This window comes from Priestia sp. YIM B13491 (assembly GCF_042787605.1).
Lineage (GTDB): Bacteria > Bacillota > Bacilli > Bacillales > Bacillaceae_H > Priestia > Priestia megaterium_E.
In genome coordinates this window covers 57,672-115,342 of the sequence record NZ_JBHZOR010000007.1, presented here as the reverse complement: position 1 = coordinate 115,342, position 57,671 = coordinate 57,672, and the positions used below count along the sequence as shown (strand labels likewise).

Here is a 57,671-nt window from a genome sequence, read left to right as displayed (position 1 = left end):
TAGCTTCCAAATTGAAGTTTTCAAGCAGGACAGACCCTAATAAAGGTCCAATTGCAGCACCCAAACCCATCCCCATTCCAAATATACCTAGAACTTTAGGAAGCCGTTCTTTTGGCACCACATATCTAATGATTGCTATAGTGTTTGGAGTAAGTAAAGCTCCTCCTACTGCCTGCAGTGATCGAAAGGTAATAAGGGAAATGAGATTAGTTGAAAATATACAGCCTAAAGATGCTATCAGAAAGAACACCACGCCCCATAAATAGATATTTCTGTTTCCATATAGATCTCCTAGCTTTCCAGCGATAGGCTGAGTGACAGCCATTACAATTAAATAAATAGTTACTACCCAAGAAATACTTGCAAGTGGTTCATTAAAATGAGCCGATATGGTTGATAGAGCAACGGCAATCATTGTCGAATTTATTGGTACAAGAAATGTCCCAATTAGTAATGAAATAATCAAGATAAGCTCTTTATGTTTACCCAAACATTATTGCCTCCTTTTAGTGGAGAGAAATTCCTTTTATAAACGTGTTTATGCTGTTTTTTATCATATCTTGATAATCTGCATGTAAGGCTTTGTCTCCAAAATTTAGTTTATACATAAAATATCCCCAATACGTACTTAGGAAAATCTCCGCTTGTGTACAGCAATCTAATTCTTTGATATATCCTTTCCTTTGCATTTCTTCAAAGTATTCTTTTAGTATTTCTTTCGTATCATTAATTTTTTTCAAAATTTCTTCGTGCGCTTGTGAGAAAATTAAAGGATCTTTTAAAGCAATTGAAATCATGTCTCGGTTATTATCAAAGTCTTTTAGTAACAGGTAACCGAAATTCGTCAAATCTTTTTCAAGCTCCCATTCAATTGATTTATCAAAAATTTCAAGCGAAAAGCTTGTTGTTTTGACAATAGCTTGAATAATGCCTTCTTTATTGCCAAAGTGGCGAAAAACAGTTAATTCATTAACGCCAGCTTGTTCTGCAATTTCTCTAGTGGTAGTACCTTTGTAGCCTTTTTCTTTAAGCAGTTCTATTGTAGCTTTTGTTATCTTCTTTTTTGTTTCATCTTTTTTCATGTTAATCATCCTTTATGCTTCCTGAATGTAAGTATTTACTTTCCATTAGGCAGTATATAAAGGAAAAAGTGCTGTTGTCAAATGGAAGCGAAGAGAACTATTTATTCATTTAAAAGCGTGACAATTCCATTCGTACCATCCACCATAACTATATCGCCATCTTTTAGCTTATTTGTACTTATTTTCGTACCAACCACTGCAGGAATTTCATATTCACGTGCAATTATTGCCGAATGAGAAAGAATGCCTCCAGCGTCAGTAATAACAGCCCCCGCAGTCTGAAATAAAGTAGTCCAAAGTGGAGTAGTGGTTTTACATACTAAAACATCACCTTTTTCCAGCTTATAAAATTCCTTCGTATTTGAAATGACTTTTACTTTTCCGGTATAGGTTCCTGAAGAAGAGGCTAATCCTTTAATAGAATGTTCGCTGTTATCGTCATTTTCTTCAATAGCTCCCATATATTTCTCAGCTTCTTTTAGGTGAGCTGGCTCAGGGACGCCGAAGTATTTAGGCAAATTAGGCATTTGTTCATGTTCTGCGTGTTCTTTTTTACGTTTCTCAACTAATTCTGTCACGTCTACCGGATTTTCTAAAAGAGACTTTACTTCATCAAGATATAAGAAGAAAATATCTTCTTTCATTAGAAAAACATGATGATGTACTAATAAATCACCTAGCTTGATTAGGAATAAACGAGCTTTTGCATCCAACATTGCATCGATATAAAAATGGTGGTCATCTCTTATAACAGATGCATCTAATGCCCACTGATAATATTTTTTAAACTCTTCTTTGTTTGTGCTATCCGCTATCTGTTCCAGAAATTCATTATAGTTCTGTTCACGTTTTTTGACCGTCTGTTTGAAATTCTCATCAAAGTTGTAACCGTCATTAACATACCCTTGAATAATCAATAACGCGTGAAGAGGATTCTCTAGCCAAGTTTCCCCTACAAAATCGTGACTTACGACGCTTCGATATCCATACTGTTTTAGAAAAGTATCTACTTCAGCCATAAAGCTTTTTGCTGCTTTATTTTCCTCTAATTTCTTTAATAAAGTTTCTGTACATTCTTCTTCAAAGATCTTAGTAAGCTCCGCATCGCCTTTAACTGTTAAAGCAAGTCTAGAAAGCTGCTGATCCGTTTCCAACGATTTATTCATTTCCCCGGTCAATAGCTCATAAACATCATGTCCGGATTTTTTATTTGTAAGGTTTTTATAGTATTCTTCAACCTTAGTATTTAAAGACATTTGAGGCATAACAATGTCAAAATGCAAGTCATATGCCGTTTTATAAAAATCAGTCAAACTTTGAAGAATCTCTTTTCCTCTCTGAAGATTGAGATTTCCCTCAGTAAAGCTATCTAACTTGTTATAGTAAGGCAGGAATTGTTCTTTAATCATTTGATTCATTCGTTTTGTTAGGATTGGATAAATACTTTCCATCAATTCTTTATTTGCTTGGAATCTTTTATTAGAATCTCCTTTATAAGGCTCCGTTTTTGTATAGATATGACCTTTATAAAGTTTTAAATGAAGTCTATCAAACATAAACTGTAACTTTTTAAAACTAGCAGCTGTTCCTTCCGAAAATGCCGGAATAATAAATGAAGCGTACAAAGGACTAACAGCATGAGAAAAACTTGTGTCATTTAAAATCCAAAACTCTTCCATATTCTCGAAACTTAAAGATATATCTTTTTGGAAAGGAGTTAATTCTTTTGATTCTGTTAATGTGGTAATCGCTCTTGCCTGTAATAGATATACTTGATTGTCTTGAATACCAAACTCTATGTCTACGGGATGTTGGTAAAGAGCTTCTACTTCTTTTGTTATTTCGCCCAATTCAATGATTTTCTCGTCTGTTAAACAAAACCTTTGCTGTTCATCTTCCGTTGTTTCGATTTCTTCAACGCCTTCAGCAAGTGGAATTATTTTCACTTCCTTTAGCCCTTTCTCTTTCTCTATCTCAAAGGTTTGTTTATTAACCAGGTAAACATCAGGTGTTACTATGCCCGATACGATTGCTTCTCCTAGTCCATAGCTGGCATTAATCATCATTTCTTTTGTATTATGAGTAACAGGATTTTGGCTGAATATGACTCCCGATACTTCGGACTCAATTAATCCTTGAACAACAACTGCCATTGAAATTTCATCAAAATCAGCATACATATTTTGAGTATATTGTTCGACTCTTTCAGTAAAAAATGAGGCCCAGCACGCTTTTACTTTACTTAAAAAATCCTCAGGGCTTTTCACATTAAGATAGGTTTCATACTGGCCAGCAAACGATGCACCTTCTAAATCTTCAGCACTGGATGATGATCGAACAGCTACTGATGTATAAGAGCTTTTTAGATTTCTAAATGCCTCTATGAGATCCGATTCAATTTCAATAGGAATTTCCCCTTGCAAAATTCTCTCGTGGATATTATCCGTTTGACGATTAATCCCATTCCATTCGATATATCGCTTTAAAGCTTCTGTTTGAATAACAAACCCATCTGGAATCGGTAAATTTTCTTTTTTCATTTTTATAAGGTTTAAAGCTTTTGCTCCAACTTTTTCGTTCGCCTCATCCACCTTTTGAAAACTTAAACTATACATTAAAAATATTCATCCTCCTACAAACTAGTTTTAAAATGTAAGTAACTACTTACTTTATATTTATTTTAATTCTTTTAAATTTTTATGGTCAATAAAAAGTGGTAAAACATTTAAAAAATGCATATTTAGTTGTGCTTTATTTTAATTTCACTTAAATAATATTCCTCTTTTTTATTACATTTTTTAACTTTTATTAGTCTTTTTTATTATAAAGTCTAAATAGTTAACCAATTAAACGGTTAATAAAAGAAATGCAAAAAACCCCACCTAAATTAAGGTGGAGGTTTCCTTTTTTATAGTTGGGTTAACCATTATCTTTGAGTGCTTACAAGCTTCCACTGGCTGAGTGTCAATTTTATCTTATATCCTCTAATATATAACTGAGCGCTATCAGATTTACGAATCATATGCGAAGTCATAATCAAAAATCTCCTTTCTCATAGAATTATTTTTAATATAAAACTATTTTGGAAATCTTAACCTAAGCATAGCTCAGGATTGTAAACCATTTATTAATGACAAGAAAAGATTATGTAAACATTTTAAATTGCAGAGGAACCGCTCATTGTTTATGTTTCAACTTCAGTAGATGGAGGTCTATATATGTGTGAGTTCATTGACGGAGCAGAAACTGCAGTGAAGATTCAAAATCAAGTGGCTTCCAATACTGTAAGGTAAATTAAACGGATAGGCCTTTAAAGGCCTATCCGTTTACATAGCATATAAAAAATTTATTTTCTTAATAGAATTGAGACATTAACCATCTATAATGGTTATGTACGAAGATCCGTCTATTAGATTGACAAGCTACTATTTATGTTAGATACAATGCTTTTTAACTCCTTCAAATCATCTATTACCACATCAGCCTGCGCAAGCTCAGCTTCTTGAGCAAAATCAAAATTACACCCCACTGCCATTAAACCATTATCCTTTGCAGCATTGATATCAGATAGGCGGTCTCCTACTACTGCAGCATGTTTGATATCATATTTCTTTATAATTGTTTTGACTAGCTCTCCTTTATCGAGGGTTTGGATTTGTTGAATACTAAATGTCTCTGTCACCCAATTATTCAAATCGTAATGGTCTACAATTGCTTCTAAATATTCTTTTAAACCGTTACTTGCTATGTAAATGAAACAGTTATTTTCTTTTAAATAGCTAAAGACCTCTCTTACATTGGGGTATAAAGCACCTTTCCCTTTTCTTATATTCTCCAATAAGCTTTTTAAAAAATAGTCATCCGTATACTTTCTTATTTCATCTGATTGATTAGGTAATAAAGCTTCCCATACTTTTGGTAAAGGTACACCCATAATCTCACGATACTTATCAATAGGAGTGCCAGTATCCCATTGATTGAGTGCACGTAAATGGTTAAAGGTATCGTCAAGCGATAATTCTAAAATTTTATCTGTTTGAAACAGCGTTCCATCCATATCAAAAATCAGTGATTGCAACATTAAGTATCTCCCTCTTTCAACAGTACTGAATACGTATCTATATATAATACCATAAAAAGGAAAAATAGCAGTTATTAAAAATCATAATGAATATTTTCAGCACAAAAAAGCACCTAATCATTTATAGGTGCTCTTTTTAACTTTACATCCTTTTTTTGAAATAATAAATGCAACGGTCGCTGCTATAGTAGCACTTAAAAATGGGTAACTAAAAGAAAAAATACTGACCGTTGAGCTACTCAAATGCCGTGAAGTCTCAGGTACATATGTAAGTGTAAGAAATAGCCCAGAAACAATTTGAAAAGCAAACAGTAACACTATAAAACTACCAATAAAGACTGCATAATTTTTCAAAATGACTCCTCCAGTACTCTTAATTTATAAACCTCATATTATTTTAAAAATAGGGACACAGCGATAAAGCCTATAATCAGTACAGTAATAAGTATACCTAGCCCCTTCCATCCTAAGCTGCCTGCTAAACCAGATAGGTTTCCAGCTTCATTTCTGTTAAATGCATCGTTCATATTCCCTGTGGGGTTTATCTTGACCTCTTCGTGTTTTAATCTCTCTCTTCTTCTTTCAGGTGTTTCTTTATCTTCGCTCATCGTCACACCACCATTTTTGAAATATTATAACATATTATGGTTAAAATATAAATTAATGGGTTTTTGTCAGATCCCTTTTCTTACACTAACTGTACACATTTCTTTTTTTAATAAGTATGAAACACCGCTTTGTAATGAAGAAGTATACAACGCTAGTTAATATAATCACTATTACAAACACCTGCATCAAAGAGATCCTCTTTATGTAAGGGGATCTCTTTAATAACCTTATACTAGATACACATTCTTCAAGTTTTTTTTGTACGCTTATTTATGTAAAACACCTTCTTTTGTGATTACTTTTTCATAAATTAGTGGTTTAGTTCCTGCTTCTGGCAAAAGATAAATAAAGACAGTAAACATAAGTTGAAAGATTGAAACTACAGCCAAAAATAGAAAAAGACGTTCCCTGTCCTTAAACCATATTACTAAACATAAAACTAGAGATATTAATGACAAAAATAAAAAAAGAAAAAAGCTATATGAATAAGAAACACCATAATGATAAGAAATATCTAAAAAGAAAAATACTATATAGAGAAGTATAAAAGCTGACGGTACTACTTTAGTAAACGTACTCAATAGGAAAAAACCCTTTCTGTTTATTTGTTTTAGATTTATAGCTCAAACATACTCAATTTACATAAATGAGTACATATTAAAAGCTGCAGCAAAAATGAGTATTACTCATCTTAATTATTTATTTTTTGAACCAAAATGCCTCCAACTTTGTCCTTGTCATCTAAAGAAAACTCAATATTGAGTTTATGATTTTTATCAAAATACCCTATTATTGTTGCTCCGGTATCTTCTCTTTCGTAATAATTTTCTCCATACGCCCTAATAACATCTTTTTTGCTGTCACCAGTATGTATTCCCTTTTCGCTACCATACTTGCTGCTAATCAAGTCATACCTGCTGACTTTATTATCTACTATTTTAAATTCAACATCATACTTTTCTGTACTTTTTCCGTAAACGTAGGTAGTGTACGGAGGCTGCTCAGTAACCTCTATAAATTTTGGTTTCTTCCTCAAATAACTTGCTACGTCATATTTAGAACTTCCTACTGATACTGACTTAACGTTTTCTAATTCAAGATTGGTGGTTTTGGTACTTGAATAGTATTTTTCCTTAGGTGTAGAAGATGGATCGCAGCTTGCTAATAATAATAAAATGAGTGGAAAAACAAACAAAAAATAGCTCTTAATGCGCACTGTTAGACTCCTTTATATAATTTGTGTTTACTCTGACTCTCAGAATTTTCTAATCTATTAACTATTTTTCTTTTGCATATACAAGTCGATCGAATAGAAAACACTAGCTGCAAAGTAATACATGGCGAGTATAGCTAACGTCTCATAGACAGATTCCGCAGCGCTATTTTTCACAAAAGAAAAAACAGTACGCACTACAAAGAAAACGATAGGATAGACTATAAATAAAGAATTAAATTTACGATTCATAACAACATAATGTTCCTTTATTTGGATATTTATGATTATTATAACATATAATTTTCTTTCTTATTTCTTTACTACATATTCTTTAGGTTTTTCATTTACATAATTATTAAAGGTACAACATCAAAAGAAATTCTTATTAGTAGGTCTTCTTTTGATTATCCGTTGTTTTCGATTTCTTATCTAAGATGAATTTTAAATGGCTACTAAAGATGAATAAACCGCAGATGACCATCAACCAGCGCGTAACCCCTTGATGTATAGGACCAAAAAGGTTTAATAAAACGATTCCTAATCCTGATAACATAGCTAGATAACGAAAAATCAAGCCCCTTCCCCCATTCCAGAAATGAAGAGGATCTCCTCCCCTTCATACTTAATTCATAGCTTGGCACCACACCATGGGCAAAATGAAATTCCAATGATGGATGAACCACCATCATGGATAATTAAACCGTATTCCTTATTGGTTTTATCAAATAAGATAAGATTATCTGGACAATCAAACGGATCACTGTGAATATCACACGTAAAGTTCGCATGATAATTCATATAATCGCAGCAATGCTTTTTCATTCGTTTTCTCCTTACTGTATCGTCATTATTACTTTTCTCGGTAAGCTGAGCAGTGGTCATTTGAAATACGATAATTTTCCTTACCGGTCGGGGCTGCTACCTCAACTAATTTATGTCCTAGCCGGTCCCATACTGCTACTGTATGCAAAGATACCCATTTCAGATCTCCTCTAGCAAGACGAAAAGAATCATACCAGTTTTCAGTCGTTACTAATAGATTTCTATAAGTAAGTTCCTTTTTCCTTAAGTGTTTAATTTCCAGCACAAAATCTAACATATTTTCTTCCTTAGGTACTTGAATAATTCGCGCTATAAATGTTCTGTTAGGATTTTTTTTCGTTTTATAAACTTTTTCCCTTTCTATTTCTAGCTCTGGCCTTCCCCTCATATTCCTTCTCCCTGTGTATTAACAAATAATCTCAGTGCTAAGTAGAAATCTATAATTGGTTCAGTAATTCTTCTAACTTTTCTTCAATATCAGCCTCTAAATGATTTTTTGACAAATCATACAAAGTGCCTGTCCCTTTAAAATACCCACTAAAGTAATACCATAATTGGATGTAATGAACGTATGCATCTTCTTCATCTGTAAACCCATCAAAGTTTATTGCCACTTGGGAACGATATTCTTTTTCTAAACACTGCTCCGAACTTAGATTTGGTAGTTGGTCGCCATCAATATCCCGGCACACCCATATTTTTAAGTTCTGCTTATCCTCACGTGCAAATTTATTTCTATATTTGTGCTGAAGACTTTTGCAGTATGCCTCTCCTACTTCTTCCAACCTCACAATATCTCTTTTTAAAGTCTCACTTATTTCATTCTCAGGTACTAAAATGTATTTGTCATTTGTTTCCTGATCCTGTTTATCCATAAATAGCTTTTTCAATTTATCAAACAAGCTTTTCCCACCTATCTAAAAAAATCATATAAGCATGTTAAATTCGACTAAAGAAATCTTATTTCCTTCTCTGAGCTCTAGTCGTCATAACTAATATGATATCAGCTACTTCCTTACAAGTAGATTCTTTTACTGGAGTGCTGATTTTCTGACATACTTGTAATTCAATATTTTTTACAGCGAACACATGTGTTAAAGTGTAAAGTAGTGAAGCGAAAGGAGTAAAAACAACATGGCTCAACGAATCGTCAATATGTTTTTATCTGTCTTAGCTGCTTATGGAACGTTAATTTTAACCAAAAACATGAGCATTGCAGATAATATCTTTGTGACACAGATTGTTCGTCTGATCATTTGTGTTGTAGCTGTTATCATTGTGACAGGAATTACTACATACATTTTCAGAAATAAACCTTCTAATAAATAAAAGGGCTGCTATTTAGATAGCTGCCCTTTTTATTTTCCTTAATTCCTATTTTATTTCACCCTATTAAGGTCATACATACTTTTACGCGTTTAAAGCACGCACAAATTCTTTTGCGAGGCTGATAGTAGACTGTGGATTTTGTCCTGTTAAAAGCTTTCCGTCTACTTCAATATGATCGCTCCAATTATCTTTTGCAATAAACTCAGCGCCTAGCTCACGAAGCTTTGTTTCAAGAAGAAACGGCATGTATTTATCTAAGGTTGTATCTTTCTCTTCTGAATCAGTAAACGCTGTAATACGTTTACCCTTTACAATCGGCTCACCGTTTTTAAGCTTTCCGCCTGCAAGAGCTGCCGGTCCATGGCATACTGCTGCAATCAGCTTGTCGTCTTCAGCAAATTCTGTTAACAAACGGTGTAAGTGCGTATCGTCTGGAAAGTCAAACATTGTTCCGTGCCCTCCAGGTACAAACATGCCTGCAAAGTCTTGTGAACTTACTTCAGCTAATGATTTTGTATTCTCTAAAAGTTTTCCTGCTTCTTTGTCTTCGTCCGTCACATCATCTGTTAAGCTGTTAGGATCCACAGGTGATTTACCACCTTTTGGACTTGCTACAACTACTTCGTATCCTTCTTTCTTAAATTCTAAATATGCTTCAGAGAATTCTGTAAGCCAAATGCCAGCAAGCTCTCCGTTTTCCATTGTATGTCCATTTGTAACAACCATTAAAATTTTTGAATTTCCTGTCATGATTTACTCATTCCTTTTTCATTTATTATTTATAATTTACATACATGTACCTTTAATAATTCATTTATATCTTTGAATATGTTCCCCGGTATTATTTGATGAAAACATGGTAACTTTTTCTTAATAATAAAAAGAGCAGGTAAAAACAATGGTTAAATTATACGAAAAAATAGACGCTTTTTTTATAGTTTGAAGACTATACAGAGCAGATTTTTTATATGCAGTGTGAAAAGTGATCACTTTAAATATTTTCACTTTTTTGACATATACATCTAATTCGATTATTATCTAATTAGATGTATATCGAATTAGAGAAAGAAGGTAGTAAGCTATGCAATTAGATAAGTTGGTGAATTATCATAAAGCCGTTGGTGATCCTACCAGGATTAGAATTATTTCACTATTAAAAAAAGGACCTCTTCACGGGCAAGCCATTGCTTATAAGCTGGGGTTACAGCCTTCAACTATTACTCATCACATTTCAAAGCTAAGAGATGTAGGAATTATTTATCAAAGAAGACAAGGGAACATTATTTATTTTTATCTAGACCTTGAAAGACTCGAATATAACTCGAAGGCTATTTTGAGTATTGGAGAGGATTCGATGGAAAATCAAGAAAACCATTTACAGGATAAAGACAAATTATCGATTGTTAAAAACTTTATAAACAGTGATGGAACTTTAAAGATCATTCCAAGTCAAAGAAAGAAAAAGAACGTGATATTAGCTTATTTAATACGTGATTTACAGCATGGAAAAACGTATCAAGAAAAAGAACTGAATGAACATATAAAAAAATATCATGAAGATTATGCAACGATTCGCAGAGAGTTAATTATGCAGCATTTTATGTATAGGCAAAATGGAGAATACGAGTTAAATCCGAAAGAGATGTGGCCCATTATCTTTTAAAATGGACGTAAAAACGTTCATTTTTTAAGTTTTCTAATTCGATATATATCTAATTAGTCTATGTTATTTCAAATAGAATTAAAGTAAATTGGTAAGCATGTGATATTAATTTCATTCTCCTATGTGCTGGCACAGCAGCCATATTAGTTTGCTTACTGCTTACTCTAAAAGCATCTGCTTTGAAAAAAATCATAAAACCTCTGTATGCAATAAGGATTATCCTCTACCAGTTAAATTAGTCAATAATCCTTATCGTACTTTATTTATCTTTTAAAAAACTATAAAAGTGTTTTCACCATAATAAAGTCTATTTGTTCTTCGTCTCCCATGTAAAACGAGTGAGATCCGGTTTGAACAAATCCCTGTTTCTTATAAAAAGCAATCGCATTTTTATTTTTTTCCCATACGCCTAACCAAATTTTCTTTTTATTAAGTGTCGTTGCTATCTCTGCTGCTTTATTAAATAAATGTTTACCAAGCCCTTGTTTTTGAAAGCTGTTACCTATATAAATTCTTTCAATTTCAAGCGCTTCTTCCCCCATCTCTTCAGATTGAGCATCACCCGTATTAACCTTTAAATAACCTGCAATTTCATGATTAACATACATAAAAAAGAATTGCGAGGACGTATTTGATAGTTCTTTTTCTAGCTGTTCCACTGTAAATGCTTTTTCTAAATAAGCTTTCATGTTTTCAGGTGAATTTTGATCTTTAAATGTTTCATTAAATGTTTTGTAGCTAATATCTTGAAGGTGATTTACATCTTCAAGAGTACACTTTTTTATATCCATCATCACTGACATACGCCTCTCCTTTATATCCTCAATAATTTCTCTTGTTTCCTTTTTTGACAAACTCCCAGTCTGCTTCTATATTTTTCCTTACTCTTTGAACCAGCTTAAGAATGGTATCTGTTTCTTCCTGGGTAAAACCTTCTAATGCCACTTTATCCGAATAATCATTTTCTCTTTTTATAAACGGATATACGTTCTTCCCTTTTTCAGTTGGAAAAAGATTTTTATTTTTTTTATTGCGGGGATCGTCTTTCTTCTCAATAAAACCATTTATTTCAAGCTTTTTTATAGCCCGAGCCGCTGTTGTTCGATCTACTTTTATCATCTCAGCTAACTTTTCTTGAATGATTCCCGGATTTTCACATATTCGCACTAAATACAAATACTGCCCCTTAGTCAGGTCATACTCTTTAAATTCTATATTACTAATCGAATCCAATGCTCTTGCTATCATTCCAATTTCACGCAGAATTTCACTCATAAATGTCTCCTTTGCACATATTTTTGTTGCAAATACAATAAAAGTAATATAAGTTTAATGTACCTTAAAATAGTTGCATTTGCAACAAAAAATAGTGAATAAAGGAGCTGATTACAGTGAAATATGTTGTTTATGTAGGAGGAATTTTACTATTAACTCTGGGAATTTCTTTAACGATCCAATCCAGCCTAGGAGCTTCACCTTTTGATGCACTTTTAGTTGGACTATCCCTAAACGTAGGCCTTAGCGTTGGAAGCTGGGAAATTATACTTGCATGTGTATTAATTTGTGGTAATGCCCTTTTAAGCAAACAAAAGCCGGAAGTACTGGGACTGTTAACAGCATTCATAACGGGTCTTGGTATTGATGTATGGCTTTTTTTATTACAGAATTGGGCTCCCTTTGAAATGTGGTACAGCAAATTATGTTGTTTTGGAATTGGTTTAATCATTATAGGTGTAGGAACCTCAGCCTATTTACATACAAATTTTGCACCCATTCCAATTGACCGCTTAACATTAATCATACAGAAACTAGCTAAAACAAACTTATTACTTTCAAGAACATTGATTTACCTCACATTTTTACTAGCTGCGATGCTTTTAAACGGACCCATTGGTGTTGGGACGCTATTAACCGTGTTTTTAGGCGGCGTGCTGCTTAATTTTTTTATGCCTATTACAAAAAAAGCAGTAGACTGTATATTACCAAAATCTCATACCTCACAAAATCATATTCAAGACAACAAGCGTTCCATATAGCTACATTTTTATTACTCAACTATCATAATAGATTTGCACCATAGTACTAGATATAATAAGAGCAATGAGGAGGAAACATTTAATGAAGGAAAGGAGTTATTATTAATCAATGATTGTATTGTATGAAGATAAGTATAAAGAAGCAGTTATTCAACTAATATTGCATGTACAAAATGTAGAAGCTGGTGTAGGTATTAGTGTTGAAGAACAGCCGGATATTTTAGACATTAAGTCAAACTATCTCCATACCGGCGGTAACTTTTGGGTAGCTTTGAATGATAAGCAAGAAGTAATAGGATGTATTGGGTTGCAAAAGAAAACCAATGAAATAGGCATATTAAAGAAATTTTTTGTCTACAAGCACTATAGAGGAAAAGAGTTTGGAATAGGAAAAAATCTTTATGCTTCTTTACTTTTCTTTGTGCAGAAGCACGGGCTTTCTAAAATTATTTTAGATACTCCATCTCAAGCTACTCGATCACATAATTTCTATAAAAAAGCTGGGTTTAAACAAGTGACCAAAAAGGATCTGACAGTTCAATATGATTATCCAGATCGAAATTCTCTTTTTTTTGAGCTAGATTTATCTAGCAAACAATTACATAATTAAACCAGAGAAAGCAGGTCTCCAGTTAGAGATCGGCTTTCTCTGGTTGATTAACTATTTATTTTGCTTTAGCTTTAATAATAAAACGATGTTGTTTTACGTCAAAGAAGCCTTTAGACTGTATAATTCCATGTATGTTATACAACCCTTCGATATGTGTTTCTATATCAAAATTAGGAACTTGCCAAGGAATTGCCTTTAAATAAAAGACCAGCGCTCCAATATCATAAAATCTCTGTACAGGAAACTCTTCTTTGAAAGAAATGATGTTAAAAGAACTTTGTTTAAGCTCTTCTATTGCTTTCTTTAAATTCCAATTACAAAACTCTTTATTTATTGGAACCCCTATAGATTCATTGATTCGTGAACAGTCTAACCCTCCCACTTGCTGCGTGAAAAACGTGCCTTCCTTTGACAAAATCCTGCTTACTTCTGAAGCACAAAAAGATTCGTGCTGGTTCAAAATCAAATCAAATGTATCATCTTTAAACGGTAAATTTTTGTCTTCAGTTCGTTCAACAACTTTGACACCAAGCGGTTCTAAACGTTTTTTAGCGATTGGAATGTTAGGTTTGTATCCTTCTGTAGCGTACATAACGCGAGGAAAAGGCTGTAACAAAGATAAAAATTCTCCTCCTCCTGTTCCCATATCTAAAGCGGCATTAGAGTTTTGAATAAGACGAATAGCTTCACTTCCGTATGACCACGAAAGCACGTCGCTATCCATACGACCAGTACGAGTAATAATAGAAAAATCCCAGCCAGTAAAATCAACATTATTTGTATTGTTTACAGCATTAAAAAAATATTTGTCCGTTATCATATTGAACTCCTCCTTTTTATAGCTAGCATTAATCATCTATTCTAAACTAGTAAAAGGCGGACCACGGACATATAGACAGCGTTGTTATGTTTCGTGTGCTAACGTATTCACACTAACCGCTCCTTTATTAAAATTACGTATGCTTCATTTGTTTGTCCATTCATATGTAATATCGGGGAGTTTCTCTTCGTTTTCACATCCTCTTTTTATAATACTGAAGCCGTGTTTCTCGTAAAACCTCTGGGCATTTTTATTTCGTTCAAATGTACGTAATATTAATTTTCCATTTGATTCTGTCTTGGCTCTTTCGAGTAAACGCTGTCCGATTCCTCCTCCTTGATAATCTACATGAACGTACAGTTGGCTAATTTCGTCAGCATGATAAGCAATCATTCCTACTATTTGTTCATCCATTAACGCTAATTCAATTTTATAGTGTGCTGACAATATATGATTTAAAAAATAGACATGACGGTCAAAACTATGCATTTCCTTTTGTTCAATCGCTTTTTCTTTACTATCTCTCCACATTTTTACCGTTTGCTCAGCAAATTGAGAATGATAGTGAACAATATCAACATTAAAACGGGTCATACATTTTCCCCTTATCTGTCATTGTGCTATATTCTTAATAACGATGTCTAGATATTCTCTTCATGTGGTTGAAGCCTGTCAAAATCTTGTTTTAATAACGAATACATATACAAATCATCAAATTTTCCACACGTAAATTCATAGCTTCTTAATAGGCCTTCTTTTATAAAGCCATGCTTTTTTATTAATTTTTGTGAAGCAACATTAGCAAGCTCTATTAATGCTTCAATTCTCCGCAAATTAAAATGTGTAAAACCATATTTTATAACAGCGCCCAATGCCTCATTAGCAATCCCATTCCCCCAGTAATCTTTGCTTAGCTCATATCCAATTTCTGCACGGTAATGGTTATGAACTCTATTAAGAAATCCGCAGCTACCAATAATGTCATCCTGTTCTTTAAGAGTAATACCCCATCTTATTCCAGATTTTTCGTTTAAGATTGATTTATACCACGCAATCTCATTTAAAGCATCTTCAACCGTTGTAAAAGGCTCTAGACCGTAGTGTTTCATTACTTCTTTATCGGATAGGTATTTTAAAATACTGCCTGCGTCTTCTGTTTCAAATTCCCTTAGGATAAGCCTTTTTGTTTTAATTACGGGAAAATAATTTGACACCTGTACCTTTCCTCCTCTTATTCATTCACTAAACGGAGCTTTTCTCACAGCTTTATCTAATTTAAATAAACGTTAATAAGAAATTTCTTTTATTATTACTGAATTCCTTTTTAATTCTAAATATTTGTCGAGAAATGAACAGAAAAAGCACGCATAACTTCATTTTTAAATCAGCACTGTCATTTCTTTTATCTTTGTTAGTTCTAAAAATTAAAGGAATGAAAGCTAGTAATGAAGAATTCTTTTCTAACTAGTCTAACTGAGAAAATAAGGAGAAAAAGATGAAGCAATTCGCGATGTAGCTCTTTATTTAAGCAGTACATACTAGAATAGAACAAACAAAACAAGATAACCATGCAGTTATCTTGTTTTGTTTGTTTCGCAGTTTTTAACACCTGTATAGTTTGTGTATGAACAGGATTTTCTGTTATCAGCATTTAAATTTTTATTTGTTTATTGTTTAAACCAGCTTCCAACGTATCATACAGCGCAAATTTATAATTAATTCGTTCTAGATGCAGGTAGGTTTGCGACATGTCTGCTTCCACTTTCTTTTTATGCTGAAGCATCATGTTTCTACGTTCGCTGATGGTACTTTCTCCTTTTTTATATGACTCTACATACTGCTTGATTTCAGCAAGAGGCATCCCTGTTGCACGTAAGGCTAAAATAAACTTGACCCACTCGATATTCTGGTCATTGTATAGACGCTGATCATGTTCATTTCGTTCGACAAACGGTAAAATACCTTCCTTTTCGTAGTAGCGCAGAGTGGGCGCAGACAGCCCCGTTTTTTCTTGCATGTCTCTCATTGTATAAGACATGTAGTTTCACTCCTATTTTCATATGCGTATCAATGGTACAAATAGAAAAAGCTGTCCAAAGAGTAATGTCACTCTCCGGACAGCTTTTGAGTTAACAAGGTCCTCACATTACCATTCTTGATGTACAGGACGAATAATCATTTCGTTTACTGCCACACCTGCTGGCTCTTCGATGGCAAACGCAATCGCGCGTGCGATGCTTTCCACTTCGATGGCACCTTTATAAAATTCATCAATACCTGATTTTAAATCTGTATCCGTGATTGTTTCTTTTAATTCTGTTGCAATTGCTCCTGGAGAAATATTCGTTGCGCGAATGTTGCTTCCGCCAGCTGATTCTTCTAGACGAAGACCTTCTGTGATCGCTTTAACCGCAAATTTTGTTGCGCTGTATACCGCACTTCCGGCACCTACTGCGTGACCAGCTACAGAAGACAGGTTAATCACGTGTCCGTCTTTTTGCTCTCTCATCGCTGGAAGAACTGCTGAAATTCCGTAAAGAACCCCTTTGATATTCACATCAATCATTGTGTTCCATTCATCTACTTTTTGGTTGCGTAGAAGAGATAATGGCATAAGTCCTGCATTGTTTACAAGCACATCGATGCGTCCAAACTCTGAAAGCGCATATTGTGCTAATTCCTGCATTTGGTCGTGAGAAGTCACGTCCACTACTTTGTAGATCGCTTCTCCGCCGTTTGCTTTAATATCTTCTTGTAGTGATTGTAAACGATCTTCACGGCGAGCCGCTAAAACAAGCTTTGCTCCTTTTGCTGAAAGCTCTTTTGCTGTTGCTTCTCCGATTCCGCTAGAAGCACCTGTAATAATAACAACTTTACCTTTTGTGTTAGACATAATAAACATTCATCCTTTCTGTTTTAACTGATTTCTACCTTTAATGAGAAAGCAAGTCGATGACCGGCTGTTTTTCGCTGTGTTAACTGGTACAGTAGTAGCTTATCTCCTAAAGTCAGCTTCAACGCAAGGATTTTTTAAAAACTTTTTCTTATTTATTATGTAAAAATGCTGCTGTTAGTGTCTATAGAGCCTTTTTAAGAGCTGTTTTTCTTTATACAGCCACCTTTTTAACTTCCTTTAATTTCCTTTAATTTACATTTAATTCATGGTTTTCTGTTATTTCTCTTGCTGTGCATTAAAGTAAACTTTATGTGTTGTGTTATTTTTAATGATTTATATTAGGAATAATTACATAAAATATATTGTTTTACACTAAAGTTACGAACTTATATGGTGAACATCTCTTATGTAAAGTCATTAAGAAGCATTCAGCACTTTCTGCTCCTTTTTTCCCTTTTCTTTAATTAGTAAGACACCTAACAACCCCATTATTGAAAACAAAATGGGAATCATAAAAGCATAATGATAACCAACATGCAGCGAACGCTCGGGGAATAAATCCAAGACATTCCCGAAAATACTAGGTAATAATACGGCGCTTAAAAAGCCTCCCATATTGGCAAAACCTGATACAACTCCTACTTCTTTTACTGAGAAGGATTGACGTACTACGGCAAATGTCAAAGCGCTTGCGCCGTTTCCAAAGCCGATGATAAAAAGCAAAATAACGACTAGCATGAATGAAGGTTTCACGCCGGAAAGTAATAACCCAGTCCAGCTAAGCACCACAATAAGATGAATAAGTGAATAAATTTTTTTAATGGAATTTAACCTGCTTGATATCCAGCTGATTAAAGGTCCGCCAATCATAGCGCCAAACAGACCATACATAATAAGCTGACTTGCATCAGCGCGAGATAAATGGAACACATTCATTCCATAAGGAACTCCCCAAGAACCAATAAAGCCGATATATGTACCAACTACACCAAAATGACAAAGAAATGTTGCCCAGGCTTGGCGAGTTGTCATCACTCTCCTTAGGATCGCCCATACACTTTCCGGAGTCTTAACAGAGGATTTATTTGCTTTAGCATCATCTTGAAATAATCGTTTAGGTTTTACCACTAAAACGACATAAAGCAGGTAGGATACCGCCATTAAAACTAGACCTATGCTAAGAAAAGGAACTCTCCAGCCTGAAAATGAAATCCACATAGACAAAGGCACGGTAGCTGATAATGAACCTACACTTCCTACCAGCCCAATTAAACCTAATAGCTTTACAAATTCATTTCCCTTAAACCACTGACTTAAAATTAACACTAAATTGACAAAAATCATGGAGTCTCCCGTACCGACTAGTAAACGAGAGAAAATTAACACATATTCGTTAGGGGCCGTGCTGTAGATAAGACTTCCTATTCCCGTTAAAAGCGACCCTATAATCAAAAATCGATTGGGACCGTATCGGTCAGAAAGTAAACCAATAGGAATCTGAAGACCTGCATATGCTAAAAATTGTATACTAGTCATTAATCCTATAACAGACGCTGAAACGTGAAAATCTTTCATTAACTGTTCTGTAATAAGTCCAGGGGCTGTTCGTTGACTGACAATCAAATAATACGCTAATAAAGCGGTTCCAAAAACAACCCATCTGTAGCTACTTTCCTGTTTGTTCATTTTGACAGATCCTCTCATGTATAATTTTTCTGCGTAGAAATGCTGGTGGAAAATATTTAAGAGATGAAGATATTGATAGAATGAAGGTCTGTTTGATAAATAAGTTGCTATTGCGGACAGCTCTTCTTTTTATCCTTGTTTTTCCTTTCTATTATAATTTTAAGTTTTTAAAGATGATTTTTCAATGAGGGATGTAATCTTGTAATATACCTTTTTCAATTTCTTTTCACTATTAGATATCCAAGTTAGAGTCGTTCTCGCCATTTTTCGGGTGTAAAAAACCTTAATAATGACCCATAAATAACCTATATTACACATAGAGCTTTTAAAAAAAGCCTTCTTTCACTATTTTGCTGGTGTTCAATAAGTTGGTATAAAACTTGCATATTCATTTATGAACACTTATTAAAGGAGGAGAACTTTATGAAAAAAGCTGAACGTAAGAAAAGTATTAAAAAGCAAGTCATTACTTGTGCTGTTCTCGCGGCATCTCTTTTACTTCCAATCTCCACTTCCGCTGCTTCTGCACCTTATACGCTTTATCAAGTCGGAAGTACTGCAGATAAAGCTACTAGTACAAGCTTCGGACAAGTCTATATGGGCGGAAGCACCGATGTAGATGAAGCATTCAAATGGATGATTCAAAAGGCAAACGGCGGAGATTTCTTGGTTATAAGAGCGACGGGTACTGACGCCTATAATTCATATATCTATGACCTTGCCAAAAGCATAGGTAAGCCCCTTAACTCTGTTAGCACAATTGTTGTTGATGATTTAATAAGAGCAGGTTCAGACTCTGCTTTAATTGACAAAATTAACAAAGCAGAAGGCATCTTTTTTGCTGGAGGCAATCAAGCTGATTACGTAGATTTCTTAGAAGGATCCCCAGCTCTTACAGCCTTAAATAATCGTATTAATCAAGGCATTCCTTTTGGAGGAACAAGTGCCGGCACCATGATTCAAGGTGATCACGTTTATGACTCTATCTCAGCAGGCTCTACAACTTTAGATTCGAAAACAGCGCTAAACAATCCCTATAGTTCTCTTATTTCTTTTACAGATTATTTGATTCAAACCCCGCATAATAATAACATTCAAACAGACACTCATTTTGAACAACGAGATAGAATGGGACGCTTTTTAACATTTCTTGCACGTAATATCAAAGACGGAGAAGAAACTGGAACAAGCGCCAAAGGAATTGCTGTTAATGAACAGTCAGCGCTTCTGGTAGAAAAAGATGGTTCAGCTAAAGTAGTAACACAGCCAGGCTCTACAAACGCAGCTGTTTATCTAGCTAAAACGAATAAGGCGCCTGCTACTTGTATAAGCGGTCAGCCGCTGACGTTTAATAATATTTCTATCTATAAACTATTTAATGGCAGCACTTTTAATCTTTCCACTTGGACGGGTTTTGGAGGGTTAGCTTATACTTTAAACGTAAACGGCGGTGTTATTACTTCCTCTACAGGAAAAGTATACGGAGGAAATCAGCCGTAAACGCCAAGTCTATGACGACACTATTTTATAGAAAAGGGAAACTTGATTAGTGAAGTTTCCCTTTCTTCCGTATATTAAGGATTGATCAAGTGCTGTTTTGTTTTTAAATGATATAGATAATGCAGTCCTTTTTCTGTTATTTTCGTTCCTGCTCTGCCTCTGCGTTTTATAATATACTCTTTTTCTTCTAGTACATCCAAACGATTTCTCACCTGCTGTTCTGTAAGAGTAAAGCCTTTTAAATGCTGTGTAATCCACTTTCTGCTTGCTGCTTTTCCTGTATCATTACACTGCTTTATCGTTTCTAACAGGGCGTGATTTTCTTGAAGTTCGATCAAGTCAACCGATTCATTTTCAACTTCATGTAAAGTATGCTCCTCCTTTTGACTACTAAGCCTATACTCTACGTCTTTTGCTTTCACTTCGTTTTCATCGCAGACAGTAAGCAAATACTCGATGACTCCTTTTAATTCTCTTATGTTTCCTAGCCATTCATATTCGATAAGCAGCTTCATCGCTTCTGGATAGATATGCGTCCACGTTTTTGATTTAGAAATAAAATGATGAATCAGTAAAGGAATATCGGTTCTTCTATATCTTAAAGGAGGAATCGTTAAAGATAATACGTGTAAACGATAGTACAAATCTTCTCGAAACAACCCTTCTTTCATTTTATGTAGTAAATTGTTGTGAGTAGCTGCTATTATTCTTACATTGATTGGAATAACTCTTGTCCCTCCTACCCGTCTAATTTCTTTTTCTTGAAGCACTCTTAAAAGCTGAGTTTGTAAACGCGGACTGATATCACCAATTTCATCCAGGAAGATCGTACCTTTATCGGCGCTCTCAAACAGCCCTTTTTTGCCGCCTTTTTGAGCTCCTGTAAAGCTGGCTTCTTCATACCCAAACAGCTCACTTTCTAGCAATGTATCGGTCATGGCACTGCAATTCACGGCTAGAAACGGTCCGTTTTTACGTGTAGAATGATTATGGATAGCCTGAGCAAACAGCTCTTTTCCTGTACCGGTTTCTCCTTGAATTAAAATAGGGTACTCAGTAACCGCCATTTTCCGGGAAATTTCAATCGTTTTAAGCAAAGCTGGGTGTTCTCCGATAATATCTTGATAATTATACTTAGCAGAAAAGCCGTTTTTTCTAAGTTCTGACTGCGCTTTTCCTTCTATTTCAACAGCTTGATTCACACTTTTAAACGTTGCTACCGTAGTATTGCTTTCCTGAATCATAGACTTATAGATAACCATTTCGTACCCATTTATGTTAAAGTACTGACTTTTCTCTTCGGACGATGTAATAAACTCCACAAGGGCTTCGTTAGAAATGACATGTTGAATTTCACGATCTACAACATCAGAAGAAGATAGCTGAAACAATGATTCTAACCTCTTATTAAATAACGTAATTCTTTTGTTAAAGTCCACGGCAAGAATACCATCTTCTACTACATTTACAACACTCCTTACATGGAGGTGAAGTTCTTTCATTTGCCCTTCTGCTTCTATTAGTTTTTTTTGCAGCTCAATAATATTTCGTAAATAGCGATCCCAAATAATTGAATGATTAGACTGATCAAAACCAAATGATTTTATAAGTTCAAAAATGGTCGCCATATCAAAAAGCCTAACACCTATATCAATTACATGTTTTACATATGGCGGACACAAGTGAACCTCACCTGGAGAAACAGCAATTTCAACACCTTCGTAATAGGTCTTTTTCTTTTTAAAAGGAATAAACTGAACATGATTAATTCCTACTTGATAGAGAGATTCTATTAACTTAAGAGTTTCTCTATCATCATCGTTTACAATTAATACTTTAGTATGGGCAGGAATTTGCAGCAATTCATTTATATGTTTATGGTGAATCGTTCTATTTCCTACGATTTCATGTGCACATTGAACCTCTAATCTGTCCTTCATTTCGTTCTTTATACTCTCTGATGAGTAGAGTACAACATCGCCACCAATTTTTTTCGGTAATTCTTCGTCAACTGCAAAGCATTCAATAAAAATGTAATCGCCTAATAACTCTTTTAATTGGTTATGTAAAATGATTCTAGTTTGCTTGCTTCCTGTTATTAAAACTAATTTCTTTTTCATCGTATGAACACCTTTCTGCAGGCCTTTAAATTGGCTTGCCTTCAGAGATTAGTCTTGGAATACTGTACCTATCATTTTATACGTTGCCCTGCATTTCATCTAGCGGACGTTTGTCCCTATTGCAAATAAAAATAAGTAGAAAAAAGTGCCTCCGCTTTAATAGGTGGAGGCACAATATGCTAAAGTGCTAGATGCATTGAATTACTGTCTGTTCTCTTTTTATTTAATAGCTACTTTTATTGGTTTGATATCTAACGAAACTTTCACAATGGAATAATCGTCTTTTTGACCGTCTGTATAAGCCCAATAACCATTGCTTTCAGCACTTTTTCGGAAGGTAAGCTCAAATCCTTTGTTTTGGTTAAACGCATAGCTCTTTATTTCTTTGCTCTGAGCGTTATCAATAAGATCGTAAGCTAAAAACTTGCTTAGTACAGCGTGCGGAGAGAAAAGACCTGTATTTGGTCCAACTTTTTCACTGTAGTATTCATTTTTTCTAGTAGATGTTTTAGCTGGGTTTATGACGATTTCTTTTGTTGTGAGATTTACTTTGTCGCCTGGAGTGATACAAGAGATAAGAATATTTTTGTAATCACTCGGAAATTTGTCATTTGCCTGTACCTTCGCTAAGTCAACTAGCGTAATACCGCCTCTTCCCACAACTTCTATTTGTTTTTCTTTATTATTTACCACCATAGCAGTATCTTCATCAATTCCGTATGAAAGCTGATTTTTATTTCCTTTTTCATATGCTGTTGCAATAAGACGTCCGAGTCTTGCTTTGTTGTCAAAATGCTGATCTACAAGACCGTATTGGAAAAAGCCAAGACCTTTTTCCAAATAAGCAGGCCCGCCTTCTTGCTGAGTCATATCATCATATGTGTTTGTAAATCCGTATGAAAGCGCTCCGTAGCTATCTCCGCCTGCGAGCATAGTATTACTCATAATTGCCGCGCCGGCGCTCGTACCGCCAAGTACTGCCCCGTTTTTATACGTATGCCATATAGCTTGTAAAACTTTTGAGTCCGAGCCATTTTCATTACGCAAGGAGCCCGTAATCAAGGTTTGATCTCCTCCTACAAACCAAATGCCCGTTAGCCCTTTAACTTTTTGCGCTAGTTTATCACTGTTCATATTTGTTTTCCAGGTCGACTCATTTTCAGAAGTTCCTTTAAAGTCATGGTTCGAAATAGGTAAAATCTCTATATTTTCTGCTTTCACTCCGTATTTAATTAAATCACTTTTAAACTGATTAGAAGAGTCGAACTTAGTACTCGCTGCAGGCACAATTCCTATTTTGGCTTGTTTTCCTCCTGCAAGATTAATAAACTTGTTATACACGCTTGAATTGCTGCTGCCAAGCGCTCCTCCTGCAATTAAGAGATTACCTTTAATCGAATCGTATGCAGGACTTTCAGATGAAGAAAAAGTAGGTTTTTTATACGTTAAACTAGTTTTTCTATCCGATTGGAATTTGAAGGTTTTGGGCGTAATATCCATTCTGACATTTACAATGGAATAGTCGTCTTTTTGTCCGTCAGTATATCTCCAGTAGCCGTTTGTATCATTGTCCTTTTGAAAAGCAATTTCATATCCCGACCCTTTACTGTCATAAACATAGCTTTTCGCAGATTTCATCGATTCATTGTCAACAAGAGAATAGGATAAATAAGCCTTTAATCTTCCATATGGCGTAAAAACACCCGTAGCAGGCAGTGCATTAAAGGAATAATATTCAAATCCCTTCGTTTCAACTTTATCTTTCGGAAATTCAAATGATTTTAAATGATAGTTAATTTTATCTCCAGGAGATAAGTAACTAACCTTTATGTTCTCTAAGCCTGAACGCGCTTTTTGTTTAGACACAAGCTGAGCTTTGCTCGTATCTAAGACGGCTACTCCGCTTCGTCCAACAACTTCAATCTTTTGATTTTTATTGTTAACAATCATAGCCGTATCCTCGTCCACACCGTATGCAAAGTTTTTTTCTTTGTCACGTTCAGAAGTATATGCAGCTACTGCAAGTCGCCCAAGTCGTGCTCGTTCATCCATGTGCTGATCAATTATGCCGTGTTGGAAAAACCCCAGCCCTTTTTGAATTGATAGAGGCTCGTACTCTTTTTGACTGCGTTGGTTTTCGCTTACATGTTTATTTCCCTTGTTTTCTACACTTTCTTTTAACGCTCCTAGACTGTCTCCTCCTGTAATCATGACCTCACTCATAATTGCCGCCCCTGCACTTGTACCTCCAATTACTGCTCCTTTACGATATATATCCCAAATAGCTTTTAACGCTTCAGAATCACTTCCATTATTTTGACGAAGAGAATCCACAATTTTAGTTTGATCTCCTCCTACAAACCAAACTGCCGTTAGTCCTTTAATCGTACGGGATAACTTCTTATCATTTACTTGATTCTTCCAGGTTGATTCATCCTTTTGTGTATCAGAAAAATCGTGATCTGAAACGGGAAGGATTTTAATAGAATCTGAATTCACTCCGTATTTTACGAGGTCTTCCTTAAACTTTTTAGAAGACTGCAGCGTTGTGCTGGCAGCTGGAATAATCCCTACTTTTGCTTTTTCTTTTCCTCCAGCAAGCGAGATAAATTTTTCATATACATCGTGATTAGACGTCCCTACACCTCCGCCTGCAATAACAAGGCTGCCTTTAATGTTTCCAGTATTTCCTTGTGCTTTTGCAAGCAGCGGTGTACTTAAAGAAGAAAGTAATGTAAAGCTGATAAGACATGAAACAAGTTTCTTTTTCATTTGAAAGATCCTTTCCACGCAAATTTTGATACCTTTCTCAAATTAGCTCGTATCCTTCCGCGATACTTTCGTTAACTGATGTTTAAAACCTGTTATTCAAACATCCCTTTCACAACAGGAACACCGTCTTTTACCATTACTTTACCTTGAGCAAAAACTGTTTTAATTGTTAGCGTCTCTTTGTCTAAAAGGACTAAATCTGCATCTTTCCCGGGTTGAATATGCCCTTTATCGGACAGTTTTAATACTTTGGCAGGATTAGACGTAATGACTTGAAGAGCTGTTTCTAACGGCACTGATTCTTCTAGTACTGCATCTCGTACTTCTTGAAATAAAGAAGACACTTTTCCAACTTGAAGCCCTTTGTAGTCTCCGTTCTCATCAAAAAATGGCAGGCTCGCTTGTCCATCGGATGAGAACGTAATGCTTGAGATTGGAACTTCTTCTTCAAGCATGATGCGTAACCCTTTGCTGCACTTAACTTCGCCTTCTTCTAAAAAATATGGAATAGTGCTAGTTGTAAGATCTACATAGCCACCTCGTTTGGCAAATTGAATTCCTTCTTTAAACAGTTCTTCATTTCGATTAATATGTGTAGGATGAAACTGACGAATTGGCAGGTCTGTTTCATCTGCAATTTGATTTAATAAAGATAATTTCCGTTCCCCGTCTCCTACATGAACTTCTAATATTCCGGCTTTCCCTGATAAAATCCCTCCATTGCGGGCAGCAGAAGCCGCCTTTACCAGTTCTTCAAATGTCGGTTCAGAGGAACGGTGGTCAGAAATGGCAATTTCACCTACTCCGATAATTTTATCAATTAAAATAAGATCTTCTTCGATGCTGGTAGTTAACGTTTTTACTGGTATTTGATAGGAACCTGTGTGAATAAAGCAGCTAATTCCTTCTTCTTCTAATCCTCTTGCTTTAGCAAGAAGACTTTCCATTCTTCTTGTTGTACCGTCTGTTCCAAGTACACCTACAATAGTTGTAACACCGGCAGTCGTTGCATCGGTTAACATTAGTTCAGGCGTGCGTGTTTTATATCCGCCTTCTCCTCCTCCGCCAATAATATGAACATGTGAGTCAATAAAGCCTGGAGCTATAACATCATTAGCAGCGTCTACAACATGAATAGGAATGGACGTATTTACATGATCAATACAATCTTCTATAAGGATGATTTTGCTGTTTGCAAGCAATACGTCTTTTTTTCCTAAATACTCTGGTGCATATACTTCTGCGTTTTTGATTAAGGTTAACAACTTCTATTCCTCCTACTAGTAAGCTCAACTTACGAATAACATTTTTCTATATAATTTTAATGCTTAAAATGGTCCGTAATTGATAAAATAAGCAATCACAACGGCAATTAAACCAATCACATATTGAATAAGGACTAACGGCAACACCCATTTGGCCCACTTTGTCCATGAAATTCCCGCAATCGCTAAACCAGCCATTAATGTTCCAGCTGTCGGGAAGATAATATTTCCAATGCCATCTGCAAAAGAAAAAGATAATACTGCTGTTTGCCTTGTAATATCAAGTAAATCTGCAAGAGGCGTCATGATTGGCATCGTCAGCATCGCATGACCTGTTCCAGATGCTAAAATAAGATGAATCAGCGCTTGGAAGTTATAGATTCCGATGACGCTTAAATATCCCGGAATATGCTGAATAGCTCCAGATACTTGATGAAGCATAGGGTCTACAATATGTCCTTCATTTAAAACAACAAGAACAGCACGAGAAACTCCGATAACAAGCGCTCCTCCAACTAGTGCTGCTGCCCCGTTTGTAAACGACTTAACCGTATTTTCAACAGAGAGCCTTCCAATAATCCCAATTACAACTGTCAAAATGACAAATAAAGAGGCAATTTCAGTAATGTACCATTTGTACTTAATAACGCCAAAAGCAAGAATTACATAGTTAACAAGAAATGCTGCCATAATCCATTTATGCTTTCTAGTTAACCTGGCATCCGAGTTTAAAAGTTTATTTGCGCTGGTTATGCTGTATTTTCCGTACGTCCCAATAGAAGGACTTTTTTTCACTTTCATCGCATATCGGTAGACAAACCAAACTGAAACAGCGTAAACAACTACAAACAAGATGAGTCGAAAGCCCATTCCAGAAAACATAGGAAGCTCTGCTACTCCTTGTGCAACACCCACTGTAAATGGATTCATAACTGCCGTAGTAAAACCAGCCGATGCGCCAATTAAAACAATAGCAGTCCCTGTTAATGCATCGAATCCAAGAGCAAGTGCCAAGGGAATTAAAAGAGGAATATAGGCTAGCGTTTCTTCCGCCATCCCCATTAAAGAACCGCCTACTGCAAAAAATAACATCATAACAGGAATTAATAATTTTTCTCGGGTAGCAAGTTTTTTAGCCATCGTTGTAATTAATACATCTACTGTCCCTGTAGCGCTTAGTACACCAAAGAAACCGCCGATAATTAATACAAAAAAGATAATGTCGGCTCCTTCTACCATTCCTGTATGTATTGCTTTGACCATATCAAAGAATCCAACAGGTGTAGAATCAATCCATTTAAACGATTGAGGATCTACCGTTGTTCTCCCGTCTACTTCTACACGCGCATATTCTCCAGCTGGCAAGATATACGTTAAAATGGTAGCAATCACAAGAAAGCCTAACAATAAAGCAAAAACGTTTATTTTCCTCTCTTTTTTCCGTACCTGATTTAATGAACTCATTTCCTTTTGCGGTTCACTCATCCTTCTTCTCCCCTTCATTGTGAAATAATAACTTTAAACAGACATCTCGTTCTTTAAAAGCAGCTTCCTTATCTGCGACTACATATTGCTCCTTTCTTTTGTATTCCTCATATACAGTACAAGCAATTTTCGTGCCAACGTAGAACCGTTTAATTTTCTGAATTATGATATAATTAAATCGTGTTTTAGGTGTTAATTGGGTGTTTTTAAAAAATCAACAGCGCCAATTAAGATGTTGGTTGATAGAAAATCTGGAGCACGAAGCATTAGCTAGTTCTTTTTTTAAAAAGCCACAAAAAGAAAGATAAAAGAATTTAATCTATAAACATAAAAAAATATTATTTTATTATTGTCTTTTCTTTAAGTAGATTAATACTATAAACCTTCAATCTATTTATAAAAGCATTGCGCATAATGAAAGGGTGTTCAAAACAATGACTGTTTATCGTATCGGGGTATTGGGGGGGGATGGCATCGGCCCGGAGATTGTCGATGCCGCAGTTAAGGTAGTTAAAAATGCTTCTTGCAAAGCAGGAGTAAAAATGGAGTGGATTTATCTGCCGATGGGATGGGAAGGAATTAAACAATATAACGATCCTCTTCCAGAAGTAACGATAGATGCTTTAAAACATACGCATGGATGGATACTTGGCCCGCACGATTCTGCGGCTTACCCTCTTGAACACAAAGAAAAGCGTAATCCTAGCGGAGAGCTTCGTCACAGTTTAGATCTTTACGCAAATATTCGCCCTGCTAAAACAATGCCAGGCATTAAAAGCGTCGTGAAAGAAGCAAATTTAGTGATCGTCCGAGAAAATACAGAAGGATTTTATGCCGATCGTAATATGTATTCTGGACATGGGGAATGGCAGATTACAAAAGACGTTGTGGTGACATCGGGGGTATTTACGCGAAAAGCCATAGAAAGAATTGCACGTGAAGCTTTTGCATTGGCCATGCAGCGTCGTAAAAAAGTAACAATCGTACATAAAGCAAATGTTTTAAGATTAAGTACCGGACTATTTCTAAACGTTTGTCGAGAAGTAGCTGAGCAATACCCTGAAGTAAAAGTGGACGACTACCATATCGATGCCATGGCTGCTCATCTCGTACGTCGTGCAGCCGATTTCGATGTCATTGTGACAGAAAACATGTACGGTGATATTCTTTCAGATTTAGCCGGCGAGCTTGTAGGAAGCTTGGGATTAGCCCCTTCTCTTAATGCAAATGAACATATCGCTATGGCACAAGCAGCTCATGGTTCTGCGCCAGATATCGCAGGTTTGAACATAGCAAACCCAACTGGTATTATTTCTTCAGCAGCCATGCTACTGAAATGGCTGGCTGAAAAACATGCGGATCACAAACTTACAGAAGTGGCTGCTACAGTAGAACACGCACTTTATCAAACGCTCCAAGCTGAAGTGAAAACGAAAGATTTAGGCGGACATGCCTCTACGTCGGAGTTTACAGAAGCTATTTTAGAAAAAATAAAATCCATGTAAAATTAACAGCAATTTATCCATTCTATAGAGGTGATCATAATGAAAAAAAGAAAGATTATTATGGACTGTGATCCAGGTCATGATGATGCTATTGCTATCATTTTGGCTGCCGCACGACCGGAATTAGATATTTTAGCGATTACAACTGTTTCAGGAAACGCAGAAATTGAAAAAACGACGATGAATGCTTTGAAAGTGTGTGATTTAGTATCGTTACATAACGTGATGGTTTCAAAAGGAGCAAGCGAACCAATGATGCGCAGACGTGAAAACGCGCCTAGTATACACGGGGATTCAGGATTAGACGGCCCTGAGTTCCCGGCTCTCTCTCGCAGCTGGAGCGAAGAACACGGAGTAGATACTATTATACGAATGGTCAAAGAGTCAGAAGATCCCGTTACGCTTTTGCCTACCGGTCCTTTAACGAACATTGCTTTAGCTTTAATAAAAGCTCCAGAAATGAAAGAAAACATTGAAGAGATTATCCTTATGGGCGGTGGAACCTTCGGGAACTGGACGCCAACGGCTGAGTTTAACATTTGGGCAGATCCAGAAGCGGCTAAAAAAGTGTTTGATAGCGGTATTCCACTAGTAGTAATGGGGTTAGATATTACGCATCAAGCCGTTGCAACAGATAACGTTATTAACCAAGTGATGAACATTGATAATAACGTAGCAAAAAAGGTGGGTGAATTATTAGCGTTTTTTAAATCTGCCTATAAAGAAACGTTTGGCTTTGATGGTCCGCCTGTTCACGATGTATTAACCGTTGCTTATTGCATAGCTCCAGAACTATTTACGCTCAAAGAAGTTAATATTGTAGTAGAAACACGCGGAGAATACACGGCTGGAACGACTTCAGTTGATTTGCTTGGAGTTACAGGAAGGAAAGCAAATGCGAAGTTTGGTTTAACCCTTGATGTAGATGGTTTTTGGGATTTAATGATTGAGGCTCTTAACACATATTCGGCTTCGTAATGTTCATCTAGAAGATAGGTTTTATAAGATCAGCACCAGAACGTCGAGTTCGCAACTTGCTGGTGCTGACTTACTTTTATTCATACTATCTAGCTGTTTTTTTCGCTTTTTGATTGAGCATTACCGTAATGATTGAAGCAACAATAACACCTGTAATTAAACAGTTTGATATATCTTTATAAATTACTCCCATTACTGTCCCGCCTATAACGCCTACACTAATAAGTGAAATTCGCTCTCTTTGATTCATGATTTATCCCTCCATCTTTTTTAATAAAACATTTAATTTATGAAGAGCGAAGTGCAGGTCTAATTGCTCTTCTTCATTTAACTTCGCAAGATTTGCATGAAAGTTACTATAAATCCCTCTCCATTTTTCCTCTTGAATACTTTTTCCTTTAGACGTTAATGAGACTAAAACCGCACGCTTATCTCGCGGATCAGGCATTTTAATTAAATATCCTTCATTTTCTAATTCACTGATAACATTCGTTAACTGTTGTTTGGCAATATTTAATCCATTACTAATTTCCTTAATATTCAAATCTCTTTTTTTCATATACATAAATTCAACTACGTGATTTTGTAAATGTGTTAATTTCACTTCATTTTTATTTAAGTTCTTGAAATTTTCAAATAAAACCGGTATTAAAGCGATATATTCCTTAGCCAGCTTTTCCTTCATGAGATATCCACCTTCTTTAGTAAATATATTATTACTAAATTTGAATAAAAACAATAAAAATCGTTTATTTTAGTAAAAATATATTTACTAAAATCCATACATACTTCTAAAGTTATTTTATCCCAATCTCAACAATCGTTTATGAATCTTATAAAAAGAGCCATAAAAAAAGTAAGGAAGCACACTTCCTTACTTTCTGTTTGCAACGCCCGTTAAAAAATTCAAAAACACGTGTACGCCTGCTTTCACGGTAATTTCTCCTACATCACGCAGCGGATCTAGACATACAATGTCCATTGCTTGAACAAGGGGATGACTCCCCGCGGTGTATACTGCTTCAAACAACTCATCTGTCCTCATTCCGCCTGTCGTTCCTGCTGGAACTCCCGGTGCGTAAGCGATATCTAACACGTCCATATCAACTGTTAAATAGATCATGTCTACCTCTTTGCTCAGCTGTTTTAATGCTTCTTTCACCGTATGAGTTATTCCTGCTTTTCTTGCTTGCAGTAACGTTACATAATGAACGCCTTTGCTATCTGCATATTCCTTTAACGATTTTGAATTATAAAACCCGTGAAGTCCGATATTCCATACATGAGCTGCATCAATCGTGTTGCTTTCGATCAAATTACGTATAGGGGTTCCGTTAGAAGGACCGTTATCTTCTAAGCTGCGTAAATCAAAGTGCGTATCAAACTGTAAAATTCCTATTTTCTGTTCGGGATATGACTCTTTCCACCCTTTTACTAACATAGCTGTAATAGAATGATCTCCTCCAAGCATAATAGGAAGCGCATGCGGATGGCATTTCCGCATAGACATCATCGCTTCTTTTATATACTGATGAGACTTCCCTATATCCGTGACGTGCTGCTTGACGTCTCCTAAATCCAGCACTGACAAGGAAGTCAAATCCGTATCATACTCAATATGATACGGGTTAAAGGATTTCCAGAGCTTCCTCATGGCCATTGGCGTCTCACTGGCTCCAGAAGCGCTAATGGAAGATCTTGAAAGAGGTACGCCTAAGACCGTAATATCTATCGATGTAAAGTCGACGTTGCTCCCATCTTCAACTGTCTGAATCCAATCACTTACTTTGGGGTCAGAAGTACTTTGACGCTGCCAGCAAAAAGGCGGTCGATCAAGCTGTGGGTACGGATAGTTCATGTAAAACACCGCCTTCAACCACAACTTTTCCATCTTTTAATACCGTGTCTACAAGATTTACGGCATAGTTATACTGCAGCGTTTGGTAATTGGGAGCGTCAAATAGCACTAAATCGGCTTTTTTACCTACTTCAATACTTCCGATTTGATCCCCTTTGCAAATGGCATGAGCCGCGTTAATCGTACAGGCGGTTAAAACTTCTGCTGGCGTCATCTTCATCGTTAAACAAGCTAAATTCATAATAAACGGCAGCGATTCCGTAGGAGAAGATCCTGGGTTTCGATCTGTAGACAAAGCAACAGGCACTCCTGCTTCGATCATTTTTCTAGCACGCGCCGGCTCTTCCATTAAAAAGAATGCAGTACCCGGCAATAGGACGGCTATAACTCCGCTTTCAGCCATTTGCTTAATTCCTTGATCCGATGCCTTTAACAAATGATCCGCTGACACAGCTCCCACTTTAGCCGCTAATTCTGTCCCTCCAAAAGACACAATTTCATCGGCGTGAATTTTAGGTTTTAGTCCGTATGCTTTTCCAGCTTGTAAAATACGATCTGACTGTTCAACTGTAAACACGCCTTCTTCACAAAATACATCACAAAACTCCGCTAGCTCTTCTTTTGCAACGATTGGTATCATTTCTTCGATAACGAAACGAACAAACTCATCTTCATTTCCTTTGTACTCAACTGGCACCGCATGAGCTCCCATAAAGGTTGAAACAACATCTACCGGATGCTGTTCATTCAGTTTCTTCGCTACTTTTAATTGTTTGATTTCATCTTTAAGATTTAAACCGTACCCGCTTTTGGCTTCGACAGTTGTAACTCCGTACTGCAGAAATTTATTTAAACGTTTTGTAGATTGCTTGATTAGCTCCTCTTCTGTTGCTTGTCGTGTACTAACGGTTGTTTGTAAAATTCCTCCTCCCGCTTTTAAAATATCAATATACTTTGCCCCGTTTAAGCGCATTTCTAATTCTTTTTCACGACTGCCGCCAAACACAAGGTGAGTGTGTGGATCAATTAACCCAGGCGTTACGATTTTTCCTTCGGCATCAATTATATTAATAGGTTCATGAATATGCTCAAGGTATTCCTGCGCTTTGACGTCAGGCCCAACAAATACAATTCTTCCATTTTTCACGAGTACGCTGCCATTTTCAATGATTCCCAGATCTGACATTTCCTCCGATCGTCTAGGCTGACTTCCTCCCTTAACCGTAATGACTTGTGCAGCGCATTTGATATACGTAATAGCCATACGTATCCCTCCTTTTTTATTCATTTAACCCCGGAATTTGTATTCCTTTTTCTTTTGCAGTTTGAATGGCCTTATCATAGCCGGCATCTACATGACGAACTACACCCATGCCTGGGTCTGTTGTTAAAACACGTTCTAGACGTTTGGCGGCTTCTTCCGTCCCGTCTGCTACTACAACCATTCCAGCGTGAAGAGAATACCCCATGCCTACTCCTCCTCCGTGGTGAACAGATACCCAGCTTGCGCCTGCTGCCGTATTAACTAATGCATTTAAAATCGGCCAGTCTGCTACTGCATCACTGCCGTCTTTCATTGCTTCAGTTTCACGATTTGGCGACGCCACAGAACCGGCATCTAGATGATCTCTGCCAATAACGATAGGTGCTGACAGTTCTCCGTTTGCTACCATATCATTAATAATTTTTCCAAAGCGCGCTCTTTCTCCGTATCCTAGCCAGCAAATGCGAGCCGGCAATCCTTGAAACTCAATTTTTTCTCTCGCCATTTTAATCCAGTTGCAAAGATGCGTATTATCCGAAAACTCACGTAAAATGACTTCATCTGTTTTATAAATATCCTCTGGGTTTCCTGACAAAGCGACCCATCGAAATGGTCCTTTTCCTTCACAGAACTGCGGACGGATATACGCTGGGACAAATCCTGGGAAATCAAATGCATTCTTGATGCCTTCATCAAGCGCCACTTGGCGAATATTATTGCCATAGTCAAAAGCAACCGTGCCTTTTCTTTGCATCTCTAACATGGCTTGAACGTGGATAGCCATACTGGCTTTTGATTGTTTTATATATTCATTTGGATTTGTATTCCGCAATCTTTCTCCTTCTGCTAAGCTGACTCCAATCGGCAAATATCCGTTAAGTGGATCATGTGCCGATGTTTGATCCGTCACAATATCTGGGATAAATCCTCGCTCTATCATTTCAGGAAGAATCTCGGCTGCATTTCCAACTAACCCAATGGAAAGCGCTTTGCCCAATCTTTTTGCATCTTCAGCTAACGTGATTGCATCAGCTACACTTTCGACTACCGTATCGCAATATTTTGTTTCGATACGTTTTTCAATACGCGTGCGATCAACATCAATTCCAATTACAACGCCGCCTGCCATCGTAACGGCTAGCGGCTGTGCACCACCCATTCCTCCTAATCCGGCTGTTACCGTAATCGTTCCTTTCAAAGTTCCGTTAAAATGCTGGTTGGCACACTCAGCAAATGTTTCATACGTTCCTTGAACAATGCCTTGGCTTCCGATATAAATCCAGCTTCCTGCAGTCATTTGTCCGTACATCATTAACCCTTTTTTATCAAGCTCATGGAACGTCTCCCAATTTGCAAAAGCAGGAACAAGATTCGAATTCGCTAATAAAACACGCGGTGCATCACTGTGGGTTTTAAAAACCGCAACAGGCTTACCGGACTGTATGAGAAGCGTTTCATCTTCTTCTAACTCTTTTAACGCTGCGACAATACGATCGAACGCCTCCCAGTTACGGGCTGCTTTTCCGATTCCTCCGTATACGACTAACTTTTCCGGATGCTCCGCTACTTCAGAATCTAAATTGTTTAGAAGCATGCGAAGAGCAGCTTCTTGTACCCAGCCTTTTGTCGTTAGTTCCGTCCCACGAGGTGCTTTCATTCCACTTTGTTTTGTCTCCATTTTGTTTTCCTCCTCTATAAAAATGAAAAACTGTTAAACGAACATTTTTATTACAGCGCTAGTTCATAATTAGTATCTTGCACAAAGGTTTTGAAATCAGCTGCTAACACTTCAATATCACGTGAGAAAATTCGATCTTTAGTAATGGTTGGTACGGTTTTTCTAATTCTGGAATAAATTTTTCTTGTTTCCGAAGCCAGTTTATCCACCCCTTGAATATCGGCTGCTTGAGCCGCACAAATTGCTTCAATCGATAGAACCCTTCGTGTATTTTGGATAATTTGATAAGCATGACGTGCAGCAGTCGTTCCCATGCTGACATGATCTTCTTGATTCGCTGAAGATGGGATAGAATCGACACTTGATGGATGCGCTAATACTTTATTTTCGGAAACTAATGAAGCAGCAGCGTATTGAGTAATCATGAGCCCGGATTCTAAACCAGGATCTGCACTTAAAAATGCCGGCAGCCCGCTAAGCTGAGGGTTTACTATTCGTTCAATGCGCCGTTCAGAAATATTCCCAAGCTCCGCCATTGCAATTCCTAGAAAATCCATAGCAAACGCAATGGGCTGCCCGTGAAAGTTCCCTCCAGAAATTACTTTGCCGCTGTCGGCAAAGATGAGCGGGTTATCGGTTGCTGAATTAATTTCAATTAACAGCTTTTCTTTTACATAATTTAAAACTTGATAAATAGCACCATGAACTTGAGGAATGCAGCGCAGTGAATAAGCATCTTGCACTCTTATTTGACCTTGAGAAGTAGTTAATTGACTGCCTTCTAAATATGAAAGAATTCGGGCAGCTACCTGCTGTTGTTCCGGATAAGGTCTTACTCCATGAGACTCGGGCATGAATGCATCTAAAATGCCTTGCAGGCCTTCTAACGTCAGTGCTGCAATCCCGTCAGCAAGATCTGCTAGCTTTTGAGCTTCAAGGTACGAAACTACTCCTACAGCTGTCATTGCCTGAGTGCCGTTGATTAAAGCTAGCCCTTCTTTTGCTTGTAATTGGATAGGCTCAAGCCCCGCTAGCTTTAAAGCTTCTTCTCCTTGCATTCGCTGACCATTATATACAGCTTCTCCTTCTCCAACTAACAGCAGCGCTAGATGTGATAATGGAGCTAAGTCACCGCTAGCTCCAAGTGAACCTTGACTTGGGATAACTGGCACTACATTTTGGTTTAAGCAATCGATAAGCAGCTGCAAGGTTTCCAGTCGTATGCCTGAATACCCTTTAGCCAATGCATTTGCTCGTAAAAGCAGCATCACTCTGCTTACCTCTAAAGAAAATGGTTCTCCTAGTCCGCAGGCATGACTCCGAATCAAGTTAATCTGCAGATCAGCTAAGTCCATTTTTGAAATAACCGTATCGCTAAACTTTCCGAATCCAGTATTTACTCCGTAAATTACGTTGTTGTTCGTAATACTCTCTTCAACTAACGTTCTGCTTTTTTGGATATGTTCAACTGCGTGATCGCTAATTTTTACGGAGTATCCTTGGTAAATAACTTTGTAGATTTGGTCGAACGTCAGTGAATTTCCGTCGATTTGAATAAACATCATACCCGCTCCCTTGTTAAACTGTAGACTACCTTTTTTTGAACACAAAAAGGGGCTATATCAAAGAGGAAACAAGCTCCTTTTGATATAGCCCCCTATAAACTAACCTACTTACACTATGGGCTTTTATTAATAATTGGCATTTCAACTTATACATACAAACAATCGCTAAATGACTAAATCACTATACACTTTAAGCTGTACAACTTAAAGCAACTAGGGTACCTACACTAAGTATTACGCTGAATTAATCATTTGTCAATTGTTATTTAAGAAAATTTTAAATAATCTGAAATAAACTTATTATTTCTTATAGCAGCGATGATTCACGGCTGCACAATTTTATTTTTCAAACGTTATCGGACGTTCATGTCACTTGGGTGCGGACCTTTGCGGCGATTGCTGTTTAACCCATTAATCTCTGCCATATCATCGGCAGTGAGTTCAAAATCAAACACGTTAAAGTTTTCTTCTATTCTAGACGGTGTAACTGATTTAGGGATGACAATTGTGTTGTTTTGTAAGTGCCAGCGCAATACAACTTGAGCCGGAGTTTTGCTATGTACTTCAGCAATTTTTTGAATGACCTCGTCTTGTAACACTTCTCCTCCTTGATCAAGAGGGCTCCATGCTTCCACAAAAATATTATGTTTGGCGCAAAACTCTTTTAATTCATTTTGAGCTAGATACGGATGGCACTCAATTTGGTTTAAAACCGGTGTTACATCACATTCGTTTAACAAGCGCTCTAAATGCTCAATTTCAAAGTTGCAGACGCCAATTGCTTTTACTTTTCCATCGTGATAAAGCTTTTCTAATGCTTTATACGTCTCCACATACTCATCATATTGAGGCGTAGGCCAGTGAATTAAATATAAATCGACATAATCAAGTCCTAATCGTTCTAAGCTTTCATCAAATGCACGTAATGCATTTTCATAGCCTTGGTCGCTGTTCCAAACTTTTGTTGTAATAAACAGCTGTTCTCGAGGAACAGAAGATTCTTTAATCGCCTGGCCTACTCCTTCTTCATTTTTATAAATCATGGCTGTGTCAATAGAGGTGTACCCAACTTCAATTGCTTTTGACACTGCAGCTGCTGCCTGGTTATCTTCTACTTGCCATACGCCAAATCCAAGCTGAGGCATTTTTAAACCATTGTTTAATGTAACAGTATTCATTTTACACGTCTCCTTTTTTGTTAAAAAATTCAAAGTTTTAATGATGGTGCCAGCCGATCAGCATAGCAACCTGTCCCATTATAATGCCGACTGGGATTCCTATAATCATGGCTCCAAATCGAAATTTAAAAGACCATGCACGCGGCACAAGGGAGAATAAATAAATCATACTCATCGTTGCCATACATGTACTGCTAAAAAAACTGACGACAGTGTGTAAATTTGGCATTACTTCTCCTCATTTCACTAGAACGTTTGCGCCTTTTCAATTTCATCATTTATCTTTCGTTCTAATGCCTATGTTTTCGCAGCCGACATAGTTACATTCGTCAAATGGTTCCGTAATCCTGCTTTAATCAGTTAAAAATACTTTACCTACGTAACTTTTTTAATTAAAACGAATATGTGCTTTTAACTTCAAAGTTGTGTATAATTTCTGTATATTAAAATAATAAGATTTTTTCACTGTAAAGAACAACTGCACGTTTTCTGTAAGGCAATCATACATATTTGCAAGAAAGGAATGGATATAAAAAATGTCGATTGGAAAAGTAAAAGCATATTTTAAACAATATGGTATGGAGAATCGAATTATCGAAATGGATGAGTCCAGTGCTACTGTAGAACTAGCAGCGCAAGCTTTAAAATGCGAGCCGAAACGGATCGCAAAAAGTCTTTCTTTTAACGCCGAAGGAACTGTTCTATTGATTGTGGCAGCAGGAGATGCGAAAATTGATAACCGAAAATACAAAGAAGAGTTCGGAACCAAAGCAAAAATGCTTGGAGCAAGTGAAGTAGAAACGCTGATTGGTCATGCTGTAGGCGGCGTATGCCCTTTTGCCGTTAATGAAGGTGTTCACGTGTATCTAGATGAATCTCTGAAACGTTTTGTCACCGTTTTCCCTGCCTGTGGAAGTGGAAATAGTGCAATCGAATTAACAATACCTGAACTAGAAGAATTTTCGAAATGCTTAAAGTGGGTTGATGTATGCAAAGGATGGAATGAATAATTTAGGTAAATTACGGTACAGCTATACATAAAATAAATAAATCAGCACGCCAACAAGCTGAAACCGTTTTTTGTTTCAGCTCATTGGTGTATCTAAACGAATTTATGAAACAGCTTAACCCAACCTAGGTAAGAAACCCCTAAGAGAAATACAAAAAGAAATAGTAAAGGAATGTTCCTAGGGATAAAAAGCCAGCCGTCTAACGTATTCCACAGAAATTCACTTTTATTTGCTTTTCTCATCATTTTCACCTCAAGCAGATTTACTATTTTGTCTTCAAAAATTCTTTTACATAGTTATATACAGTATCTTCAACTTATGACCTTTTTTCAAGAAAAACGTGCACGGAAAATTGATTGAATATGAACCTTCTTAATTTATACCCGTTATGTACTCATTCATCATCTTAGTTTCCTCTGTAAAAAAGAAGAAGCCTACATTTTTAGATGCAGGCTTCTTCTAGTTGATTCAGTCTTTCCTTTGTTTGCCTAGTCAGGCCCTTTCGTTACGTATATCGGTTCATAACCAAAGTGCCTTGTGTCAGATACGAATATCTGCTTTCAATTTGCGGTAATACATTTGCTGAAGTCGCTGTTAAGCCTTTCAAAACTAATCAGTCCCTTCATACGCTAAGTATTTAACCTTTCACAACAACCATTTGCATGATAGCTGCTGTACTATATGTGTACCCCGTATTTATATAGTAAAACCTTAAAAAACAACTTTTTATTATATAATTTTTCTAGACTTCAAAGCAAAGAAAATTTAGATAGTATAGATGAAAGACACCCCTCACCTATTAGCGCTTCTACTGCTCGTACTCAAGCGTTCAAAGAAAAGCATCCGCAGTGAAATTCATCAAATTTATTTAATGTACGATTTCATCAATTTTTTGAAATGCATCTTCAAGTGAAGTATATCCATTTGTTTCTCCTTCGTTACCTTGAACGGTCCATTCTTGCTTTTCTACTGCTAGTTTCCCGTCTTTATCTTTTAGATAAGGTCTGTTAAGCATAAACACATGATCATTCTTTTTTACTGTGTAGCCAAGATAATAGTGATTACCTTCTCCTTCTTCTTCATATACGGAGACGCCTTGAAGGTTATATTTGTTTAAAATGTCATCCATATGATGCGTCAGTTCACTTATAGCCGTTTCTCTTTTTACATATTCCACATTTTATACCCCTTTTCATTTTGATTTATGTTTAGCATTCCCTTGAGCATATTCAATTACACTATCTTTCAAACGTTATCTGAACAAAGCAAATCAATATGATCATCATTCATTGCATAATAAATCAAAAAAGCCACCTCACTATAACACAATAAAAAAACATTGCTAAGTGAAGTAGCTTTTTATTAATTAATGGAATCTATAAAAATAAGAAGACGTGCGAAACTTGATTATAGTTCAGTTAAAATAATCGGTTCGCCGTTTGTTACCACAATCGTATGTTCACACTGTGCTACAAGACTATTATCAGGTGTAACAAACGTCCAGCCGTCGTCTCCGCGTTCAATGATATGATCAGCTTTCATAGAGATAAATGGCTCGACAGCAATAACAAGGCCTTTTTTCAAAAGGGCTTTATCCATTGGATCATAATAGTTTAAAATATGGTTAGGAGCGTCATGCAAGCTGCGGCCCACACCGTGACCCGTTAAGTTTTCAATAACAGCATATCCGTTTTGATGTGCAAAGTTAGAGACAGCACGACCAATTTGGTTTTGTTTTGAACCAGCTTTTACTTTTTTCATGGCTGCCCAAAATGCATCTACTGCAGCCTGGCACAGCTTTTCTTTTTCTTCGTCTTGCCCAATAACAAATGAAATACCCGTATCTGAATAATAGCCGTCAAGTACGGCAGATACATCCACATTGACTAAATCGCCATCTTTTAATACTCGATCTCCCGGAATACCGTGAGCCACTTCTTCGTTTACACTAATGCACGTTACACCTGGGAAATTATATTCTTTTTCAGGTGCAGAAATAGCACCGTGTTCATCCAATATTTTTTTACCGATCATATCAAGCTCTTTTGTTGTCATGCCTGCTTTTGCTTGGTTTTTCATCTCTTCGCGCGCAAGTGCAACGATGCGTCCAATTTTGCGTAAACTTTCTAAATCTTGTTCGTTACCAATAATCATAAAAAACACTTTCCTTCCTCGAAATATATATCCTATCCGATTTTATCATATTTTTATGAGGATTTTTCAAAAGACCTTTTAAGAACTAAAATGTACAATTAATTAGACTAGTAAGATATTTATCATATGTCAAAATCCTCTTCACTAACCTATGGAATTCAAAAAAGCATGCTACTTTACCGCAGCATGCTTTTTTATGGTATATAAAAGCTCCCTCAAACAAGCAGAAGCTTTCACAATTCCTTAATCCACTGTTTCAAACTTCACATCATTAAACAAACTAGTAGAATTCCACACGTTCAACCCCGCATAGCCTTCTGAAAAGGTATGGTCCACTGCATCAATCACAAGCTTATCATTGAGATAAACTTGAATGTGTTCTCCTTCAGCCGTTACTTTCAAGCGATAATCCGTATTTGTCTTTAAATCCAGCTTTCCCCCATCATTGTAAATAATGAGGTCCTTTCCTATTCCGTCTCTAAACGCAATGAGTTTTACTTGATTATTAAGCACATCTACATTCGCAGCGTAAGCGTTATTTACCTGTTCATCCGAACGGAATACTAACGCTCCTGCTCCTGTAGAATTTGAAACAGGATCGTCTAACACCTTTATCTTTGCCCCATATATAAAATTCTTTGCATTTTCTGATGATAAGGTAAAGGAATCTTCTTTGCTTCGTCCTTGTTTTCCGTTAATCGTATCGGCCCATAGTCCGCTAATGCTTTTCCACCCTGATAAGTTTGTTTCAACAGGACTTTTATTCCAAATAGATTTTAATGGATACATCTTCAAGGAATTCAATTTCACAGCTCCTCCTTTGCTATAAAGCCTTATTTTATTACTTGAAAGCGTCGGAAAGAGCTGATCTGTTATTACTTCTGTGCCGTCATTACCAAATACTTCTACAGATGACTGGTCTACAAACATATGAAGCTTAACCTTTCCGTCTTTTGGAAGCATGGAAGCAGAGTGTTTGCCTTTCACATCTTCACCAAAATCAAAACTTCCAGAGTTTGTTCGGTCAACAAATAATCGCTGCTTGTTTACGTTATAGCTGACTTTTGTATTTTCACTGCCTTCTTTTTGAATTTGAAAACCAAATTCTTGTGCATCTGTATTAGAAACATCAAATTCTGCCATAATTTCATATTTGTTTTCCTGTATGCCTGAAAGAAGATTTTTATTTTCAACGACCATCAGATTCTTTAACACCTTTTTTTCTTGCTTATTGCGAATTGAATCAATTGAAACAGGTATTTGTTTTAAACGAAGCCCTTTTGCTGTGTTGGTGAGTTCTATTTTTCTTGGAATTGACATAGAACTTCTCCAAGTAGTAGTTGGGGTATTGTTGGCATATTGCCAGTTGCTCATCCAGCCTAGCCAATACTTTTCTCCGTTATCTCCTTCAACTCCGCTCCAATCTACAGCAGCATAAAAGTCGGCACCATAATCTGTCCAAAGCACTTCCTCTGGCGGGTTTTCATTTTTAAATGTTTTCCCGTCAAAATCTCCAACAAAGTACTGCATACCTGAACCTCCAGCTGCCGCTCCATCATTGATGCTGACTTGCAGCACCCATTTTTTCTTTGTACTGTCTCCATCAACCGGCAGTTCGAGTAAAGTAGGACACTCCCAAATCCCTCCGTTGCTTCCATGAGTTGATTCCACCCATTCTCCTGACACAGTATTCCAATCTGAAAGCTCTCCGCTTTCCCTTTGTTTAACTTCCTCCGGTTCTTTTGCTACACTGTCTATTTTCTCCGGCATTTTTTCTGTATTAAATACATTAATATCATCTAGATTAATGTGCCCCCATCCGCCTACAGCTTGATCAACGGCTTTAACGTACAATACTTCTCCTATATACTTAGAAGCATCCCATACGTAGCGCTGATACTTTTCATCTGCAAACTTTGTATTCGCTTGACGAATCAATTCTTTATCGTCAGAGGCCCTGACTAAGGAGACATAGCGGTTTGTGGGGTCGTTTCCGCCTCCCATTAACAAATTGATTTCACCTGATCCGCTCAATTTAAAATAAGATGAATGTAATTCTCCAGTGGCATTATCGCCGTCTTGCTTATCGGAAAATCCCCATAAATGATACTTTCCTTTTTGTTCAAAGAGACCGCTCCAATTTGCGGTGGCATCCGTTACATGATCGTTTGTGAATGCATTTCCTTTTATCGTTTTCCAGCCGGTGAGATCGCCTGTTTCAAAACTTTTATTTTTAATTTCCTTTTCATCTGTATCAATAAACTTGGTCATGTTAACATCTTGAAACCGGACTGAGGATTGATGAACATGTAATCCAAACAATCCTTTTGAAAAAGTTTCATCTTTTGCAGTAAGGGTGAAGTTATCGTCTATATACAAATCAAGTTTATTTCCCGAGGCAGTTACTTTTACTTGATGTGATTTGCTCGCATCAATTTTTGCGTTGATTTCGGCAAGGACAGTTGAAATGCCATTTTGAAGCTTTACTAGTTTGATTGTATCTTTAGAAGCATCCACGCTAGCTATATATCCGTTTTTGGCTTCCGCGTCTGCCCGAAAGAGTAGTGCACCTGAACCAGGATTTCCATCTAAAAATGTCATATTTGACTTAAAAATGAACTGATCTCCCTGTTCTTCACTCATGATATATCCATCGCTGTCAGATTTACCGGTTTTTCCATCAGCAGTATCATTCCACGTTCCCGTAACAGGTTTCCAGTTAGATAGATTGGTTATAAAATTAGATTGATTCGTAAATTTAACATGACGAAAGACAGCTGTGGAATTCCATGCTGTTAATCCAAACTGACCATTTTCAAAAGATGCATCACTGCCTTCTAGAACCTGTTTTCCATTTAACAGTACCTTTAAGTAGTGACTGTTTGTTTCTACTTTCACATGATATGCTTGTGATGTATCAAGCCTCATCGGCTTTGAAACAACGGTCGTTACGTTTCCTTTCTCCACTTTGTTAAGTGTTAAGAGGTTCTTTTCTGCATCTAAATTGACGGTATATGCGTTTGTTGCGTCTTTATTAGAACGAAAAACAAGACCGCCTGCGCCTGCGCGTCCATTCTTTTCTACAAGCGTAATTTCTCCCTCCAGAGTAAAGGATTGACCTTTTTGTTCGGATAAAGTATATGAGTAGGCACCATTTTGACCGTTTGCTTGGATGCCTCCATCAGGTCCAAACTCACTTGCGTATTTCCAACTTTTCAAGTCAGGTGATGTATAAAACATAATTTTATCTTTAGCAGCTAAAGACATCACCCACTGCTTGGTTTGCTCGTGCCAAAACACTTTTGGGTCGCGCCAGTCAGGAACTGGGGGATTGGGCATAACAGGATTTCCTTCATACTTGGTCCACGTTCTTCCGCTGTCCTTGCTGTATGCTAGACTTTGCACTTGTCCTTTTCTGCCCGAGTGTGTAAAGATAGCTACCATTGCTTCTTTTCCAAACCCTGCGGTATTATTCCAATCGATAACGGCACTTCCTGAAAAAATCTCTCCGTTCTCGTCTGGAGAAAGAGCAATCGGCAGGTGTTTCCATTTCACTAAATCTGTACTAACTGCATGCCCCCAGTGCATAGGTCCCCAAGTGGTACCATAAGGATAATACTGATAAAAAAGGTGATACTCTCCGTTATAATAGACCATTCCATTTGGATCGTTCATCCAGTTCGCTTCTGGAGAAAAATGAAATTGATTCCGGTATTTTTCTTGATAATACCCTGTATTATCAGCTAATACAGGGTATGCAGAAAACAAGCTTATGGAACAAGCGACTCCAATCATCAATAACTTTTTAACGATTCTTTTCATCTTCCTTTCCTCCTTTATTTGCATACTGGTTATGTAAAACATTTTCACCAGCAGATGCTAGAAGAATAGATGACTCCTCTTATTTATCACCCTAAAAAGCCTATCCAATAACCCCCTATACCAATTAAGAAAATACCGAAAATAATAAGCAGCGGATTTGTGCCTTTTCGAAGCATCCATGCTACTAATAGAGTTAGAGCTAAAGGAAGCAGCCCCGGTAGAATACTATCAAGTACGTCTTGCACGGTTTTTACCACAACTTTACCAGAATCATCTTTGATCCTAGAAACAACCACTGGTATATTAATAGTGGTCCATTTCGAAACTAACGCTCCCATTACGAAGAGTCCCAAAATGGATGCACCTTCCGTCAGTTTTTGAATTCGATTGCCTACTAAATCTTTTAAAATTTCTGTTCCTTTTAAGTAGCCATATTTTAATCCATAATATTTTGTACTTAATCGAATTGCATTAATTAAGATGAAAAACAGCAGTGGGCCGGCAATATTCCCGCCTAACGCAAGCGATGCGCCTAGGGCTGCAAGAACTGGTCGAAGCGTTCCCCAGAAAATAGGGTCTCCTACACCAGCAAGCGGGCCCATTAATCCAATTTTCATTCCGCTGATAGCTTTTTCATCAAAATCTTTTTTGTTTGCCATTTCTTCTTCCATTGCTGCCGTGACGCCGAATATAGGTGCAGAAATCCATGGGTGTGTATTGAACCATTCTAAATGACGCTTTAATGCTGCATTTCGCTGAGCTCCCGGTCCATATAAGCGTTTGATTGCTGGAATCATGACATAGCAATAGCCCATTGCTTGAACACGCTCAAAGTTAAATGAACCGAGTAAAAAATTCGAACGAATGAACATGCTAAAGATATCTTTTTTCGTTAATCTTTTTTCATTTTCCATCTCTATCCCTCCCTTAAGTTCGCCATTTAGGCATCTAAATCATCATCGTCATCATCATATACTTGTTCGCTCCCTGTAGCTGCGGGAACGCCTGCCGGCTGCATTTGATTTCGCTGCTGCATTACTTGTTGATAAAGAAGTGCTAAACAAAGACCCAGCGCTCCAAATCCTACCAGGTTAAACCCTGTAAATGCCGCCAATAAGAACCCGATATAGAAAAAGGGCTTTAAATGAGGAATGTTCATCATATTGATAACCATGGCATATCCTACGACCACGATAATGCCTCCCCCAATTTGCAGGCCTTTTGTAATAACTTCCGGAATATTTCCGAGGAAAGTTTGCACGGCGCTTACGCTGATTAATGTAACAATTAAAGTTGGAATCATAACGCGGAGAGCCTGAAAACCCATAGCAGTAATATGCATAATTTCAATTCCTTTAAAGTTTCCTTCTTCCGCGTACTTATCAGCCCGATGAATTAAAAATACTGTGATGGTACGAACAAAAATGGTGAGTACTTGCCCTGCAGCTGCTAAAGCTATGGCTACCGCAATGCCTTCACCAATCCCCTGACCAGCTGTGATAACTAAAATAGTTGAAATAACAGAAGCAATAGCCGTATCAGGTGCCATCGCCAATCCAACATTCATCCATCCAAGAGCCATTAATTCCAGTGTTCCACCTAAAATAATGCCGGTTTTTAAATCTCCAAGTACCAAGCCTACTAACGTACAGGCAATGAGAGGACGATGGGATTGCCCTTCGTCCAACACGCTTGCGATACCAGTTACTGCTGCAATGACTAATAATAAAATAATTTGTATGGAAGACATAAACTCATCTCCTTATTTGATTTTTGTTTCGTTTCTCAGTAGTTGAATAAAATTTTCACTAGAATCTGAAGGTAATTGGCGTAGCTCAAGCTTTACGCCTAGTTCCTGCAGTTTCTCAAAAGCATCGATATCTTTTTCGGTAACGCTTACAGATTTAGTGATTTGTTTTCGGTCATTAGCAAAACGCATGCCCCCTACGTTTACTGTCTCAATAGGTACGCCCGCTTGAACAAGAGCGACAATGTCTGCGGGGTTTTCAAACAGCAGCATGGCTGTTGTATCCTGATAGCGAGGGCTGTGAAATGCTTTTGTCATTTTAGAAATCGAGACAGCGCTCGCCTTTACATTCGAAGGAGCCACAGAAAGAATAAGCGTTTTTCGCATTTCATCCGCTGCCACCTCATCTGAAACAATGATAATTCGATCTGCTGCATTTGTTTTGATCCATCTTGTTAATACCTGCCCGTGAATAAAGCGGTCATCAATTCTTGCTAAAACGATTTTCATAATAATCCATCCTCTCCGATTTGGTTTGCTTGCTGGATTTTCTCCAAATGTTCACTGCACACTTGAAAACTTTCTCCATTCACTTGCTTTAATCTTCCTAGCATCTCTTTTAATGTAACGTGTTCCCTCATGGCTAACACTTCTAATAGCATAGGCAAGTTAACTCCGGATACCATATCCGCTGTTTTATTTTTAAGGATATATGGAGTAGCCGCATTGTAGGGTGTGCCTCCGAAAATATCTACTAAAAAAAGCACTTCATTTTCTAAGGGCATTTCCTCTAATGCCTGCTTATATTTTTCTTCAAGGGTTTGGATACCCTCTCCTTTTAGAAAAGGTACGGCTACTACGTGATTCTCTTCACCAAATATCATTTTGGAAGACCCCTCTAACGCTGGCGCGAAATCACCATGTCCACTAATAATGACTGAAATCATGTACACTTGCTCCTCTCTTTTACGTTCTACACTTATTTATTGCAAGTATCGTGCCAACAAATAGTATTAAGCGCTTTCATTTATTTTTCAATACCTTTTTCTGTGTTGTTGATACAGGTTCCTTAAAATAAACAAACCTGTATCAAAACGTCATTCGTTTTAATACAGGTTTTTCTGTTATTTAAAAAATGGGATAAAAAAAGAAACTAGTGGCATATAAATCAAACTAGTTTCTCAGAATTATAATATGATTTTTACATTTCATCCGCAAAAATGGTGGCAATAAATAATTTTTCATCTCTTGTTAAGGTAAGTTTCAGCTTTTTTTCGACGGCTTGTAATGTTTTTTCCGTTTTTTGATAAATGTTTTCTAACTGGTGAGTGATTTCTTCATCCTCGGGAAAAGTAAGAGGTTCATTTTTTATCATTCTTTCTAAAGCAAAGGCTGTATGCATCACAATTCGAATCATAACAGTGTTGCTTAATTCCATTTCTAACTCATCTTGTACATGACTTAACCACTCTAACAGAATTTCACTTATGAGGTACGGATTGATAAATAGAAGGTACTTTCGCAAGTTTTCTTCGCAAAGTTCACGCACCACAATATTCGCTTCGGTTTTCTCATCATCATAGCTTATCGTTTCTTTTGTAATTGCCTGTTGAAGTATTCGCTCTCCCTGCCCTTCAATGAGGACTTCTAATGATACATGAGGCGCATCAATCCTTGGATTTTTAGTGCCTGCCGTTGCAACAATTTCATATTCTTTTTGAATTTCTCGAATATTTGCTGCTAATTTAATAGAAGAAACGGTTAAAATTTTAATAGGTTCTTGAGATACTTTGCGTGAAATAATCGTTAAGATTTTTTCTAATTGTTTTGCTGTACCGCTTCCTGTTGTACAAATAGAAACAAGTGCTTTCTTCTTTCCAAACACGTGCTGCTGTTTATCTATAAATTCCATAAAGTCTTTTTGCACCGAGTCAAATATGGCATATAAATTTAAATCTAAATAATTTACTTTTCTAACGGTGTCTAACACCATAGACGTCGTCACATTGCTGATGGTTTTAATCTTAGTCCCTGTTTTTTGTTCCAACTTGCTTTCTAACATGGCAAGCGAACCCATGTCCACAAGCATTAATACGCCTTCTCCTTCATCTACTTTCTTAATTCCTTGGGTTAACCTGTCTACAATTTCAACTGGAGATACCGTCAAAGGCACATCAATAGCTATAATAGGAGTGCTTCCTAAAAGCTCCGTAGCAACTTCAACCATAGAAGTTGCCGTGCTGTTTCCATGGGCAGCAACTACAATTCCTACTCGTTTATTTTCTTCTAACGTTCGAATTGATTGAATAACCATTGTGAGATAAATAACTTCTATTTCTGGCACGCTGATGTTAAACCACTTTTCAATTCGATTTTTAAAAAGCAGTGCTACCGCATATTCTTTTGGATATGTTTCGCGAATTTCATCTATCTCCTTTGTATTTAATACGTCTACTTGTTTTTTTCGCTTTAAAAAGGATTCCATATGCATACTTAAAAAATGAATAAACCTGCGATCAAATTTACAGTTCAATTCTTTTTCAGCCAACTGTTTTAATTCTTTTGTAAGCTGAATCACATCGTCTTCCACAAACTTCATTAAATTAGAGCTCTGGCCATTTTTTTGATTAAAAAAGCTTCGAACATTCAAATGAATGTCGGTAAGAATATACTGATTGATGTCTTCTTGAGATAAACCTTCTTTTGTTAAAACATCTACTTTTTCTTCTATTAACTGATATAAATTAAATGATACGTCTTCCTCCATTTTTATTTCTTGGCTCTCCATAGCCGGGGAGATAATCGTTTTAAGGTTTACATATTCAGAAATTTTTTTGCTGCGCTCCATATTTTTACTATTTGAAATCCAATCTCGTTTAATATCGTCAGGCAGATCTCGCACTGTAAGTTCCACCATATGTTTACTATCAAGGTTATTTAAAAATCCGTGTGCGCAAACGAGCTGCACATTCGACTTTAACTGCCCTACATTCCCGAATTTTTCAGTGTGGATTAAAGCATTTAATACATCAATGTGAACACTTAGCTTTTTATTAATTCGTTTAGCCTCTTGTTCTAAAAGAAACTTGGTGAGGCGAATTTTTTCTTTTAAAGACCTCTCTTCTAATGAGGGAATATGGATAGTCATCGGAATTCTTCTTAAGAAAGTTTGCAGTAAGGCTGAACCGGGATTTTCAGTTGTAGCACAAATAATTAATACCTTAGACGTTCGCTTATGATCTGTTTCCCCTAGACGGTTATACGTACCTTGATCAATGAAATAGAAAAGCATTTCTTGGCCTTCGGGAGGAAGCCGGTGTACTTCATCCATAAAGAGAATACCTTCATTTGCTTGTTCTACTAAACCTACTTTACTTTCAGTTGCTCCGGTGAAACTCCCTTGCTTATGACCAAATAACTGAGAAAGAAGTAATTGAGGATTATGGTAATAATCAGCGCAGTTAAAGGTAATGAACGGGGCATCTGTTTTTAGCCTCTCTGAATATAAGGCAAATTGATAGATTCGTTTTGCAAAAAGAGATTTTCCCGATCCCGTGGGACCTAATAGCAGCATATGTAATCCATTAGGCGGGTAAAGAACAGCAGCTTTTGCTTGAGAAATCGATTTTTTCAAACTTCCGGTAGCTCCAATCATTAATTCAAAAGGATTAGCAGGAAGAGCTTCTTCTTTTCCCCCATTAGATAGCTGCTCTAGCTTTTCTACTTCCATCTTATTCGTATCCCACTTTTGACGACAAATGATTTCAACAATCTCTAGCGGAACGTAGCGAACGGGGAACATTTTAATTTTGATTACTTTTTGCATGCGGACAAGTTTGTTAAGTTCAAGACTTACATTAGATCTCTCTAAATCTAACTGTTCAGCAATTTCAATCGCTGAGCTTCCTTGTTTATGTAAAAGTTCCACTTCTGTAAACTCTTGAAAATTACTCAACAGCTGATTGTATACCTTATCAATTCGTTTCATTAGAAGCACCTTCTTTATTTTCAGTTAACGATTGGAATTTTCTCTTTCAAAGAAATGATCATTCCCTACTACTACAAGCTATTTCATCTACAAGTACCCTCATGTCATACTAATCTATGAAAACGTTTCAAACCATTATATGTAAATATATTAAGTTAGTCAAACCTGCATGTCAACCGGTTTCATTCTTAAAGTTATAGTCTGTCTGAATGTTTCATTTTCTTTAAATAACTATCAATGTGTACACTGCTTTTTTATTTAATCAGCACTGCGGTTACAGCACATTTTTGATTAAATAATAAAACGAAAGAAAACAGCAGCAGTTACCGCCATCTTCTTTCGTTTTTAAAAATTATTTGTCCGTACTTAATTGCCCTTGTGGTAAAATACTGTTTTTCACAACAGCTGTTTTTGATCCTTTAATATTTAATAAGAAGCTAGGAGCAAAAGTAGAATGTTCCTCTGAATAGAAGCCTCTGTTTGTCATGTAACTTGTAATTACGACATTGTCTCCTTTCACTTGTGGAACTGCAAAATGTGAATACGTAAACGTTTTGTCATTAGGATCGAGGTCCATATGTAAAACAAGTCCTGTATCATTTAGCGGCTTGTATTTTCCTGTCAGCGTATTTGATACGTATCCTAGCATATATACGTCATCTTGGCCGATACCATCAATCGTCATTTTAGATCCGCGAGAATCTGTAAATAAATACCATTTTCCATCTTTTTTAAATACATTTGCGCGTTCAATTTCATCTGTCACCGTGTTTGAAGTAATCAGTGGATCCATTACTTTTTTCAAGGTATAATCGTTATTTAGTTCAACAATACCTAATGCACCGTTTGCTAAAGAGGCTTTCTTTTTATTAGAGCTCTGCAGTAATTTCTCTTTTTCTGATTGGAAAAATGGATTATTTCCACCGTAGTAAGCTCGATTGTAAAGGGAATCTTCACCTTGATAACCATCTTCAGTTCCTGTGTTTGCTTCAAATACAAGGTATTTATGCCCTTTATCCTCTACATAGTGAGGATCTCTCAACGTATGATTATCTCCTGAACCATATGCGCCTTCGTCAATAAACTGCTGAATATTTTGATACTTTTTACCATCACCATCAAAAATGGATTTATGATCTTCAACACCTTCAATTTTTAACGTATCTCCACCCGGCTGGGATACATTTACTTGAGCCGTTGTTAAGGTTTGTTTTCCATAGTTTGTACCTGAAAAGTTAGTATAGAATAAGCGTATTTTTCCGTCTGATGTTAAAGTAGCAGATCCTGACCATTCTTGTGTTTGCTTTTTCAAATGAGGATCATTCGGTACGAATTTGTCACTGTCTTTGAACACTCTTCCTGCATTTTTCCAACTGTCAATCGAATCTTCACCGATTTTTTGATAAAACACATAAATAGATGTATCATCAGCATCTTTCGGATCACCTGCTAGTGCAAATACAACTTGGTAACCATGATAGTTGGCTACTGTTCCGTCAGCATTTTGCAGAGGCCAGCTGTCCCATACGTCTAAATCAATTAAATTGCCCGATTTATCGTACCCTTTTGCAGAAGCAATATTTTTGATTGTTGATTTATCAAAAGCTGGAACTTTAAACTGTTCGCTTTTTTGCTGCTGAGGAATTTTCAGCATGTTATCACGCGTAATATGGGAAACTCCATAATTATTGTTGGTATCTTTATGATTGCTTTCAGCAGCCCATGTTTGAGATCCAGCACCTACTAACAGAGCTGTAGCAAAAGATAAAGCTGTAGTTTGCTTTGCGATTTTCTTAATATTCATCTGTTTTTCTCCCTTTTGTATAATACCTTTTCTTGTGTCACTCACAAGTAATTCATTTTCTATGTATCGAGAAGTCATATCAATCTGGCGAAATAACAGAACCGGTTCCATTACCTTTCCAAGATTACTTGCATAATATTGAAAAGTCAAATAGGTAAAATGGAGTGATTATCTCATTTTTCTCCTCTTATATTTTTCATTTGGTTATAAAGTCTTAAACCTTCAATTTTTTGATTAAATAGGCAAATCCATCGTCATATTTAACCTGCTATTTTTTTATAAACTCTTCTACAGCTATTAAAGTAGACCATTTTCAAAAAAATATCGTTAATGTATTTTTTGTGAAATAGTGGAATAATTTATTATATAATAGTTCCTATTGGCAATAATGAGAGACCAAAGAATCAGATAATCACTTTTTATTTTGATTCTTTTATCCTGTTAAATTTTATGTAGATTTTTGCAAGAAATCGCTATCATTTTAATGGATCAATAATACATTTTTCAGAAAATCAAAAAGAGCTCTTTATAAAGAGCTCTTTTTGATTTCGTTTATCCTGTTTTTAAATACCAGTTCTTATTTAGGCAGATCAAGTTCCACAGTAAGTTTGATAAGGCTGATTAGACGGAGCAGACGGTGTACAATACTCTGGCTGACCCGGAGATTCATATGGGCTAGAAAGCACTTCAAGAAGGGTTTCCATGACGCTGTAGTCTTCTTTTTGTGCTGCGTCTAACGCTTCTTCCACTCGGTGATTTCGAGGAATGACAGCCGGATTATTATTTTTCATAAGCTCTTGTGACTCCGCTTTAGATTGTTGTTGTCTACCTAGTCTTTGCTGCCATAGCTCATGCCACTGTCCAAACTCTTTGCTTTCAAACAAGTCACTATTTTCTAGCTTCTCGAAAGTTAATGCACGAAACGTATTTGTATAGTCAGCTTTATAGGTTTTCATTATTGTAAGAAGGTCTTGGAATAATGCTTCATCTTCTTTTTCTTCGTTAAAAAGCCCAAGTTTAGCCTGCATACCAGCGAGCCAGTTTTCCCGATAGAATTTTGGAAATTCCGTCACGGCGCTTTGCGCTATTTCAACTGCTTTTTCTATATCTTGATCCAATAGCGGTAATAAAGCCTCAGCAAACCTAGCAAGATTCCACCCTGTAATGCCTGGTTGATTTTGATAAGCGTAGCGCCCTTGTACATCAATGGAACTAAATACAGTTTCTGGATCATAGGTATCCATAAATGCACATGGTCCATAATCAATTGTTTCTCCGCTAATTGTCATATTATCCGTATTCATGACGCCATGAATAAAACCAACAAGCTGCCATTTAGAAACTAGCTTAGCGTGACGCTTAATCACTTCTTGAAGCAATGATAAATATTTTTTTTCATTCTTTTCTATATGGGAAAAGTGACGTTCTAATGCATAGTCAGCTAAAGCTTGAAGGTTTTCTACCGTTCCCCATTTTGCAGCGAACTGAAATGTGCCAAAACGAAGGTGACTGGAAGCTACACGCGTCAGAATCGCCCCGGGCAGTTCTTTTTCACGAAAAATGGATTCGCCTGTTGTTACGACTGCTAGGCTCCGAGTAGTTGGAATACCAAGAGCATGCATGGCTTCACTAATAATATACTCACGCAGCATAGGTCCTAGAGCTGCCCGTCCATCTCCTCCGCGGGAATACGGAGTTCGGCCTGAGCCTTTAAGCTGAAGGTCTACTTTCTCACCCGAAGGCGTAACTTGCTCCCCTATCAGCATAGCCCGACCGTCTCCTAGCATGTTAAAGTGGCCAAATTGATGCCCCCCATAAGCTTGTGCAAGTGGGAAAGCACCTTTTGGGACACTGTTTCCAGCCAAAATGCTAACTCCTTCTGGGCTTTGCAGCTGTTCCTTTTGTAACCCTAGAGATGGGGCTAAAGAGTCGTTAAATTTAACTATTTTAGGTGAACTCACTGGATTAGGATCAAGAGGCGTAAAAAAGATGTTTGGTAACTCCGCATAGCTATTACGTAAATTCCATCCTGTTTCTTTTTGATTAGTCATCGTATCTCCTTTTCTTTTTGTGTCTTAAAACATAATTTTTTCTTTACTGATCGTTGTTTTATAAGCGCAGTAGCCTTGCTCTATCCTACTTTCTTCTGGGAATCTTAGAGCAGGACAGTTTCTCTTTCATTCATTATCTCTTTTACTATTATATCGTATTTGCTCGTACTTTTAATCTAAAGTGCCTTATCCATTTATATACCTCCACTTTGTTGACGAACTATTAAATGCTCAAAAAAGAAGAAGTATTAATATACTTCTTCCTCTGTATTTTACCCCCAAATATCTTTTAAATTCCAATACGTTAACTCTTTTACGATTACGTTTCCTCCTTCAGTAAATAACTCAATTCCGAGCCTGCTTTCTTTTGGATAAATACGGCTCGTCATGGTCGCTTGTCCTTCGTTTGCAAATACTTCAATGGAAGAACGTTCCACAAATACTCGTAAAGCTAGTGTCTCACCTGCTTGTAACGCTGCTTTCCTCACTCCATCTTCTTTTCCCGAGTGAGTACAGTCAAGCAATAGCTTTTGCTCATTAAGGTTGTAACACATCAGCGTTTCTTCGTTGTTTATTCCACGAATTTTTATTCCTACCGATGAAGCTTGGCAGTCCGCTAAATCAAATACAGCTTGTATCTCTAGCAAGTCTTCATTTACTTCTACTACATAGCTGTTAGAAAGAGCTTTATTGGTTAGCATATTATACTGAGTTTTCCGAAGTGATGTAAGCTCTTGGACGGGGTTCATCAACACTTTATCCCCTCTTAAAGTTAGTTCTCTCGGAAGCGTTAGCGCACCGCACCATCCATCCTCTTTCGTTGGCATATTAGCTTCCCACATGTCCATCCAGCCAATTGCAATTCGCCGCCCTTTATCATCTAAAAGTGTTTGAACAGCGTAAAAATCGTGGCCGTAATCTAATTCAGTAAATGACCCGTGATGAAATGTATTGGTTTCATAATTATATTCTCCAACTAAATATCCCGTTTGGAAAAGGTTGTGATAGGAATCACCTTTTGCTTCTATCCCTTGAGGAGAAATCATTAAAACGTGCTTTCCGTCTAACTCAAAGAAGTCTGGACACTCCCACATATATCCTAGATCTCCATCGCTTTTAGCAAGAACACCAACATATTCCCATTTTCGTAAATTTGAAGACCGGTATAAGATAACACGTCCCTCTTTTTTCTTTGTTGAGTTTCCTAGAATCATATACCAGAAATCTTCGTACTTCCATACTTTGGGGTCTCGAAAATGATGAGAACTATCTGCTGGCGGCTCAGCAATAACTGGGTTGGCCTCTGCTTTTTCAAAGGTAATGCCGTCTTTACTAACAGCTATATTTTGGTTTTGAAAAAAAGTATCCAGCTCTTTGTCTATATAATTATGTCCTGTATAAATTAACGTAAGCTCTCCTTCGTTATCCACGGCACTTCCAGAAAAACATCCATCTTTATCAAATGGATCTCCAGGAGCTAAAGCAATCGGCAAGTGCTGCCAATGAACAAGATCTTTGCTTTTGACATGTCCCCAATGCATCGGCCCCCAATTCTCGTCATAAGGATGATGTTGATAAAAAACATGATATTCTCCTTTATACTGAACCAACCCATTCGGATCATTAATCCAGTTCGCTGGCGCCATAATGTGATACCCTAACCGATATTGATGATTCACCTTTTTCTCTGCTTCATTTAATGAATGTTGAGCTTGCTCGATTTTATTTATCGTTAACATCATCATATCCCCCTATATAATCTGCGTGTTTTCTTGTACATCTTTTCTTATAAATCTATGTTTTTTAGAGTTTAGTAATGTAAACATCGAAATAACGTTAAATACCAAAACCATACCTCCCATAATTAAATAGGTACGGGAAAAACCTACGCCATCATATAATCCTCCCGCTATAGGTGAAAGAACTGAAGCACCTATTTGTGAAGCAAATTGGAATCCAACCAAATAAAGTATAGAAGATAGGCGCGTGTCAAAGTTAGCTGCCAAATATTTAAAGATGGCAATGAGCATAATAGGAAGTTCTAATGCATGAATAAGTTTCATCGACGATATTCCGATTGGACCAACAACAAGCCCTGACCCAATAATACGAAATCCCATTAGAAACCCTGCTAAAATTAAACTATTTTTTGCACCGATCTTATTTACAATAAACGGTGCTACGAACATCATTCCAGCTTCTAAAAATACTTGAAACGAATTTAAGTAGCCAAATACTTGGTTACCTATCGATTCAGTAGGAAACAAAGATGCATAATAGATAGGAAATTGCTGATCGTATACCCCATATACGCATGTAACACCAACAACATAAATCATAAAAAACCAAAATTCCTTCAATAAGAATAAACTGCCTACATCTCTCAGCGTGACGGATTCAGCCTTTTCCATTTCATAGCTGCTCATTTCTACCTTTACAGAAAAAATAATAGCCACTAAGATAATCGCTGAAACAGATGCCACCCAAAAATTAATGTGAGGATTAATATTAAATAATTGTCCTGCAAAAAACGTAGCTGCAGCCCAGCCTAATGAACCCCACATTCTAGATTTTCCGTACTCAAATTTATATTTTCGGCTGACTTTCTCTATGTAGGTTTCAATCGCTCCGATGCCCGCCAAAAACGCCACTCCTAAATATAGTCCTCCAATAATAGCTCCTATCAACACATTGTATTGGAGTAAAGGTCCATAAACAAAAATATAAAATGGTCCTACAAACACTAAAAGACAGCTAATAAAAAATAAAATGTGTTTCTTTAAACCTATCCTGTCAGATATATATCCGTACAAAGGCTGCATACACAAAGCAAAGATAGCGTTTACAGAAAAGATTAAGCCTGTTGCTGATCCGTTCAACTTAATCTCTTGCCCTAACCAGATAGAAAATAAAGAGTAGCTCGATGACCATGTAAAAAAGAAGAAGAAAAAATATGCACTCAGCTTCCAATATAAACTTTTTGAACTTTTCATTTTAGTTACCCCTTTAGCTTAAGATATAAAATCTTTTATCTAACAAAATGAAAGCACTTTCAAATCTGATTTTATGTCAACCGG

51 protein-coding genes and 1 pseudogene (1 of these 52 only partly in view) are annotated in these 57,671 nt (G+C 36.7%); 8 read left to right on the top strand and 44 right to left on the bottom strand.

The features are described 5' to 3' along the window. From ACFX4E_RS22425 to ACFX4E_RS22375, 11 genes are all read right to left on the bottom strand, one after another. Positions 1-490, bottom strand: partial view of an MFS transporter gene (locus ACFX4E_RS22425; RefSeq protein WP_098248890.1) — the 5' end (the start) only. The gene continues 857 nt to the left of window position 1, outside the view; the window shows 490 of its 1,347 coding nt (coding positions 1-490); its start codon is at positions 488-490; its stop codon lies beyond the left edge, outside the window. 16 nt (positions 491-506) lie between these two features. Continuing rightward, on the bottom strand, positions 507-1,091 hold the full coding sequence (locus ACFX4E_RS22420; RefSeq protein WP_028409962.1) for a TetR/AcrR family transcriptional regulator: 585 nt from the start codon (positions 1,089-1,091) through the stop codon (positions 507-509). A gap of 92 nt (positions 1,092-1,183) precedes the next feature. Continuing rightward, positions 1,184-3,697: a PEP/pyruvate-binding domain-containing protein gene (locus ACFX4E_RS22415; RefSeq protein ID WP_377238477.1), complete on the bottom strand. Its 2,514-nt coding sequence runs from the start codon at positions 3,695-3,697 to the stop codon at positions 1,184-1,186. 794 nt (positions 3,698-4,491) lie between these two features. Beyond that, the gene (locus ACFX4E_RS22410; protein WP_377238476.1) at positions 4,492-5,163 is read right to left on the bottom strand and encodes an HAD family hydrolase; all 672 of its coding nucleotides are present in this window, start codon (positions 5,161-5,163) and stop codon (positions 4,492-4,494) included. 117 nt (positions 5,164-5,280) lie between these two features. After that, on the bottom strand, positions 5,281-5,517 hold the full coding sequence (locus ACFX4E_RS22405; RefSeq protein WP_377238475.1) for a hypothetical protein: 237 nt from the start codon (positions 5,515-5,517) through the stop codon (positions 5,281-5,283). Positions 5,518-5,555: 38 nt separating this feature from the next. After that, a complete protein-coding gene (locus tag ACFX4E_RS22400; RefSeq protein ID WP_098248894.1) occupies positions 5,556-5,771 on the bottom strand; it encodes a DUF6366 family protein in 216 nt (71 codons plus the stop codon). Positions 5,772-6,463: 692 nt separating this feature from the next. Continuing rightward, the gene (locus tag ACFX4E_RS22395) at positions 6,464-6,988 is read right to left on the bottom strand and encodes a hypothetical protein (protein WP_279620729.1); all 525 of its coding nucleotides are present in this window, start codon (positions 6,986-6,988) and stop codon (positions 6,464-6,466) included. A gap of 385 nt (positions 6,989-7,373) precedes the next feature. Next, positions 7,374-7,562, bottom strand: a complete 189-nt coding sequence (locus tag ACFX4E_RS22390) for a hypothetical protein (RefSeq protein ID WP_336092255.1) — start codon at positions 7,560-7,562, stop codon at positions 7,374-7,376. A 53-nt stretch (positions 7,563-7,615) separates the two neighbouring features. Next, entirely contained in the window at positions 7,616-7,810 is a 195-nt protein-coding gene (locus ACFX4E_RS22385; RefSeq protein WP_025601776.1) for a DUF6980 family protein, read from the bottom strand. A gap of 28 nt (positions 7,811-7,838) precedes the next feature. After that, positions 7,839-8,198, bottom strand: coding sequence for a hypothetical protein (locus tag ACFX4E_RS22380; RefSeq protein WP_098790787.1), 360 nt, complete (start codon positions 8,196-8,198; stop codon positions 7,839-7,841). 49 nt (positions 8,199-8,247) lie between these two features. Continuing rightward, the gene (locus ACFX4E_RS22375) at positions 8,248-8,712 is read right to left on the bottom strand and encodes a hypothetical protein (RefSeq protein ID WP_337133363.1); all 465 of its coding nucleotides are present in this window, start codon (positions 8,710-8,712) and stop codon (positions 8,248-8,250) included. 232 nt (positions 8,713-8,944) lie between these two features. Between ACFX4E_RS22375 and ACFX4E_RS22370 the strand changes: the two genes are divergently transcribed. Then, positions 8,945-9,139: a hypothetical protein gene (locus ACFX4E_RS22370; protein ID WP_025749210.1), complete on the top strand. Its 195-nt coding sequence runs from the start codon at positions 8,945-8,947 to the stop codon at positions 9,137-9,139. A gap of 81 nt (positions 9,140-9,220) precedes the next feature. Here ACFX4E_RS22370 and ACFX4E_RS22365 read toward each other — a convergent pair whose 3' ends face one another. Beyond that, positions 9,221-9,889, bottom strand: a complete 669-nt coding sequence (locus ACFX4E_RS22365; protein WP_377238473.1) for a type 1 glutamine amidotransferase domain-containing protein — start codon at positions 9,887-9,889, stop codon at positions 9,221-9,223. Positions 9,890-10,220: 331 nt separating this feature from the next. On the opposite strand from ACFX4E_RS22365, the gene ACFX4E_RS22360 reads away from it, so the two are divergent. Beyond that, a complete protein-coding gene (locus ACFX4E_RS22360) occupies positions 10,221-10,802 on the top strand; it encodes a DUF2087 domain-containing protein (protein ID WP_028409948.1) in 582 nt (193 codons plus the stop codon). Between the two features lie 278 nt (positions 10,803-11,080). Here the strand turns inward: ACFX4E_RS22360 and paiA are convergent, their stop codons facing one another. Further along, complete coding sequence (gene paiA, locus ACFX4E_RS22355; RefSeq protein WP_060747567.1) at positions 11,081-11,605, bottom strand: spermidine/spermine N(1)-acetyltransferase; 525 nt, start codon at positions 11,603-11,605, stop codon at positions 11,081-11,083. A gap of 19 nt (positions 11,606-11,624) precedes the next feature. After that, a complete protein-coding gene (locus ACFX4E_RS22350; protein WP_377238472.1) occupies positions 11,625-12,077 on the bottom strand; it encodes a MarR family winged helix-turn-helix transcriptional regulator in 453 nt (150 codons plus the stop codon). A gap of 116 nt (positions 12,078-12,193) precedes the next feature. Between ACFX4E_RS22350 and ACFX4E_RS22345 the strand changes: the two genes are divergently transcribed. Both ACFX4E_RS22345 and ACFX4E_RS22340 read left to right on the top strand, forming a co-directional pair. Continuing rightward, positions 12,194-12,838, top strand: coding sequence for a YczE/YyaS/YitT family protein (locus ACFX4E_RS22345; RefSeq protein ID WP_098333499.1), 645 nt, complete (start codon positions 12,194-12,196; stop codon positions 12,836-12,838). Positions 12,839-12,947: 109 nt separating this feature from the next. Then, positions 12,948-13,448, top strand: coding sequence for a GNAT family N-acetyltransferase (locus ACFX4E_RS22340; protein ID WP_098333500.1), 501 nt, complete (start codon positions 12,948-12,950; stop codon positions 13,446-13,448). A 55-nt stretch (positions 13,449-13,503) separates the two neighbouring features. Here ACFX4E_RS22340 and ACFX4E_RS22335 read toward each other — a convergent pair whose 3' ends face one another. From ACFX4E_RS22335 to ACFX4E_RS22310, 6 genes are all read right to left on the bottom strand, one after another. Beyond that, positions 13,504-14,268 carry a methyltransferase domain-containing protein gene (locus ACFX4E_RS22335; RefSeq protein ID WP_028409943.1) on the bottom strand — a complete coding sequence of 255 codons (765 nt, stop codon included), beginning with the start codon at positions 14,266-14,268 and terminating at the stop codon, positions 13,504-13,506. Positions 14,269-14,412: 144 nt separating this feature from the next. Beyond that, positions 14,413-14,862: a GNAT family N-acetyltransferase gene (locus ACFX4E_RS22330; protein WP_098333501.1), complete on the bottom strand. Its 450-nt coding sequence runs from the start codon at positions 14,860-14,862 to the stop codon at positions 14,413-14,415. Positions 14,863-14,909: 47 nt separating this feature from the next. Next, the gene (locus ACFX4E_RS22325; protein WP_377238471.1) at positions 14,910-15,482 is read right to left on the bottom strand and encodes a GNAT family N-acetyltransferase; all 573 of its coding nucleotides are present in this window, start codon (positions 15,480-15,482) and stop codon (positions 14,910-14,912) included. Positions 15,483-15,919: 437 nt separating this feature from the next. Next, on the bottom strand, positions 15,920-16,306 hold the full coding sequence (locus ACFX4E_RS22320) for a MerR family transcriptional regulator (protein ID WP_377238470.1): 387 nt from the start codon (positions 16,304-16,306) through the stop codon (positions 15,920-15,922). Between the two features lie 108 nt (positions 16,307-16,414). Further along, positions 16,415-17,161 carry an SDR family oxidoreductase gene (locus tag ACFX4E_RS22315; RefSeq protein WP_377238469.1) on the bottom strand — a complete coding sequence of 249 codons (747 nt, stop codon included), beginning with the start codon at positions 17,159-17,161 and terminating at the stop codon, positions 16,415-16,417. A 420-nt stretch (positions 17,162-17,581) separates the two neighbouring features. Next, positions 17,582-18,850 (bottom strand): MFS transporter, encoded by a 1,269-nt coding sequence (locus tag ACFX4E_RS22310; protein WP_060747561.1) that lies wholly within the window; start codon positions 18,848-18,850, stop codon positions 17,582-17,584. Positions 18,851-19,273: 423 nt separating this feature from the next. Here ACFX4E_RS22310 and ACFX4E_RS22305 point away from each other — a divergent pair, with 423 nt between their 5' ends. Continuing rightward, positions 19,274-20,350, top strand: coding sequence for a cyanophycinase (locus ACFX4E_RS22305; RefSeq protein WP_377238468.1), 1,077 nt, complete (start codon positions 19,274-19,276; stop codon positions 20,348-20,350). 74 nt (positions 20,351-20,424) lie between these two features. Here the strand turns inward: ACFX4E_RS22305 and ACFX4E_RS22300 are convergent, their stop codons facing one another. From ACFX4E_RS22300 to ACFX4E_RS22285, 4 genes are all read right to left on the bottom strand, one after another. Continuing rightward, complete coding sequence (locus ACFX4E_RS22300; RefSeq protein WP_377238467.1) at positions 20,425-22,470, bottom strand: sigma 54-interacting transcriptional regulator; 2,046 nt, start codon at positions 22,468-22,470, stop codon at positions 20,425-20,427. A 219-nt stretch (positions 22,471-22,689) separates the two neighbouring features. Next, on the bottom strand, positions 22,690-25,242 hold the full coding sequence (locus ACFX4E_RS22295; protein WP_377259184.1) for a cyanophycinase: 2,553 nt from the start codon (positions 25,240-25,242) through the stop codon (positions 22,690-22,692). Between the two features lie 92 nt (positions 25,243-25,334). Further along, positions 25,335-26,507, bottom strand: coding sequence for a beta-aspartyl-peptidase (gene iadA, locus ACFX4E_RS22290; protein WP_377238465.1), 1,173 nt, complete (start codon positions 26,505-26,507; stop codon positions 25,335-25,337). Positions 26,508-26,570: 63 nt separating this feature from the next. Next, a complete protein-coding gene (locus tag ACFX4E_RS22285; protein ID WP_377238463.1) occupies positions 26,571-27,992 on the bottom strand; it encodes a YfcC family protein in 1,422 nt (473 codons plus the stop codon). Between the two features lie 434 nt (positions 27,993-28,426). Here ACFX4E_RS22285 and ACFX4E_RS22280 point away from each other — a divergent pair, with 434 nt between their 5' ends. Both ACFX4E_RS22280 and ACFX4E_RS22275 read left to right on the top strand, forming a co-directional pair. Then, on the top strand, positions 28,427-29,497 hold the full coding sequence (locus tag ACFX4E_RS22280; protein ID WP_377259181.1) for an isocitrate/isopropylmalate dehydrogenase family protein: 1,071 nt from the start codon (positions 28,427-28,429) through the stop codon (positions 29,495-29,497). A gap of 39 nt (positions 29,498-29,536) precedes the next feature. After that, the gene (locus tag ACFX4E_RS22275) at positions 29,537-30,475 is read left to right on the top strand and encodes a nucleoside hydrolase (protein WP_377238460.1); all 939 of its coding nucleotides are present in this window, start codon (positions 29,537-29,539) and stop codon (positions 30,473-30,475) included. Positions 30,476-30,560: 85 nt separating this feature from the next. Here the strand turns inward: ACFX4E_RS22275 and ACFX4E_RS22270 are convergent, their stop codons facing one another. From ACFX4E_RS22270 to ACFX4E_RS22235, 8 genes are all read right to left on the bottom strand, one after another. After that, on the bottom strand, positions 30,561-30,725 hold the full coding sequence (locus ACFX4E_RS22270) for a hypothetical protein (protein ID WP_164797590.1): 165 nt from the start codon (positions 30,723-30,725) through the stop codon (positions 30,561-30,563). A 3-nt stretch (positions 30,726-30,728) separates the two neighbouring features. Next, the gene (locus ACFX4E_RS22265; protein WP_377238459.1) at positions 30,729-31,160 is read right to left on the bottom strand and encodes a MarR family winged helix-turn-helix transcriptional regulator; all 432 of its coding nucleotides are present in this window, start codon (positions 31,158-31,160) and stop codon (positions 30,729-30,731) included. 189 nt (positions 31,161-31,349) lie between these two features. Then, complete coding sequence (locus ACFX4E_RS22260) at positions 31,350-32,333, bottom strand: agmatinase family protein (protein ID WP_043979095.1); 984 nt, start codon at positions 32,331-32,333, stop codon at positions 31,350-31,352. Beyond that, a complete protein-coding gene (gene hutI / locus ACFX4E_RS22255; RefSeq protein ID WP_377238458.1) occupies positions 32,308-33,597 on the bottom strand; it encodes an imidazolonepropionase in 1,290 nt (429 codons plus the stop codon). Before hutI ends, ACFX4E_RS22260 begins: the two co-directional genes overlap by 26 nt. Positions 33,598-33,613: 16 nt before the next feature. Next, a complete protein-coding gene (hutU, locus tag ACFX4E_RS22250) occupies positions 33,614-35,275 on the bottom strand; it encodes a urocanate hydratase (protein ID WP_043979099.1) in 1,662 nt (553 codons plus the stop codon). Positions 35,276-35,325: 50 nt separating this feature from the next. Further along, complete coding sequence (gene hutH, locus ACFX4E_RS22245; protein ID WP_098248917.1) at positions 35,326-36,837, bottom strand: histidine ammonia-lyase; 1,512 nt, start codon at positions 36,835-36,837, stop codon at positions 35,326-35,328. A 356-nt stretch (positions 36,838-37,193) separates the two neighbouring features. Then, positions 37,194-38,018, bottom strand: coding sequence for an aldo/keto reductase (locus ACFX4E_RS22240; protein WP_060747550.1), 825 nt, complete (start codon positions 38,016-38,018; stop codon positions 37,194-37,196). Between the two features lie 37 nt (positions 38,019-38,055). After that, complete coding sequence (locus ACFX4E_RS22235; RefSeq protein WP_034275619.1) at positions 38,056-38,247, bottom strand: hypothetical protein; 192 nt, start codon at positions 38,245-38,247, stop codon at positions 38,056-38,058. A 307-nt stretch (positions 38,248-38,554) separates the two neighbouring features. Here ACFX4E_RS22235 and ACFX4E_RS22230 point away from each other — a divergent pair, with 307 nt between their 5' ends. Beyond that, a complete protein-coding gene (locus ACFX4E_RS22230) occupies positions 38,555-39,028 on the top strand; it encodes a YbaK/EbsC family protein (RefSeq protein ID WP_028408141.1) in 474 nt (157 codons plus the stop codon). A gap of 868 nt (positions 39,029-39,896) precedes the next feature. On the opposite strand, the gene ACFX4E_RS22225 is transcribed toward ACFX4E_RS22230, so the two are convergent. The 12 genes and pseudogenes from ACFX4E_RS22225 to ACFX4E_RS22170 all read right to left on the bottom strand — a co-directional run bounded on the left by ACFX4E_RS22225 (position 39,897) and on the right by ACFX4E_RS22170 (position 57,587). Next, a complete protein-coding gene (locus tag ACFX4E_RS22225) occupies positions 39,897-40,205 on the bottom strand; it encodes a DUF5634 family protein (RefSeq protein WP_098248919.1) in 309 nt (102 codons plus the stop codon). Positions 40,206-40,435: 230 nt separating this feature from the next. After that, positions 40,436-41,231 (bottom strand): annotated as a pseudogene (map, locus tag ACFX4E_RS22220) (type I methionyl aminopeptidase). Positions 41,232-41,425: 194 nt separating this feature from the next. Continuing rightward, on the bottom strand, positions 41,426-45,004 hold the full coding sequence (locus tag ACFX4E_RS22215) for a glycoside hydrolase family 32 protein (protein WP_377259178.1): 3,579 nt from the start codon (positions 45,002-45,004) through the stop codon (positions 41,426-41,428). Between the two features lie 86 nt (positions 45,005-45,090). After that, complete coding sequence (locus tag ACFX4E_RS22210) at positions 45,091-45,918, bottom strand: mannose/fructose/sorbose PTS transporter subunit IID (protein WP_013056298.1); 828 nt, start codon at positions 45,916-45,918, stop codon at positions 45,091-45,093. Positions 45,919-45,944: 26 nt separating this feature from the next. After that, positions 45,945-46,754, bottom strand: coding sequence for a PTS mannose/fructose/sorbose transporter subunit IIC (locus tag ACFX4E_RS22205; RefSeq protein WP_028408130.1), 810 nt, complete (start codon positions 46,752-46,754; stop codon positions 45,945-45,947). Between the two features lie 12 nt (positions 46,755-46,766). After that, a complete protein-coding gene (locus ACFX4E_RS22200; RefSeq protein ID WP_013056296.1) occupies positions 46,767-47,261 on the bottom strand; it encodes a PTS sugar transporter subunit IIB in 495 nt (164 codons plus the stop codon). Next, positions 47,258-47,698 carry a mannose/fructose/sorbose PTS transporter subunit IIA gene (locus ACFX4E_RS22195; protein WP_377238457.1) on the bottom strand — a complete coding sequence of 147 codons (441 nt, stop codon included), beginning with the start codon at positions 47,696-47,698 and terminating at the stop codon, positions 47,258-47,260. Before ACFX4E_RS22195 ends, ACFX4E_RS22200 begins: the two co-directional genes overlap by 4 nt. Before the next feature lie 254 nt (positions 47,699-47,952). Then, a complete protein-coding gene (locus ACFX4E_RS22190; RefSeq protein WP_377238456.1) occupies positions 47,953-50,739 on the bottom strand; it encodes a sigma-54-dependent transcriptional regulator in 2,787 nt (928 codons plus the stop codon). 352 nt (positions 50,740-51,091) lie between these two features. Continuing rightward, positions 51,092-52,543 (bottom strand): glycoside hydrolase family 68 protein, encoded by a 1,452-nt coding sequence (locus ACFX4E_RS22185; protein WP_098248946.1) that lies wholly within the window; start codon positions 52,541-52,543, stop codon positions 51,092-51,094. Between the two features lie 590 nt (positions 52,544-53,133). Next, a complete protein-coding gene (locus ACFX4E_RS22180; protein ID WP_377238454.1) occupies positions 53,134-54,594 on the bottom strand; it encodes a protein adenylyltransferase SelO in 1,461 nt (486 codons plus the stop codon). A 272-nt stretch (positions 54,595-54,866) separates the two neighbouring features. Continuing rightward, complete coding sequence (locus ACFX4E_RS22175) at positions 54,867-56,324, bottom strand: glycoside hydrolase family 32 protein (protein ID WP_377238508.1); 1,458 nt, start codon at positions 56,322-56,324, stop codon at positions 54,867-54,869. A 21-nt stretch (positions 56,325-56,345) separates the two neighbouring features. Beyond that, on the bottom strand, positions 56,346-57,587 hold the full coding sequence (locus tag ACFX4E_RS22170; RefSeq protein ID WP_377238453.1) for an MFS transporter: 1,242 nt from the start codon (positions 57,585-57,587) through the stop codon (positions 56,346-56,348). Positions 57,588-57,671: the final 84 nt, after the last annotated feature.

Excerpts from the sequence above, each read along its gene's own strand:
- ACFX4E_RS22350 (WP_377238472.1), bottom strand. The coding sequence starts at position 12,077 with ATGAGTGAAATTCTGCGTGAAATTGGAATGATAGCAAGAGCATTGGAT.
- ACFX4E_RS22415 (WP_377238477.1), bottom strand. The coding sequence starts at position 3,697 with ATGTATAGTTTAAGTTTTCAAAAGGTGGATGAGGCGAACGAAAAAGTT.
- ACFX4E_RS22280 (WP_377259181.1), top strand. The coding sequence starts at position 28,427 with ATGACTGTTTATCGTATCGGGGTATTGGGGGGGGATGGCATCGGCCCG.
- ACFX4E_RS22410 (WP_377238476.1), bottom strand. The coding sequence starts at position 5,163 with ATGTTGCAATCACTGATTTTTGATATGGATGGAACGCTGTTTCAAACA.
- ACFX4E_RS22340 (WP_098333500.1), top strand. The coding sequence starts at position 12,948 with ATGATTGTATTGTATGAAGATAAGTATAAAGAAGCAGTTATTCAACTA.
- ACFX4E_RS22210 (WP_013056298.1), bottom strand. The coding sequence starts at position 45,918 with ATGGAAAATGAAAAAAGATTAACGAAAAAAGATATCTTTAGCATGTTC.
- ACFX4E_RS22335 (WP_028409943.1), bottom strand. The coding sequence starts at position 14,268 with ATGATAACGGACAAATATTTTTTTAATGCTGTAAACAATACAAATAAT.
- ACFX4E_RS22270 (WP_164797590.1), bottom strand. The coding sequence starts at position 30,725 with ATGAATCAAAGAGAGCGAATTTCACTTATTAGTGTAGGCGTTATAGGC.
- ACFX4E_RS22300 (WP_377238467.1), bottom strand. The coding sequence starts at position 22,470 with ATGAAAAAGAAATTAGTTTTAATAACAGGAAGCAAGCAAACTAGAATC.
- ACFX4E_RS22235 (WP_034275619.1), bottom strand. The coding sequence starts at position 38,247 with ATGCCAAATTTACACACTGTCGTCAGTTTTTTTAGCAGTACATGTATG.
- hutU (WP_043979099.1), bottom strand. The coding sequence starts at position 35,275 with ATGGAGACAAAACAAAGTGGAATGAAAGCACCTCGTGGGACGGAACTA.
- ACFX4E_RS22230 (WP_028408141.1), top strand. The coding sequence starts at position 38,555 with ATGTCGATTGGAAAAGTAAAAGCATATTTTAAACAATATGGTATGGAG.
- hutI (WP_377238458.1), bottom strand. The coding sequence starts at position 33,597 with ATGGCTATTACGTATATCAAATGCGCTGCACAAGTCATTACGGTTAAG.
- ACFX4E_RS22260 (WP_043979095.1), bottom strand. The coding sequence starts at position 32,333 with ATGAACTATCCGTACCCACAGCTTGATCGACCGCCTTTTTGCTGGCAG.
- ACFX4E_RS22215 (WP_377259178.1), bottom strand. The coding sequence starts at position 45,004 with ATGAAAAGAATCGTTAAAAAGTTATTGATGATTGGAGTCGCTTGTTCC.
- ACFX4E_RS22330 (WP_098333501.1), bottom strand. The coding sequence starts at position 14,862 with ATGACCCGTTTTAATGTTGATATTGTTCACTATCATTCTCAATTTGCT.
- ACFX4E_RS22360 (WP_028409948.1), top strand. The coding sequence starts at position 10,221 with ATGCAATTAGATAAGTTGGTGAATTATCATAAAGCCGTTGGTGATCCT.
- ACFX4E_RS22380 (WP_098790787.1), bottom strand. The coding sequence starts at position 8,198 with ATGAGGGGAAGGCCAGAGCTAGAAATAGAAAGGGAAAAAGTTTATAAA.
- ACFX4E_RS22365 (WP_377238473.1), bottom strand. The coding sequence starts at position 9,889 with ATGACAGGAAATTCAAAAATTTTAATGGTTGTTACAAATGGACATACA.
- ACFX4E_RS22320 (WP_377238470.1), bottom strand. The coding sequence starts at position 16,306 with ATGTCTTATACAATGAGAGACATGCAAGAAAAAACGGGGCTGTCTGCG.
- ACFX4E_RS22420 (WP_028409962.1), bottom strand. The coding sequence starts at position 1,091 with ATGATTAACATGAAAAAAGATGAAACAAAAAAGAAGATAACAAAAGCT.
- ACFX4E_RS22190 (WP_377238456.1), bottom strand. The coding sequence starts at position 50,739 with ATGAAACGAATTGATAAGGTATACAATCAGCTGTTGAGTAATTTTCAA.
- ACFX4E_RS22185 (WP_098248946.1), bottom strand. The coding sequence starts at position 52,543 with ATGAATATTAAGAAAATCGCAAAGCAAACTACAGCTTTATCTTTTGCT.
- ACFX4E_RS22370 (WP_025749210.1), top strand. The coding sequence starts at position 8,945 with ATGGCTCAACGAATCGTCAATATGTTTTTATCTGTCTTAGCTGCTTAT.
- paiA (WP_060747567.1), bottom strand. The coding sequence starts at position 11,605 with ATGTCAGTGATGATGGATATAAAAAAGTGTACTCTTGAAGATGTAAAT.
- ACFX4E_RS22305 (WP_377238468.1), top strand. The coding sequence starts at position 19,274 with ATGAAAAAAGCTGAACGTAAGAAAAGTATTAAAAAGCAAGTCATTACT.
- ACFX4E_RS22295 (WP_377259184.1), bottom strand. The coding sequence starts at position 25,242 with ATGAAAAAGAAACTTGTTTCATGTCTTATCAGCTTTACATTACTTTCT.
- ACFX4E_RS22195 (WP_377238457.1), bottom strand. The coding sequence starts at position 47,698 with ATGATTTCAGTCATTATTAGTGGACATGGTGATTTCGCGCCAGCGTTA.
- ACFX4E_RS22205 (WP_028408130.1), bottom strand. The coding sequence starts at position 46,754 with ATGTCTTCCATACAAATTATTTTATTATTAGTCATTGCAGCAGTAACT.
- ACFX4E_RS22400 (WP_098248894.1), bottom strand. The coding sequence starts at position 5,771 with ATGAGCGAAGATAAAGAAACACCTGAAAGAAGAAGAGAGAGATTAAAA.
- hutH (WP_098248917.1), bottom strand. The coding sequence starts at position 36,837 with ATGTTTATTCAAATCGACGGAAATTCACTGACGTTCGACCAAATCTAC.
- ACFX4E_RS22265 (WP_377238459.1), bottom strand. The coding sequence starts at position 31,160 with ATGAAGGAAAAGCTGGCTAAGGAATATATCGCTTTAATACCGGTTTTA.
- ACFX4E_RS22315 (WP_377238469.1), bottom strand. The coding sequence starts at position 17,161 with ATGTCTAACACAAAAGGTAAAGTTGTTATTATTACAGGTGCTTCTAGC.
- ACFX4E_RS22180 (WP_377238454.1), bottom strand. The coding sequence starts at position 54,594 with ATGACTAATCAAAAAGAAACAGGATGGAATTTACGTAATAGCTATGCG.
- ACFX4E_RS22285 (WP_377238463.1), bottom strand. The coding sequence starts at position 27,992 with ATGAGTGAACCGCAAAAGGAAATGAGTTCATTAAATCAGGTACGGAAA.
- ACFX4E_RS22275 (WP_377238460.1), top strand. The coding sequence starts at position 29,537 with ATGAAAAAAAGAAAGATTATTATGGACTGTGATCCAGGTCATGATGAT.
- ACFX4E_RS22170 (WP_377238453.1), bottom strand. The coding sequence starts at position 57,587 with ATGAAAAGTTCAAAAAGTTTATATTGGAAGCTGAGTGCATATTTTTTC.
- ACFX4E_RS22240 (WP_060747550.1), bottom strand. The coding sequence starts at position 38,018 with ATGAATACTGTTACATTAAACAATGGTTTAAAAATGCCTCAGCTTGGA.
- ACFX4E_RS22385 (WP_025601776.1), bottom strand. The coding sequence starts at position 7,810 with ATGAAAAAGCATTGCTGCGATTATATGAATTATCATGCGAACTTTACG.
- ACFX4E_RS22200 (WP_013056296.1), bottom strand. The coding sequence starts at position 47,261 with ATGAAAATCGTTTTAGCAAGAATTGATGACCGCTTTATTCACGGGCAG.
- ACFX4E_RS22310 (WP_060747561.1), bottom strand. The coding sequence starts at position 18,850 with ATGAACAAACAGGAAAGTAGCTACAGATGGGTTGTTTTTGGAACCGCT.